Source organism: Klebsiella sp. RHBSTW-00484 (assembly GCF_013705725.1).
GTDB lineage: Bacteria > Pseudomonadota > Gammaproteobacteria > Enterobacterales > Enterobacteriaceae > Klebsiella.
Map to the genome: position 1 here is coordinate 5,860,408 of NZ_CP055481.1, position 57,671 is coordinate 5,918,078.

Annotated in this window: 50 protein-coding genes, 1 tRNA gene, 3 rRNA genes, 1 pseudogene and 1 riboswitch (2 of these 56 only partly in view); of the genes and pseudogenes, 27 read left to right on the forward strand and 28 right to left on the reverse strand. The window is 54.7% G+C overall.

Annotation, left to right across the window (positions count from 1 at the left end):
* From HV213_RS27620 to HV213_RS27650, 7 genes are all read left to right on the forward strand, one after another.
* On the forward strand, nt 1–78 hold the final stretch of the coding sequence (locus HV213_RS27620) for an SDR family oxidoreductase (protein ID WP_181484048.1). Its footprint begins 726 nt before the window's first position; 78 of the gene's 804 nt are visible here — the last part of the coding sequence; its start codon lies off the left edge, out of view; its stop codon occupies nt 76–78.
* Nucleotides 79–87: 9 nt separating this feature from the next.
* Nucleotides 88–495 carry a mannose/fructose/sorbose PTS transporter subunit IIA gene (locus tag HV213_RS27625; RefSeq protein WP_181484049.1) on the forward strand — a complete coding sequence of 136 codons (408 nt, stop codon included), beginning with the start codon at nt 88–90 and terminating at the stop codon, nt 493–495.
* Nucleotides 495–989, forward strand: coding sequence for a mannose/fructose/sorbose PTS transporter subunit IIB (locus HV213_RS27630; RefSeq protein ID WP_181484050.1), 495 nt, complete (start codon nt 495–497; stop codon nt 987–989). The genes HV213_RS27625 and HV213_RS27630 overlap by 1 nt, the downstream gene beginning before the upstream one ends.
* Nucleotides 990–1,054: 65 nt before the next feature.
* The gene (locus HV213_RS27635) at nt 1,055–1,852 is read left to right on the forward strand and encodes a PTS mannose/fructose/sorbose transporter subunit IIC (protein ID WP_112215915.1); all 798 of its coding nucleotides are present in this window, start codon (nt 1,055–1,057) and stop codon (nt 1,850–1,852) included.
* A gap of 11 nt (nt 1,853–1,863) precedes the next feature.
* Nucleotides 1,864–2,688 carry a PTS system mannose/fructose/sorbose family transporter subunit IID gene (locus HV213_RS27640; RefSeq protein ID WP_105889496.1) on the forward strand — a complete coding sequence of 275 codons (825 nt, stop codon included), beginning with the start codon at nt 1,864–1,866 and terminating at the stop codon, nt 2,686–2,688.
* A gap of 178 nt (nt 2,689–2,866) precedes the next feature.
* Nucleotides 2,867–4,099, forward strand: coding sequence for an L-sorbose 1-phosphate reductase (sorE, locus tag HV213_RS27645; protein WP_181484051.1), 1,233 nt, complete (start codon nt 2,867–2,869; stop codon nt 4,097–4,099).
* Nucleotides 4,092–4,901: a shikimate 5-dehydrogenase gene (locus HV213_RS27650; RefSeq protein ID WP_142514416.1), complete on the forward strand. Its 810-nt coding sequence runs from the start codon at nt 4,092–4,094 to the stop codon at nt 4,899–4,901. The genes sorE and HV213_RS27650 overlap by 8 nt, the downstream gene beginning before the upstream one ends.
* Nucleotides 4,902–4,958: 57 nt before the next feature.
* Here HV213_RS27650 and HV213_RS27655 read toward each other — a convergent pair whose 3' ends face one another.
* A complete protein-coding gene (locus HV213_RS27655; protein WP_197975051.1) occupies nt 4,959–5,921 on the reverse strand; it encodes an IS110 family RNA-guided transposase in 963 nt (320 codons plus the stop codon).
* Between the two features lie 426 nt (nt 5,922–6,347).
* Here HV213_RS27655 and HV213_RS27660 point away from each other — a divergent pair, with 426 nt between their 5' ends.
* Nucleotides 6,348–7,505 (forward strand): integrase core domain-containing protein, encoded by a 1,158-nt coding sequence (locus HV213_RS27660; RefSeq protein WP_181482744.1) that lies wholly within the window; start codon nt 6,348–6,350, stop codon nt 7,503–7,505.
* 78 nt (nt 7,506–7,583) lie between these two features.
* Here the strand turns inward: HV213_RS27660 and HV213_RS33820 are convergent.
* A pseudogene (locus tag HV213_RS33820) lies at nt 7,584–7,673 on the reverse strand (type II toxin-antitoxin system CcdA family antitoxin); the annotation flags it as partial.
* 148 nt (nt 7,674–7,821) lie between these two features.
* On the reverse strand, nt 7,822–8,013 hold the full coding sequence (locus tag HV213_RS27670) for a hypothetical protein (protein WP_228288579.1): 192 nt from the start codon (nt 8,011–8,013) through the stop codon (nt 7,822–7,824).
* A 495-nt stretch (nt 8,014–8,508) separates the two neighbouring features.
* Here HV213_RS27670 and HV213_RS27675 point away from each other — a divergent pair, with 495 nt between their 5' ends.
* Nucleotides 8,509–8,682, forward strand: coding sequence for a hypothetical protein (locus HV213_RS27675; protein WP_181484053.1), 174 nt, complete (start codon nt 8,509–8,511; stop codon nt 8,680–8,682).
* A 52-nt stretch (nt 8,683–8,734) separates the two neighbouring features.
* Here the strand turns inward: HV213_RS27675 and HV213_RS27680 are convergent, their stop codons facing one another.
* The 3 genes from HV213_RS27680 to HV213_RS27690 are packed head-to-tail and all read right to left on the reverse strand — an operon-like array spanning nt 8,735 to nt 12,877.
* Nucleotides 8,735–10,276 carry a DHA2 family efflux MFS transporter permease subunit gene (locus tag HV213_RS27680; protein WP_181484054.1) on the reverse strand — a complete coding sequence of 514 codons (1,542 nt, stop codon included), beginning with the start codon at nt 10,274–10,276 and terminating at the stop codon, nt 8,735–8,737.
* A gap of 11 nt (nt 10,277–10,287) precedes the next feature.
* Nucleotides 10,288–11,424, reverse strand: a complete 1,137-nt coding sequence (locus HV213_RS27685) for an HlyD family secretion protein (protein ID WP_197975055.1) — start codon at nt 11,422–11,424, stop codon at nt 10,288–10,290.
* On the reverse strand, nt 11,393–12,877 hold the full coding sequence (locus tag HV213_RS27690; RefSeq protein ID WP_181484055.1) for an efflux transporter outer membrane subunit: 1,485 nt from the start codon (nt 12,875–12,877) through the stop codon (nt 11,393–11,395). The genes HV213_RS27685 and HV213_RS27690 overlap by 32 nt, the downstream gene beginning before the upstream one ends.
* A gap of 108 nt (nt 12,878–12,985) precedes the next feature.
* Here HV213_RS27690 and HV213_RS27695 point away from each other — a divergent pair, with 108 nt between their 5' ends.
* Together HV213_RS27695 and pepE are read left to right on the forward strand one after the other, a co-directional pair.
* Nucleotides 12,986–13,603: a TetR/AcrR family transcriptional regulator gene (locus tag HV213_RS27695; RefSeq protein WP_181484056.1), complete on the forward strand. Its 618-nt coding sequence runs from the start codon at nt 12,986–12,988 to the stop codon at nt 13,601–13,603.
* 91 nt (nt 13,604–13,694) lie between these two features.
* The gene (pepE, locus tag HV213_RS27700) at nt 13,695–14,384 is read left to right on the forward strand and encodes a dipeptidase PepE (RefSeq protein WP_181486513.1); all 690 of its coding nucleotides are present in this window, start codon (nt 13,695–13,697) and stop codon (nt 14,382–14,384) included.
* 128 nt (nt 14,385–14,512) lie between these two features.
* Here the strand turns inward: pepE and HV213_RS27705 are convergent, their stop codons facing one another.
* Together HV213_RS27705 and metH are read right to left on the reverse strand one after the other, a co-directional pair.
* The gene (locus HV213_RS27705; RefSeq protein ID WP_181484057.1) at nt 14,513–16,144 is read right to left on the reverse strand and encodes a Na/Pi cotransporter family protein; all 1,632 of its coding nucleotides are present in this window, start codon (nt 16,142–16,144) and stop codon (nt 14,513–14,515) included.
* A gap of 243 nt (nt 16,145–16,387) precedes the next feature.
* Nucleotides 16,388–20,071, reverse strand: a complete 3,684-nt coding sequence (metH, locus tag HV213_RS27710) for a methionine synthase (protein WP_181484058.1) — start codon at nt 20,069–20,071, stop codon at nt 16,388–16,390.
* Nucleotides 20,072–20,265: 194 nt separating this feature from the next.
* Between metH and iclR the strand changes: the two genes are divergently transcribed.
* Nucleotides 20,266–21,093: a glyoxylate bypass operon transcriptional repressor IclR gene (gene iclR, locus HV213_RS27715; protein ID WP_181484059.1), complete on the forward strand. Its 828-nt coding sequence runs from the start codon at nt 20,266–20,268 to the stop codon at nt 21,091–21,093.
* Nucleotides 21,094–21,102: 9 nt separating this feature from the next.
* Nucleotides 21,103–21,507 carry an ASCH domain-containing protein gene (locus HV213_RS27720; RefSeq protein WP_181486514.1) on the forward strand — a complete coding sequence of 135 codons (405 nt, stop codon included), beginning with the start codon at nt 21,103–21,105 and terminating at the stop codon, nt 21,505–21,507.
* Nucleotides 21,508–21,555: 48 nt separating this feature from the next.
* On the opposite strand, the gene HV213_RS27725 is transcribed toward HV213_RS27720, so the two are convergent.
* From HV213_RS27725 to metA, 6 genes are all read right to left on the reverse strand, one after another.
* Nucleotides 21,556–21,849 carry a type II toxin-antitoxin system RelE/ParE family toxin gene (locus tag HV213_RS27725; RefSeq protein WP_181484060.1) on the reverse strand — a complete coding sequence of 98 codons (294 nt, stop codon included), beginning with the start codon at nt 21,847–21,849 and terminating at the stop codon, nt 21,556–21,558.
* Nucleotides 21,850–21,864: 15 nt separating this feature from the next.
* On the reverse strand, nt 21,865–22,131 hold the full coding sequence (locus HV213_RS27730) for a type II toxin-antitoxin system Phd/YefM family antitoxin (protein ID WP_181484061.1): 267 nt from the start codon (nt 22,129–22,131) through the stop codon (nt 21,865–21,867).
* Between the two features lie 157 nt (nt 22,132–22,288).
* Complete coding sequence (aceK, locus tag HV213_RS27735; protein WP_181484062.1) at nt 22,289–24,052, reverse strand: bifunctional isocitrate dehydrogenase kinase/phosphatase; 1,764 nt, start codon at nt 24,050–24,052, stop codon at nt 22,289–22,291.
* Between the two features lie 54 nt (nt 24,053–24,106).
* On the reverse strand, nt 24,107–25,411 hold the full coding sequence (gene aceA, locus HV213_RS27740; RefSeq protein ID WP_181484063.1) for an isocitrate lyase: 1,305 nt from the start codon (nt 25,409–25,411) through the stop codon (nt 24,107–24,109).
* A 31-nt stretch (nt 25,412–25,442) separates the two neighbouring features.
* Nucleotides 25,443–27,044 (reverse strand): malate synthase A, encoded by a 1,602-nt coding sequence (gene aceB, locus HV213_RS27745; RefSeq protein ID WP_181484064.1) that lies wholly within the window; start codon nt 27,042–27,044, stop codon nt 25,443–25,445.
* Nucleotides 27,045–27,304: 260 nt separating this feature from the next.
* Nucleotides 27,305–28,234, reverse strand: a complete 930-nt coding sequence (metA, locus tag HV213_RS27750; protein WP_181484065.1) for a homoserine O-acetyltransferase MetA — start codon at nt 28,232–28,234, stop codon at nt 27,305–27,307.
* Nucleotides 28,235–28,390: 156 nt separating this feature from the next.
* Between metA and HV213_RS27755 the strand changes: the two genes are divergently transcribed.
* A complete protein-coding gene (locus tag HV213_RS27755; protein WP_181484066.1) occupies nt 28,391–28,828 on the forward strand; it encodes an acetyltransferase in 438 nt (145 codons plus the stop codon).
* Between the two features lie 100 nt (nt 28,829–28,928).
* Here HV213_RS27755 and rrf read toward each other — a convergent pair.
* The 4 genes from rrf to HV213_RS27775 all read right to left on the reverse strand — a co-directional run bounded on the left by rrf (nt 28,929) and on the right by HV213_RS27775 (nt 34,070).
* Nucleotides 28,929–29,044: ribosomal RNA gene (rrf, locus tag HV213_RS27760) — 5S ribosomal RNA — on the reverse strand.
* Nucleotides 29,045–29,242: 198 nt separating this feature from the next.
* Nucleotides 29,243–32,151: ribosomal RNA gene (locus tag HV213_RS27765) — 23S ribosomal RNA — on the reverse strand.
* 217 nt (nt 32,152–32,368) lie between these two features.
* Nucleotides 32,369–32,443, reverse strand: a tRNA-Glu gene (locus tag HV213_RS27770).
* An 87-nt stretch (nt 32,444–32,530) separates the two neighbouring features.
* Nucleotides 32,531–34,070 (reverse strand): 16S ribosomal RNA (locus tag HV213_RS27775).
* The 16S, 23S and 5S rRNA genes sit together here with 1 tRNA gene alongside, the layout of an rRNA operon.
* A 625-nt stretch (nt 34,071–34,695) precedes the next feature.
* On the opposite strand from HV213_RS27775, the gene purH reads away from it, so the two are divergent.
* Nucleotides 34,696–36,285: a bifunctional phosphoribosylaminoimidazolecarboxamide formyltransferase/IMP cyclohydrolase gene (purH, locus tag HV213_RS27780; RefSeq protein ID WP_181484067.1), complete on the forward strand. Its 1,590-nt coding sequence runs from the start codon at nt 34,696–34,698 to the stop codon at nt 36,283–36,285.
* Nucleotides 36,286–36,300: 15 nt separating this feature from the next.
* Nucleotides 36,301–37,590, forward strand: coding sequence for a phosphoribosylamine--glycine ligase (gene purD, locus HV213_RS27785; protein WP_181484068.1), 1,290 nt, complete (start codon nt 36,301–36,303; stop codon nt 37,588–37,590).
* On the opposite strand, the gene zraR is transcribed toward purD, so the two are convergent.
* Both zraR and zraS read right to left on the reverse strand, forming a co-directional pair.
* Complete coding sequence (gene zraR / locus HV213_RS27790; protein ID WP_181484069.1) at nt 37,587–38,918, reverse strand: sigma-54-dependent response regulator transcription factor ZraR; 1,332 nt, start codon at nt 38,916–38,918, stop codon at nt 37,587–37,589. The two genes, purD and zraR, sit on opposite strands and share 4 nt — an antisense overlap.
* Nucleotides 38,915–40,306 (reverse strand): two-component system sensor histidine kinase ZraS, encoded by a 1,392-nt coding sequence (gene zraS, locus HV213_RS27795; protein ID WP_181484070.1) that lies wholly within the window; start codon nt 40,304–40,306, stop codon nt 38,915–38,917. The genes zraR and zraS overlap by 4 nt, the downstream gene beginning before the upstream one ends.
* 249 nt (nt 40,307–40,555) lie before the next feature.
* Here zraS and zraP point away from each other — a divergent pair, with 249 nt between their 5' ends.
* The gene (gene zraP, locus HV213_RS27800; protein WP_181484071.1) at nt 40,556–40,993 is read left to right on the forward strand and encodes a zinc resistance sensor/chaperone ZraP; all 438 of its coding nucleotides are present in this window, start codon (nt 40,556–40,558) and stop codon (nt 40,991–40,993) included.
* Nucleotides 40,994–40,996: 3 nt separating this feature from the next.
* On the opposite strand, the gene HV213_RS27805 is transcribed toward zraP, so the two are convergent.
* From HV213_RS27805 to nudC, 6 genes are all read right to left on the reverse strand, one after another.
* The gene (locus HV213_RS27805; RefSeq protein ID WP_112217128.1) at nt 40,997–41,695 is read right to left on the reverse strand and encodes a DUF1481 domain-containing protein; all 699 of its coding nucleotides are present in this window, start codon (nt 41,693–41,695) and stop codon (nt 40,997–40,999) included.
* Nucleotides 41,696–41,701: 6 nt separating this feature from the next.
* Nucleotides 41,702–41,974 (reverse strand): nucleoid-associated protein HU-alpha, encoded by a 273-nt coding sequence (gene hupA / locus HV213_RS27810; RefSeq protein WP_004097675.1) that lies wholly within the window; start codon nt 41,972–41,974, stop codon nt 41,702–41,704.
* A 186-nt stretch (nt 41,975–42,160) separates the two neighbouring features.
* Nucleotides 42,161–42,751, reverse strand: a complete 591-nt coding sequence (locus HV213_RS27815; protein WP_110277353.1) for a YjaG family protein — start codon at nt 42,749–42,751, stop codon at nt 42,161–42,163.
* Nucleotides 42,752–42,793: 42 nt separating this feature from the next.
* The gene (nfi, locus tag HV213_RS27820; protein ID WP_181484072.1) at nt 42,794–43,465 is read right to left on the reverse strand and encodes a deoxyribonuclease V; all 672 of its coding nucleotides are present in this window, start codon (nt 43,463–43,465) and stop codon (nt 42,794–42,796) included.
* A gap of 9 nt (nt 43,466–43,474) precedes the next feature.
* Nucleotides 43,475–44,539: a uroporphyrinogen decarboxylase gene (hemE, locus tag HV213_RS27825; RefSeq protein WP_112217126.1), complete on the reverse strand. Its 1,065-nt coding sequence runs from the start codon at nt 44,537–44,539 to the stop codon at nt 43,475–43,477.
* Between the two features lie 166 nt (nt 44,540–44,705).
* Nucleotides 44,706–45,479 carry an NAD(+) diphosphatase gene (gene nudC / locus HV213_RS27830; protein ID WP_181484073.1) on the reverse strand — a complete coding sequence of 258 codons (774 nt, stop codon included), beginning with the start codon at nt 45,477–45,479 and terminating at the stop codon, nt 44,706–44,708.
* 95 nt (nt 45,480–45,574) lie between these two features.
* Between nudC and rsd the strand changes: the two genes are divergently transcribed.
* From rsd to HV213_RS27880, 10 genes are all read left to right on the forward strand, one after another.
* Nucleotides 45,575–46,072, forward strand: coding sequence for a sigma D regulator (rsd, locus tag HV213_RS27835; RefSeq protein ID WP_181484074.1), 498 nt, complete (start codon nt 45,575–45,577; stop codon nt 46,070–46,072).
* Between the two features lie 54 nt (nt 46,073–46,126).
* A riboswitch (TPP riboswitch) is annotated at nt 46,127–46,240 on the forward strand.
* Between the two features lie 85 nt (nt 46,241–46,325).
* Nucleotides 46,326–48,221: a phosphomethylpyrimidine synthase ThiC gene (gene thiC, locus HV213_RS27840; protein WP_181484075.1), complete on the forward strand. Its 1,896-nt coding sequence runs from the start codon at nt 46,326–46,328 to the stop codon at nt 48,219–48,221.
* Nucleotides 48,221–48,856, forward strand: a complete 636-nt coding sequence (thiE, locus tag HV213_RS27845; RefSeq protein WP_181484076.1) for a thiamine phosphate synthase — start codon at nt 48,221–48,223, stop codon at nt 48,854–48,856. Before thiC ends, thiE begins: the two co-directional genes overlap by 1 nt.
* A complete protein-coding gene (locus tag HV213_RS27850) occupies nt 48,849–49,604 on the forward strand; it encodes a HesA/MoeB/ThiF family protein (RefSeq protein WP_181484077.1) in 756 nt (251 codons plus the stop codon). Before thiE ends, HV213_RS27850 begins: the two co-directional genes overlap by 8 nt.
* On the forward strand, nt 49,588–49,788 hold the full coding sequence (thiS, locus tag HV213_RS27855; RefSeq protein ID WP_181484078.1) for a sulfur carrier protein ThiS: 201 nt from the start codon (nt 49,588–49,590) through the stop codon (nt 49,786–49,788). The genes HV213_RS27850 and thiS overlap by 17 nt, the downstream gene beginning before the upstream one ends.
* A gap of 1 nt (nt 49,789) precedes the next feature.
* The gene (thiG, locus tag HV213_RS27860; RefSeq protein ID WP_181484079.1) at nt 49,790–50,560 is read left to right on the forward strand and encodes a thiazole synthase; all 771 of its coding nucleotides are present in this window, start codon (nt 49,790–49,792) and stop codon (nt 50,558–50,560) included.
* On the forward strand, nt 50,557–51,690 hold the full coding sequence (thiH, locus tag HV213_RS27865; RefSeq protein WP_181484080.1) for a 2-iminoacetate synthase ThiH: 1,134 nt from the start codon (nt 50,557–50,559) through the stop codon (nt 51,688–51,690). Before thiG ends, thiH begins: the two co-directional genes overlap by 4 nt.
* Nucleotides 51,691–51,992: 302 nt before the next feature.
* The gene (locus HV213_RS27870; protein WP_181484081.1) at nt 51,993–53,525 is read left to right on the forward strand and encodes a sensor domain-containing diguanylate cyclase; all 1,533 of its coding nucleotides are present in this window, start codon (nt 51,993–51,995) and stop codon (nt 53,523–53,525) included.
* A 219-nt stretch (nt 53,526–53,744) separates the two neighbouring features.
* Nucleotides 53,745–54,005, forward strand: coding sequence for a PTS sugar transporter subunit IIB (locus HV213_RS27875; protein ID WP_249415956.1), 261 nt, complete (start codon nt 53,745–53,747; stop codon nt 54,003–54,005).
* A 3-nt stretch (nt 54,006–54,008) separates the two neighbouring features.
* Nucleotides 54,009–54,326, forward strand: coding sequence for a PTS lactose/cellobiose transporter subunit IIA (locus HV213_RS27880; protein WP_110277341.1), 318 nt, complete (start codon nt 54,009–54,011; stop codon nt 54,324–54,326).
* Between the two features lie 43 nt (nt 54,327–54,369).
* Here the strand turns inward: HV213_RS27880 and dcuB are convergent, their stop codons facing one another.
* Both dcuB and rpoC read right to left on the reverse strand, forming a co-directional pair.
* Nucleotides 54,370–55,710 (reverse strand): anaerobic C4-dicarboxylate transporter DcuB, encoded by a 1,341-nt coding sequence (gene dcuB, locus HV213_RS27885; protein ID WP_110277340.1) that lies wholly within the window; start codon nt 55,708–55,710, stop codon nt 54,370–54,372.
* A 454-nt stretch (nt 55,711–56,164) separates the two neighbouring features.
* A protein-coding gene (gene rpoC / locus HV213_RS27890) for a DNA-directed RNA polymerase subunit beta' (RefSeq protein WP_112217118.1) crosses the window boundary here: on the reverse strand, nt 56,165–57,671 show its end. The gene runs 2,717 nt beyond the window's last position; the window shows 1,507 of its 4,224 coding nt (coding positions 2,718–4,224); its start codon lies off the right edge, out of view; the stop codon is at nt 56,165–56,167.

The following is a 57,671-nucleotide window of genomic DNA, read 5'->3' on the forward strand; positions in this document are numbered from 1 at the left end:
TGCTATCTGCTCTCAGAGCGCGCCAGCTATATCACCGGAGTAACCACTAACATCGCGGGCGGAAAAACGCGCGGCTAAGGAGGAAAAATGGTTAATGTCATCTTCTGTGCCCACGGCCAGTTGGCCTGCGCCATGCTCGACTCGGTACGCATGGTCTACGGTGACGTCAACGTCAACGCCGTGGAATTTATCCCCGGCGAGAACGCGGGGGATATCGCCACAAAGATCGAAAAGTTAGTAAGCACTCACAGTGATGAGCAATGGCTTATTGCCGTCGATTTACAGTGCGGCAGCCCGTGGAACGCCGCCGCCGGGCTGGCGATGAGCAACCCGCGGCTTCGGGTCATCAGCGGCCTGTCGCTACCGCTGGCTCTGGAACTGGTGGATAACCAGCAAACGATGAACGCTGACGAACTGTGCCAACACCTGGAGACCATCGCCAGCCAGTGCTGCGTCACATGGCGGCAGCCGGAAACCGTTGAGGAGGATTTCTGATGAACATTACGCTCGCCCGTATCGATGACCGTTTAATTCATGGTCAGGTCACCACCGTGTGGTCAAAAGTGGCCAACGCCCAGCGAATTATTATCTGTAATGACGATGTTTATAACGACGAAGTTCGCCGTACGTTACTTCGCCAGGCCGCACCTCCGGGCATGAAGGTTAACGTAGTGAATCTCGAAAAAGCCGTCGCGGTCTATCACAATCCGCAATATAAAGACGAAACGGTTTTTTATTTATTCACTAACCCGCAGGACGTATTAACCATGGTGCAGCAGGGCGTGAATATAGCGACCCTGAATATTGGCGGCATGGCCTGGCGACCGGGTAAAAAACAATTAACCAAAGCGGTGTCATTAGACGAAGCGGATATTAACGCCTTCCAGCAACTGGATAAACTGGGCGTTAAACTTGATTTACGCGTCGTGGCCTCCGATCCATCGGTTAATATTCTCGACAAAATAGCTGAGCAGTCCGTTACAGAATAATAAATCGCGCCTGTAGTGATATGCCGTAACAGGCAGGGATTCTTATACCCTCAAGGTGACAAATTATGGAAATTAGTACCCTACAAATAATAGCCATATTTATTTTTTCCTGTATTGCCGGGATGGGCAGCGTGCTGGATGAATTCCAGACCCACCGCCCATTAATCGCTTGTACCGTCATTGGCTTAATTCTCGGGGATTTAAAAACCGGGATTATGCTCGGCGGCACCCTGGAGCTCATTGCGCTGGGCTGGATGAACGTCGGTGCGGCGCAGTCTCCGGACTCGGCGCTGGCCAGTATTATCTCGGCCATCCTGGTGATTGTCGGCCATCAAAGCATCGCCACCGGGATAGCTATCGCGCTACCGGTCGCCGCCGCGGGCCAGGTGCTCACCGTGTTCGCCCGTACCATTACCGTGGTGTTCCAGCATGCGGCGGATAAAGCAGCAGAAGAGGCGCGATTCGGGACCATCGATCTGCTGCACGTCTCAGCGCTGGGTGTCCAGGCACTGCGCGTCGCTATCCCCGCGCTGGTGGTCTCGCTGTTCGTCAGCGCCGATATGGTCAGCAATATGCTTAACGCCATCCCGGAATTCGTCACTCGCGGTCTGCAAATCGCTGGCGGTTTTATCGTCGTGGTCGGCTACGCCATGGTGCTGCGCATGATGGGCGTGAAGTATCTGATGCCCTTCTTCTTCCTCGGCTTCCTCGCGGGCGGTTACCTCGACTTCAGCCTGCTGGCCTTCGGCGGCGTGGGAGTCATCATCGCGCTGATTTATATCCAGTTGAACCCGCAGTGGCGCAAACCTGAACCACAGGCCGCGGCCACCTCTTCCACCGCCCTTGACCAGCTTGACGACTGATGGAGCCCAACATGGAACAGAGAAAAATTACCCAAGGCGACCTGGTGAGCATGTTTCTGCGATCCAACCTGCAGCAGGCGTCATTCAACTTCGAACGTATTCACGGGCTTGGCTTTTGCTACGACATGATCCCGGCCATTAAGCGTCTCTATCCGCTGAAAGAGGATCAGGTTGCCGCACTGAAACGCCACCTGGTGTTCTTTAACACTACCCCGGCGGTCTGCGGCCCGGTCATTGGCGTAACGGTGGCGATGGAGGAAGCACGGGCTAACGGCGCGGCTATCGACGATGGCGCAATCAACGGTATCAAAGTGGGCCTGATGGGCCCGCTGGCCGGGGTTGGCGACCCGCTGGTGTGGGGGACATTGCGACCGATTACCGCCGCCCTCGGCGCATCGTTGGCGCTCTCCGGCAATATTCTTGGCCCGCTGCTGTTCTTCTTTATTTTCAACGCAGTACGTCTGGCCATGAAATGGTACGGGCTGCAGTTGGGCTTTCGTAAAGGGGTCAATATCGTCAGCGATATGGGCGGCAACCTGCTGCAAAAACTGACCGAAGGGGCCTCCATTCTGGGCCTGTTTGTAATGGGCGTGCTGGTGACCAAATGGACCACCATCAACGTGCCGCTGGTGGTTTCACAAACGCCGGGCGCCGATGGCTCGACCGTCACCATGACCGTGCAAAACATCCTCGATCAGCTCTGCCCCGGCCTGCTGGCCCTTGGCCTGACGCTGCTGATGGTGCGTCTGCTTAATAAGAAAGTGAACCCCGTATGGCTGATTTTCGCCCTGTTTGGTTTAGGGATTATCGGTAACGCGCTGGGCTTCCTGTCCTGATTATTCCGCCCCGGCGATGCCGGGGCTACTTCAACAAGTTAGCCCCAAAAGATTTCGCAGTACGGCAAGGCGGCAACTGAACGTATCCCTGGGAGCGTAGATTCACTACGTGACCAGGGTGCGTGAAGGAAGCCAACACAGCCGTAATGCGAAAGATGAAGGGGATGAGGTGGTAAACATGCAAACAACAACAGCCCTGCGCCTTTACGGCAAACGCGACCTGCGCCTGGAAACCTTCGAACTCCCGGCGATGCAGGATGATGAAATCCTCGCCCGTGTGGTCACCGATAGCCTGTGCCTCTCCTCCTGGAAAGAGGCGAATCAGGGAGAGGACCATAAAAAAGTGCCGGACGATGTAGCGACCAACCCGATCATCATCGGCCATGAGTTCTGCGGTGAAATTATCGCCGTCGGTAAAAAGTGGCAGCACAAGTTTCACGCCGGTCAGCGCTATGTGATTCAGGCCAACCTGCAGTTACCTGATCGCCCAGACTGCCCCGGCTATTCATTCCCCTGGATCGGCGGCGAAGCGACCCACGTGGTGATCCCTAACGAAGTGATGGAGCAAGATTGTCTGCTCTCATGGGAAGGCGATACCTGGTTTGAAGGCTCGCTGGTGGAGCCGCTCTCCTGCGTGATTGGCGCGTTCAACGCTAACTACCATCTGCAGGAAGGGACCTATAATCACACGATGGGCATTCGTCCGCAGGGACGCACGCTGATCCTCGGCGGCACTGGCCCGATGGGGCTGCTGGCTATCGATTATGCGCTGCATGGCCCGATCAACCCGTCGCTGCTGGTGGTGACCGATACCAATAAGCCAAAACTCAGCTATGCGCGTCAGCACTACCCATCCGAACCGCAAACGCTGATTCACTATCTTGATGGCCATGATGCCAGCCGCGAAACGCTGATGGCGCTCACCGGTGGTCACGGTTTTGACGATATTTTCGTTTTCGTCCCTAACGAACAGCTCATCACCATGGCTTCATCGCTGCTGGCTGCTGACGGCTGCCTGAACTTCTTCGCCGGTCCGCAGGATAAACAGTTCAGCGCGCCGGTCAATTTTTACGATGTGCATTACGCTTTCACCCACTATGTGGGCACCTCCGGCGGTAATACCGACGATATGCGCGCCGCCGTAGCGCTGATGCAGGCGAAAAAAGTCCAGACTGCAAAAGTGGTGACCCATATTCTGGGGCTTAACGCGGCGGGCGACACCACCCTGGATTTACCGGCGGTTGGCGGCGGTAAAAAGCTGGTCTACACCGGGAAAAACATTCCGCTCACGCCGTTGGGGAAAATTAGCGACCCGGAACTGGCGGCGATTATGGAGCGCAACCACGGCATCTGGTCAAAAGAGGCGGAAGAGTACCTGCTGGCCCACGCGGAGGATATTACTCATGATTAATCGCGACACGCTGCTGTGTATGTCCCTGGCCGGTCGTCCGGGTAACTTCGGCACCCGCTTTCATAACTATCTGTATGAAAAGCTGGGACTGAACTACATCTATAAGGCCTTTACGACCAGGGATATTGAAGCAGCGGTCAAAGGCGTGCGCGCGTTAGGTATTCGCGGCTGCGCGGTATCGATGCCGTTTAAAGAGAGCTGCATGCCGTTTCTCGACGCTATCGACCCTTCGGCGAAGGTGATCGACTCGGTTAATACCATCGTCAACGACGACGGTAAGCTGACCGGGCTGAACACGGACTACATCGCGGTGAAAAGTCTGATTGACAGCAATCAACTCGATTCCTCCGCGAAGGTAATGATCCAGGGTAGCGGCGGGATGGGCAAAGCGGTGATCGCAGCCTTTCGCGATGCGGGTTTCCGCGACGTGATTATCGCCGCCCGCAATCGCGATAATGGCCTGGCGCTGGCGAAGCAGTATGGCTTTCAATGGCAGCCAAAGCCGGAGGGGATCCCGGTGGATATTCTGGTTAACGTCACCCCGCTAGGTATGGCGGGCGGCGCGGAAAGCGAAACCCTGGCCTTCAGCCAGACGATGGTGGAACAGGCCAGCGTGGTGTTTGATGTGGTCGCCCTGCCGCCGGAAACCCCGCTTATCAAGCTAGCACAGCGGCTGGACAAGCAGGTGATCAGCGGCGCGGAAGTGATTGCCTTACAGGCGGTGGAGCAGTTTGCGCTCTACACCGGCGTGCGCCCGGACGATGCGCTGGTCGCCGAAGCCTCGGCGTTTGCCAGAGGGTAAATAGCCAGCACAATGTGCCCCCTCTCCCTTTTTAAGGGAGAGATACCGTCTTGCCGGTTATCCTGCAAGTGGTATTTCAGCGTTAAATTCATGCCCGGATTTCACCACACCATAAGCCAGCTGCAGTAATTTCCTCATTCCTGCACACACTCGCTCTTTCCCTGTCTTACCCCGGGCTGCAAGCCTTTCCATCAGGTTTTTCACCACCTTATTGCATCTTCCTGCCACTACCGCTGGCATATACAGTGCGCTACGCAGCTCTGCATGGCCCACTTTCGACAGCCTGCTTTTCCCTTTCCACATCCCTGACTCACAACGACGAGGATTCAAACCAGCATACGCCACCAGTGCCTTGCTGTTGCTGAACCGTCGCAGATTTCCTGCGAACGCCAGCAGGCTCACACTCAGCATGTCTCCTATTCCGGGGATACTTTTCAGTAGCTCCCGGTCCCGCTTCAGGTCTGGGTTATCATCGATATGCCGGTTGATTTTATTGCGGGTTTCTTCAATCAGCTCATCCAGCATCGTAACGTGTTCATTCAGGGAAGGAACGATGACTTCATCTGCTGCCTCAAGGCGGTTCATCTCCATCTGACGCATCTCTTCCAGGTTACGCAGGTGGCGTACCAGAGCCGTCAGTTGTCGTTCGCTCAGCGGCGCAGGATGCCAGGGGGCCGGCTGATACAGAGCGCAGTAGCGCGCTATCAGCGCCGCGTCGCTTTTGTCCGTTTTATTGCGGGTCAGTTCAGTGTTTGCGAACGCATGGATACGTGCCGGGTTTTCAAGGCTGACGCAGCAGCCATTATCGGCCAGCAGGGTGGCCAGTTCAGTGCTGTAGCAACCTGTTGCCTCCATGCAGACATGACAGTGACCAAAACGCGCCAGCCAGTTCAGAAATTCGCGGCATCCGGCTGGGGTATTGGCGAATTTTTTGGTTTTGTACTTCTGGTTTGGCAGCAGGACAGCAACGTCGAATTTGAGTTTGGCGATATCAACGCCGACAGGGACAAGATTCATCATGGTACTCCGTAACCTTATGAATATTATCGCCGGACCATCCTTATATGTGGGTGCTCAGGGCACAGGATACCGTTCGGTCTTGAGGCGACAGGGAAACAGGTTACCGGGGCATAATCTCTCCCGCGGGCTCAGGGGCTCCAGGGCTGGGTGATGCTCACCGGTAACCTCCCGATGATCAGTCGGGGATCTTCTCCGCCGGAACGGAGAAGGTCAAGACATAAGGGCTGGGGTGAGGGTTAACACTCAGTAAGCTATCCGGGGAATTTCCCGGAGGCGGCGCTCGACGCACCTGTCCGGGCTACCAAACCTCAGACCGCAGGGGGCGCGTAGCCCGGTCAGCACAGGGTATGAACCGGAAACATGGGTAACACTTTAGACCGGATACATGGGTAACAGTTATAACTGACATAGAAGAGGAGACTCACTATGCCCTGGACTGAGACCCGACCTATGCAACGTCTTGATTTTATCCGTGCCTGCCATGCAGGTACGGGCTCCTTCTCTGCTCTTTGCCGTCTTTTCGGCATCAGCCGAAAAACTGGCTATAAATGGCTTGAACGTTTTGACCCTTCTGACCTCTCATCTCTCTCTGACCGCTCACGCGCTCCCCACTCCCACTCCCGGACTGTTCCTGATGATATCGTCGGGCATCTGACTGCCCTGCGTCAAAAACACCCTGACTGGGGGCCTAAAAAACTGCGGATGTGGTTGCTCAATCACCATGTCGATTTTACCGTACCTGCTGCCAGCACTATCGGCGATATCCTCAAGCGTGAAGGCCTGGTCCCGGATAAAAAGAGAAAACGCAGAACACCGGGTAATCGCCAGCCCCTGACCCTCATCACTGAGAACAATCAGGTCTGGAGCGCTGATTTTAAAGGCAAGTTCAGGTTGCTGAGCAGAGAGTACTGCCATCCCTTCACTCTGACCGACAATCACAGCCGATATCTGCTGAGCTGCCGTGGAACATTCCGGGAGAGTGAATCCTTTGTCAGAGAGTGCCTGACTGATGCGTTCCTGGAATATGGCCTGCCGGAAGTCCTCAGAACTGATAACGGTCAACCCTTTGCGGGAACAGGTATAGCCGGATTAAGCCGTCTTGCCGTCTGGCTAATCAAGCTGGGCATCAGACCGGAACGTATCAGAAAGGGTCATCCGGAAGAAAATGGCCGCCATGAGCGAATGCATCGCTCCCTGAAAAGTGCGGTGAAATATGGCAACACCTTCATGACGATGGCAGAACAACAGCGGTGGTTCAGTGACTACCGGGAAGAGTTTAACCACGAGAGGCCGCATGAAGCCCTGGCAGGCGCAACGCCCGGAACGGTGTGGCAACCGTCGGGCCGACAATGGGATGGCAGTGTTCCGGAATATGTGTATCCGGCAGGAGGCACGGTCTACAGGGTGAAATCGAGGGGAACACTTTATATGGGTAAAAAGGGGGCGGTGTTCCTGAGTGAAGCGCTGACTGACGAGTACATTATGCTGAAAGAACAAGATGATGGCCTGGAAGCCATCATCTTTAATGGAATAACGCTTGCGTACTATGACCAAAAAAACCAGAGTGTGCTCCGGATAGACTAAAAAGTGTTACCTATGTTCCCGGTCTGATCTGTCACCTATGTATCCGGTCATACAGCAGCGCCACCGGGGGAGACATAGTTAAAACGATCGCTGGAAATCGCTAAATGAGCCATTTTCAGCCACCCACTGGTTAATGGCATCAATCGAACGCTGATTTTCCCATTGCCACCCGGACGCTTCATCCGCTGGTGCCCCTTCTTCTCGCGTATCTTTTTGCATAATAGGCTCTCCAGATAACATTTCTTCCTCTCAAACTTATCGTATTTCCAGACGGGTAACACGCCCCGAAGAGTCAGTCTGCGAGGCGCTTTCCAGATTAACTCAGAGAGTCGTTGGCAAAAACTTGCCGATCTGCCTTCGCTTCCAGCAGCGCCAGCGCAGGAATCAACTGGCTGATGCAGGCCAGGCTATGCCCCAACTGGCATACGCTTTCGGCGGAAAAAGGCACCGGATCTTCGTTAGCCACCGTGACAAGGCTGTCACCCAGAAAATGCAGCGTGTGGCACAACCCCGCCAGACACTCCTCGCAGCCAAAAGAGAGCGCCAGATTTTCCTCTGGGGTTAGCGGGCTAAAATCGAGATGATGGATCGCGTCTATACCCTAAATAATTCGAGTTGCAGGACAAGGCACTTGTGCCTTGAACAGCGCTTGCGCTGGCCCCGAAGGGGCGAGGCCATAGGCCGAGTAACGCGGCAAGTGAGTGAATCCCCAGGAGCTTACTCAGGTAAGTGACTGGGGTGAACGAACGCAGCCAACGCACATGCAACTTGAAGTATGACGGGTATACAAGCGGGAAATGGAGCAGATTAGCATCGGGGATCGTGGAGAAAGACTCGGGGCAGGCGTTAGTGGTACGATTAGCAGCAGCCATGGCATTACCTCGTATAATGTGGTGGTCAGAAGCTCGGTATGTGCTCGCGCACTGCCGGGCTTCGTTGTTTTTGCAAGACAGTTGAATTACATTTGTCTTACAAGTATCAATATAAAACAGGTGTCAGACACATGTCCACGGTAGAGTTTAAGAAGAAAGGCAATAAACAAATCGCGCTGCGCGTTGAGCCAGAGCTGGAAGCCGGGATATTGAAAGCCATCGCTATGGATGGCGACGCCACGGTATCAGCCTGGATTAAGCGAATTATCAGAAAAGAGTTAAAGCAGAAGGGGTTTGATATTTAAACCTCCGACGCAAACGATCAGATTGCGCCGGGGTTTAGCGTAAAGGTAAGACTTAGTGCCCGCCCGCGCCGGCCTCCACAACGCGTGAAGGGCGCGGCGCCAGCCAGATAACGCTGGCGGCGATCACAAACGCGATGCCGATACCGATCATCATCTGGTTGGTCGCCAGCATCGAGCTCTGGCCGACAATCAAACCCTCAATGGCCTGATTCACCGCATCCACCGGCATCCCGCTGTGGGTCAGCATCTCGCGTACGCTGCCGTCGCTGTCGGTTAATCCAACCAGCTCGGCGTGGTTATAGGTGATGCGATTATCCCAGACGGTGGTCACCAGCGAGGTGGCAAACGCGCCTGAGAGGGTACGGAGGAAGTTCATCAGCCCGGCGGCGGAGTCCATCTCCCGTTCCTCGACGCTGGCCAGCGCCAGAGTGGTGGTCGGGATAAAGAAGAACGGCAGCGCGAACCCGAGCACCAGCAGCGGAAGGGAGACATCCCAGAACGCCATATCGGTGTTGGCGATGGCGCGCCAAAATGAAACCACCCCCATCCACAGCACGCCCCAGAACACCAGCTTACGCGGGTCGAAACGACCGGCAGCCATCGCCACCAGCGGCGCGATCAGGAAAGAGCTGACCCCGGTCCAGGCGGTGGCAAACCCTGCTTGCGTTGCGGTGTAGCCCATAAAGTTTTGCAGCCACAGCGGCGTCAGCACGTTTACGCCAAAGAAGGCGGCAAACGCCAGGCTGATGGTCAGCACGCTGACCGAAAAACCGCGATGGCGGAAAACCCGCAGGTCCACCACCGGCGTCTCCTCGTGCCACTCCCAGATAAGAAAGGCCACAAACCCCACTACTGCCACAACGCAGAGGGTGATAATGGTATTTGATGAGAACCAATCGAGGTTTTTCCCCTCGTCCAGCATCAGTTGCAGCGCGCCCACCCATACCACCAGCAGGACCAGCCCAACCATATCAATGCCACTGCGCGACAGCTTATCGGTATAGCGCTTCAGCAGGTTCCAGGCAAAGAAGGCGCTGATCCCGGCAATCGGTGCGTTGAGGAAGAAGACCCACGACCAGCTGAAGTCATCGCAAAGATAACCACCGAGGATCGGCCCAATCACTGGCGCAACCATTGTCGTCATTGACCATAGGCCAATCGCGGCAGAGACCTTCTCACGCGGGAAGATGCGCATCAGCAGCGTCTGCGACAGCGGCATCAGCGGGCCGCCGCTCAGCCCCTGAAAGACCCTCGCCACCACCAGAATGCCAATGGAGCCGGAAATACCACAAATGATGGAGAAAACGCCAAACAGCACCATCGAGGTAATAAATACCCGCACCGAACCAAAGCGCGACGCCAGCCAGCCGGTCAGCGGTACGGTGATCGCCTCTCCTACTGCATAGGCGGTGATCACCCAAGTGCCCTGACTGCTGGCGGCCCCCAGGGCACCGGCGATATGCGGCACCGCCACGTTGGCGATGGTCATATTCAGCACGGCGATAAAGTTGGCCGTCGCCAGGATAATCGCGGCGAACCACAGCGCGGCACCGGTCAACGGCTGGATCTGCGGCTCTGCAAGAGACTGATTCATACCATCCCCCATCAGCGCCCACGGGTGTCGATTTCGGCGTGCATTGACAGCCCCACCTTCAGCGGATGCTTATCCAGCTCGATCGGGTCAAGCTTGATACGTACCGGCAGGCGCTGAACAACCTTGATCCAGTTGCCGGTGGCGTTCTGTGCTGGAATAGCTGAAAACGCTGAGCCGGAGCCGCCGGAGAAGCCTTCCACCACACCGTGATAGGTCACGGAGCTGCCGTACAGATCGGCATGCAGCTCCACAGGTTGGCCGACGCGGACGTTGGTTAGCTGCACCTCTTTATAGTTGGCGTTAACGTACATCTCATGGACCGGCACGACGGTCATCAGCGGCATCCCCGCCTGCACGCGCTGCCCTGGTTCAACCTGACGTTTAGCAATAATGCCTTCGACCGGCGCACGAATTTCAGTACGCGCCAAATCGACGGCGGCCTGATCGCGGCGCGCGCGGGCCAGCGCCACTTCCGGATGGTTATCTACGGTAGTATCACTGATCCGCACGGCGTTGGTTTCCCGCGCGCTCAGCGCCGACGCTCGGTTAGCTTTCGCCTGGCTGGCCGCCGCCTGCTCCGCCGCCAGCCGGGCTTTGGCACTATCCCAGGCGTTCTGCGCCTGAGTCAGCTCATCGCCGGATACTGCGCCATCGGCCACCAGCGCTTTACGCCGCTTCAGGTCGATGCTGGCGCGAGAAAAATCGGCCTTCGCGACCGCCAACTGCGCCGCCGCCCGCAGTTCATCGGCTTCGCGGGCCTGAATCTGCGAATGGAGGTTACTGTCAGTGGTGAAGTAGCCCTTCACCCGTCGGATAGTGTTTTCCAGCTCCGCGTCCGCCTGGGCCTTCGCCAGTTGAGCATCGGTGGGGTCGATACGCACCAGCAGGTCGCCCTTTTTCACCATCTGCGTATCCTTGACCAGCACTTCACCGACCGTTCCGCCAATAGACGGCGTCACCTGGGTAATTTCCACCGCCGCATAGGCGTTATCGGTGGCGACAAAATGCGAGCCGTACAAAAACCAGTATCCGCCGGATAGCGCCCCGGCGATGATAACTACGCCAGCCAGCAGCATCAGCTGTGCTTTACGTCGTTGTTGGCTTACGTTTGGGGTTTTAGACATCATCAGATCCTTTTGCTTCTTCATCCTGCGGCTGCTGGTAGCCGCCACCCAGCGCGCGTTGTAGCGCGACATCAACAGAGAAGGCGCGCGACTGCACCACGGCAAGCCGACGCTGACATTCCAGTACCGAATCCTGGGCGTACAACACATCGATGTACGTCGCCAGACCTCCTTCATATCGTTTGCTTACCACCCGCCAGGCCTCGCTGGCCTCGGTTGCCGCCGTCTGCGCGCTGGCAATTTGCGCCGTCAGGGCTTTCTGGCTCAGCCCCGCGCTCGCCACCTCCTGCAACGCATGGGTGACGGTAGCGTTGTAGCGGGCGGCGGCGATATCGTACTCGGCCATCGCGCCGCGCAGCTCGCCGCGCAGGCGACCACCGCTGAAAATAGGCAGCCAAATAGCCGGTCCGGCGTTGCCGAATTTCGATCCTGATTCGATGAGGTTATCCAGTCCCAGCGCCTGGAAGCCGATAAACGCCGACAGGTTGATGTTGGGGTAAAACGCCGCTTTATGCGCGCTAACCTGACTATCCTGCGCTTGTGCCATCAGGCGGGCGGCGGCGATATCCGGGCGACGACCCAGCAGGTTAAGAGGAAGTTGTTGCGGCAGGCCGCGCACGTTGTGCAAATTAATTTGCGGCCGTTTGATGGCCAGTCCGCGATCCGGCCCGGCCCCCAGCAGTTCTGCAAGCTGATAGCGCGTAAGCTGGATACGCTCATCAAGCACCTGTAGCTCGCCCTGCGCGGCGGCCAGCCGCGACTGGGCAATATGCAAGGCCGAGCGTGTTTCCATACCATTGTGATAGCGTTTATCAAACAGCTCGGCTGTTTTACGCCGCGCCTCCACCACCTCCGCTACGCTGTCGCGTTCGGCGTAGTATTGCGCCAGATTGGCATACGCCATCGCGACCGCTGCGGACAGCTCCAGCTGCGCCTGATACTGTTCCGCGCGGGTCGCCTCAATCACCGAAGTCGCCGCCGCCAGAGAGGCGCGGTTTTTGCCCCAGAAATCCAGATCCCACGACAGGTCGAGCGTCGTCTGGCCATATTCTTTCCAGCCAATGGGCGACATTTCTCGCGGCAGCAAATAGTTGTAGGACTGACGCTGCTGGCTAGCCGTCGCCGAAGCGCTGAGCTGCGGCAGCAGTGCCGATTGCGCCTGCTGGCCTCTGGCCTCGGCGCTGCGCAAACGCGCGGCGGCAATGGTCATATCGGGGGAGTTTGCCAGCGCCTCGTCAATGAGCGTATTGAGCTGGCTGTCGCCGTAGCTACGCCACCACTGCTGCGTCGGCCAGACCGCCTGCGCATTCAGCGGCAGCGTACTCGCCCCATAGATTTCAACGGCTTTGAGTTCCGCCTTAGGCGGTGCATCCGGTAGCTGCGCGCAGCCGACCAGCCACAGCGCTGCCACCAGCGGTATCAGCGTTCTGCGGCTGGCAGAGCGTGTAAAAAATGAAGGTAAGGCATCCTGTTCCATAATTATGTCTATCCTGATATTGAACTGTACTGTACGGTACAGTTTTGGAGTGTATCAGAGTCGTGATAAAATTGAACAGCCCTTTCTTTTCTCAGCCGGTCGCCAATTATGAAAAACACCAGAACCGAAGCAAAACGACAAAATATCCTCGATGAAGCTACGCAGGTCTTCCGCGAACTGGGCTATGAAGGGGCCTCAATGGCGGAAATCTGTGCCCGCGTCGGCGGCTCTAAGGCCACGCTGTATAACCATTTTGCGTCAAAAGATGAGCTATTTTTTGAAGTGATGTCGCGCCTGTGCGAAGAAGAATTCTCCGCGGTGCTCAAGCTGGTGGAGCCATCAATGCTGGAGCGCGGCGACATTACGCTCGCGCTGAATCAGTTTGGTCAGCGCTTTTTGCACTTTATCTACTCTCCGGATGTGCAATCCAACCAGCGGCTGGCGATTGCCGGTTCCGGTAACAACAAGCTGGGCGATCTGATCTATCAGCGCGGCATCCTGCGCGTTCAGCAGCTGATCGCCGATTTTTTATCTCTCGCCATGGAGAATGGTTTGCTGCGCCATGCCGATCCGCGCATTACGGCGCTGCACTTGAGCGCGTTGTTGCAAGCAGAGCTAATGGACCGGTTTTTATTCCGTCAGCAGGACCGCGTTAGCGATGAAGAAGTGCAACAGGTTACGGCGCGCGCCGTCGAGGTGTTTATGGCGGCTTATCTTCCACGTTAAGCTCATTATAGCGTGAGCCACGTCAGTAAGCAGAATGATAAGCTATGCTAACATCCGCAACCGACGAATTATCTGGCTGAATGGAGAAATGATGGAACTGCTGTTATTGAGTAACTCAACGCTACCGGGCAAAGCCTGGATGGAACATGCGCTACCGACGATTGCCGGGCAGCTAAACGGTCGCCATTCTGCGGTATTTATTCCTTTCGCCGGGGTGACGCAAACCTGGGACGATTACACCGCGAAAACCGCCGCCGTCTTCGGCCCAATGGGCGTGGCGGTCACCGGTATTCACAGCGTGGCTGACCCGGTGTCGGCGATTGAAAACGCAGAGATAGTTATCGTTGGCGGCGGTAATACCTTCCAGTTGCTGAAAGAGTGCCGCGAGCGCGGCCTGCTGGCACCGATGGTGGATGTGGTGAAGCGCGGCGCGCTGTACGTCGGCTGGAGCGCGGGGGCTAACCTTGCCTGCCCGACCATCCGCACCACTAACGATATGCCGATTGTCGACCCTCAGGGCTTTGATGCGCTGGGGCTGTTCCCGCTGCAAATTAACCCGCATTTCACCAACGCCCTACCGGAAGGCCATAAAGGCGAAACCCGCGAACAGCGCATTCGCGAGCTGCTGGTGGTTGCGCCGGAATTGACAATTATCGGCTTGCCGGAAGGCAACTGGATTCAGGTGACGCAGGGCCACGCGACCCTCGGCGGCCCGAACCCGACTCTGGTGTTCAGGGCGGGAGAAGAGGCGGTAACCCTTAACGCCGGGCATCGTTTCTGATCCCTCGATCTCACTTTTCCCGGCGGCGGCGCTGCGCACCTGTCCGGGCTACAAAACCATCAGACAACTCAACCCCGTAGCCCGGCTAAGCGCAGCGTAAGCCGGGGATTTTGAGGTAGCCTCGTCTATCAATAATCATCCCGCTCATCGTCCTCATCCGGCTGCTCCATCACGCTATAGGCCACCGAGCAGAACAGCGAGTTCAGACGCTTCATGTCGCCCAGTAGCGCCAGATGCAGCGTACTGGTTTCAATACTTTGCACGTTTTGCTGATGCAGGCGGTCAACGTGGGCATGCGAATAGCGACGGTTTAAAATGCGAAAACGATGCTTACTACGCCGCAGACGACGGGCGCTCGGCACGTCACCGGAGAAAAAGACCGACATCGCCAGCTGTAGATTACTCAGTAACTGATCGTACAGCCCATCCAGCTCCTTCAGCCCCTCCATGGAGAAAGCACGCCGCGCCGCCAGAGATTTATCGGCGATTTCGCTACCCATTCTCTCGACAATGTCCGAAGCCTGCTCCAGGTTGAGCGCCATTTCGATGATCTCCGCCCAGCGGCGGGATTCCTCTTCCGCCAGTTCCTCTTTCGGCATGCGCGCCAGATAGAGCTTAATCGCGGTATAAAGCACGTTAATGTCATCCGCCATCCGCCGCAGCTCTTTCTCCTCACGCGACTCACCGTGCATGATCTTGCGCAAACCTTCCAGCATCTGCTCCATCGCATCGCCAATACGCAGCGTTTCACGAGCGGCATTGGCCAGCGCCAGCGCGGGGGTATCCAGCGCCGAAGTATCGAGATGCTTCGGCTTCAGTCGCGCGTCCAGCTCCGGCTCGTCGCGAATCAAACGCTTACAGAGGCGGGCCATCGGCTCAGCGAACGGCACCATGGCGATACAGCGGATCAGGTTGTAGAAGACGTGGAAGTAGATAACCAGCTCAGCTTCCGCTAACGGCAGCTTATGCATCACTTCGGCCAGTACATGAACAAACGGCAGGATAATCAGGCTGCCCACCAGCTTGAACAGCAGGCTGCCAAGCGCAACGCGGCGCGCGGCGGCATTCGCTCCGCTGTTATTGAGCATCGCCAGCAGCCCGGAGCCGAGATTAGCGCCAATCACCAGGCACAGCGCGACCGGAAACGAAATCACACCGGTCGAGGTTAACGTCGCGGTCAGCAGCACCGCGGCCAGGCTTGAATAGCTGATGATCGCGAATACCGCGCCAATCAGCGCATCCAGCATAATATCGCCGGTCAACGAGGCGAAAATCACCTGCACGCCGTTGGCCTGGGTGATGGGATGCACCGCCTGTACGATCAGCTCTAGTGCGAGAAGAATCAGCCCCAGGCCAATCCCCACGCGCCCAAGCTGGCCCGCGCGCGTTTGCTTGCGCCCGAGGAAAAAAATCACGCCGATAAAAATCAGCAGCGGCGAAAGCCATGACAGGTCGAAGGTCAGCACCCTCGCCATCAGCGCGGTACCGACATCAGCACCCAGCACCATCACCAGCGCGGGGGCCAGCGCCACCAGATCCTGGGCGACAAAAGAGGTGACCAGCATGGTGGTGGCATTGCTGCTCTGGACCAGCGCGGTGACGCCAATGCCCGCACAGAAGGCGAGCGGCTTTTTCTCCACGCTGCTGCTCAGAACGCTTCGCAGGCGTGCGCCGTAGACGCGCATCACGCCGGTGCGAACAATATGGGTGCCCCACACCAGCAGGGCGACGGCAGAAAGCAGGTGTAGCAGAGTTAACACGGAATCAGCTTCTCCTTATATTTATCGGTTCCAGAGGCTCAAGGCGTCGGCATCATGCCTGATGGCGCTACGCTTATCAGGCCTACAAAAGATTCTCCCGTAGGCCGGATAAGGCGTTTACGCCACCATCCTGCAAGCAGCGCCCACAAACCTTGTTTCAGTATAAGGGTTTAAACACAATAAAGAGACAGAGCGCTCATTGAGCGCCCTGTTAGTTGTAAGGAAAGATAACTGATTGGCGAATTAATCCGCGTCATACCCCAGATTCGGGGCTAACCAACGTTCGACTTCCGCCACGCTCATCCCTTTACGCAACGAGTAGTCCTCTACCTGATCGCGCTGAATTTGCGCTACCGCGAAGTACTTGCTGTCCGGGTGGCTGAAGTACCAGCCGGAGACCGAGGCTCCGGGCCACATAGCGAAGGATTCGGTCAGCTTCATACCGGTGTGCTTTTCCACTTCCAGCAGCTCCCAGATGGTCGCCTTTTCGGTGTGCTCCGGGCAGGCAGGATAACCGGGCGCCGGGCGGATCCCCTGGTAGTTTTCACGGATCAGCTCTTCGTTGCTGAGGTTCTCGTTCGCCGCGTAGCCCCAGTACACTTTACGTACGCGCTCGTGTAGATATTCGGCAAAGGCTTCCGCCAGACGGTCGGCAATCGCCTTCACCATAATCTTGTTATAGTCATCGTGCTGCGCCTCGTAAGCATCGGCCAGCGCGTCCTCTTCAAGACCACCAGTTACCGCGAACGCGCCGATGTAGTCCGCTTTCCCTGACAATTTCGGGGCGACAAAATCCGCCAGACAGTAGTTAGCAAAGCCGACTTTCTCCGTTTGCTGGCGCAGATGATGCCCTACGTTCAGCACGTGAGTGCGGGTTTCATCACGATAAATTTCCACATCGTCGCCGACGCGGTTTGCCGGGAATAGTCCTACCACACCGCGCGGGTTAAGAGATTTTTCAGCGCTCAGCTTATCCAGCAGATCGTTGGCATCTTTGAACAGTCGCTGCGCCTCAACGCCGACCACTTCATCTTCCAGAATGCGCGGATATTTCCCGGCCAGCGACCAGGTCATAAAGAACGGCGTCCAGTCGATGTAGTTACGCAGCGTTTCGATGCTGGCTTCGACTTCCTGCACGCCCAGACGATGGGCCACTGGCGGCGTGTAGCTTGCCCAGTCAAAGGCCAGATCGTTATCACGCGCGGCTTCCAGGGTCACCGGTGGGGTACGCGGTTTCTTGCGAGCATGCTGAATACGCACGGTTTCATACTCTTTACGCGTGCGGGCGACAAAGTCATCGTGCTGGGTATCGGAGAGCAGCGCCGCGACGACACCTACGGTGCGCGAGGCGTTCTGCACATAGACCGTCGGACCACTGTAGTTCTGCTCGATTTTCACCGCCGTATGCGCTTTCGAAGTGGTCGCACCGCCAATCAGCAGCGGGATGGTGAAGCCCTGGCGCTCCATCTCTTTCGCTACGTTGACCATTTCGTCCAGCGACGGGGTAATCAGCCCGGAAAGGCCAATCAGATCAGCGTTCACTTCTCTCGCCGTTCGGAGGATTTTCTCTGCCGGAACCATCACGCCAAGGTCGACGATTTCGTAGTTGTTACATTGCAGCACCACGCCGACGATGTTTTTGCCGATGTCATGAACGTCGCCCTTCACGGTCGCAATCACCATCTTGCCGTTGCTGGATCCTTTCTCTTTGCTGGCTTCAATGTACGGTTCCAGATAAGCCACCGCCTGCTTCATCACGCGGGCAGATTTCACCACCTGCGGCAGGAACATTTTCCCTTCACCAAACAGATCGCCGACCACGTTCATGCCGTCCATCAGCGGCCCTTCGATGACCTCGATAGGGCGCGCGGCCTGCTGACGGGCTTCTTCGGTATCCAGCTCGATAAATTCGGTAATGCCTTTGACCAGCGAATATTCGAGACGCTTTTTCACTTCCCACGAACGCCATTCAGCCTGCTGGATGTTGGCGCTTTCGTCGGCTTTGCTACCGCGATATTTCTCCGCCAGATCCAGCAGACGTTCAGTGCCATCATCGCGGCGGTTCAGAATCACATCTTCAACCGCATCGCGCAGTTCAGCGGGCAGGTCGTCGTAAATCGCCAGCTGACCGGCGTTGACGATGCCCATGTCCATGCCATTACGGATGGCGTAGTAGAGGAATACTGCGTGAATCGCTTCGCGTACCGGGTCGTTGCCGCGAAACGAGAACGAAACGTTGGAGACGCCGCCGGAAATCAGCGCATGCGGCAGCTCGCGTTTGATGTCTTCACAGGCACCGATAAAGTCCTGGGCGTAGTTGTTGTGCTCTTCAATGCCGGTCGCCACGGCGAAAATATTCGGGTCAAAAATGATGTCTTCCGGCGGGAAGCCCACTTCTTCGGTGAGAATCTTGTACGCCCGGCGGCAAATCTCAATTTTGCGCGCCCGGGTATCGGCCTGGCCCTGTTCATCAAAGGCCATCACGACCATGGCAGCACCGTAGCGGCGCACTTTTTTGGCATGGTGGATAAACGGCTCAACGCCCTCTTTCATCGAGATGGAGTTAACGATGCCTTTACCCTGAATGCACTTCAGTCCTTTTTCGATGACCTCCCACTTTGAGGAGTCGATCATAATCGGCACGCGGGCGATATCCGGCTCACCGGCAATCAGGTTGAGGAATCGCACCATTGCCGCTTCGGCATCGAGCATCCCCTCATCCATGTTGATATCGATAATCTGCGCGCCGCTTTCCACCTGCTGGCGGGCAACGTCCAGCGCTTCGTTGTATTTTTCTTCTTTAATCAGGCGTTTAAATTTCGCCGAGCCGGTGACGTTGGTACGCTCGCCAACGTTCACAAACAGGCTGTCATCACCGATATTCAGCGGCTCGAGGCCTGCGAGACGGCAGGCAACCGGTAGCTCCGGCAACTGGCGCGGCGTCAGCCCTTCAACGGTGCGGCTCATGGCGGCGATATGTTCCGGCGTGGTGCCGCAGCAGCCGCCGACGATATTCAGGAAGCCAGCCTCTGCCCATTCACGGATTTGCGCCGCCATATTGTCGGCGTCCAGGTCGTATTCACCAAAGGCGTTCGGCAGCCCGGCGTTCGGGTGCGCGGTGACGTAGCATTCGGCAATGCGCGACAGCTCCTGCACGTACTGACGCAGTTCATCCGGGCCTAACGCACAGTTGAGACCAAAGGTCAGCGCATCGGCGTGGCGCAGTGAGTTATAGAAGGCTTCAGTGGTCTGGCCGGAAAGCGTACGCCCGGAGGCGTCGGTGATGGTGCCGGAGATCATAATAGGCAGATCCACGCCCAGCGCTTCAAACTCTTCCTTCACCGCAAAAATCGCCGCTTTGGCGTTGAGGGTATCGAAGACGGTTTCAATCAGGATCAGGTCACTGCCGCCCTCCACCAGCGCTTTGGTGGATTCGCGATAGGCCGCCACCAGCCCGTCGAAAGTGATATTGCGAAAGGCCGGGTCGTTGACGTCCGGAGAAATAGACGCGGTGCGGTTAGTCGGGCCGAGTACGCCTGCGACGTAGCGCGGTTTTTCCGGCGTGCGGGCGGTCCAAGCATCGGCGCTGGCGCGGGCCAGTTTCGCCGCCGCAAAGTTGATCTCCGCCGACAGGGATTCCATCTGGTAATCCGCCATCGCGATGGTCGTCGAGTTGAAGGTGTTGGTTTCAATGATATCCGCCCCGGCCGCAAAATAGGCATCGTGGATCGCGGTTATCACCTCCGGCTTGCTGAGAACCAGCAGGTCGTTGTTGCCCTTCAGATCGCACGGCCAGTCGGCAAAGCGATCGCCACGAAAGTCCTGCTCGCTCAGACGATAGCTCTGGATCATGGTGCCCATGCCTCCGTCCAGAACCAGAATACGTTCTTTTAACTGCTGATGCAGTTGCTCAACTTTGCTGCTCACACTCGCTCCCGACAACGCTCAACCAGACCGAAAAAACTCAACAGACCATACTGGCATAAACCTGGAGGGTGGAAAAGAAAACAACGGCAACATGAGACATGTTCAGCTTCACTCATCCGATCAGTCTGGTAGTGATTGCATTATCGCCAAATAAAACGAAAATCATTTCCACGATACAGAAAAAGGAGTCCGCGATGGCTACCCCCGTTCCTGCAAAACGCGGCAGAAAACCTGCCTCCCCCGCCGCCACTCCGGCTGGTGGACAAGTTCAGTCCCTGACACGTGGCCTGAAGCTACTCGAATGGATTTCTGAATCTCACGGCAGCGTCGCGCTGACCGAGCTGGCCCAGCAGGCCGGTTTGCCTAATTCGACCACTCACCGCCTGCTGACCACCATGCAGCAGTTGGGCTTTGTTCGCCAGGTTGGCGAGCTAGGACACTGGTCGGTGGGGGCGCATGCATTTGTTGTCGGCAGCAGCTTCCTGCAAAGCCGCAACCTGCTGGCTATCGTCCATCCCATCCTGCGCCAGCTGATGGAGGATTCCGGCGAGACGGTTAACCTCGCGGTGCTGGACCAGGGCGATCATCAGGCGATTATCATCGACCAGGTACAGTGTACCCAACTGATGCGTATGTCGGCACCGATTGGCGGCAAGCTGCCTATGCACGCTTCCGGTGCGGGAAAAGCGTTTCTGTCGCAGTTGAGTGAAGAGCAAGTGACCAGCCTGCTGCATCGTAAAGGCCTGCATGCTTATACCCACGCTACGCTGGTGTCGCCGGTACATCTGAAAGAGGATTTGGCCCAGACGCGTAAACGCGGCTATTCGTTTGATGATGAAGAACACGCGCTTGGCCTGCGCTGCGTGGCATCGTGTATTTATGATGAACACCGCGAGCCGTTCGCCGCGATTTCTATCTCCGGGCCGATTTCGCGCATTACTGACGATCGCGTTACCGAACTGGGGGCGCTAGCGATTAAGGCGGCGAAAGAAGTGACGCTGGCGTATGGAGGAGTGCGATAAATGAGCGATCTGAAATCATACTGGCAGGATAAATACCCTTCCGCTTTCTGCTGGTCTTTCGGTGATTCACCGGAGCTCGCCGACGAGCTGGCAGCGCTGGTCGTTGCCGGGAAAAAGCGCGGCACCTGCGGCTCGCTTGCCAGCTATCAGCAAGAGCTGCCGCCCGTGACACCAGGGGCATATCACATTGTGCTGGACGGAAAAGGTAAAGCCGTATGCGTGATACGCACCCTGGCGCTCAGGTTGATACGTTTTAACGAAATGAGCGCGGAGCTGGCCGCGCTGGAAGGCGAAGGTGATTTGAGCCTGGCTTACTGGCAATCTGCGCATCAGGCGTTCTTTGAGCGCGAAGGCACCTGGGCGCCGGATATGGAGCTGGTGTACGAAGAATTCGCCGTTATTGAAGTGGCCTGATTGACCCCGCCTGCGACTGACAACGATATGCGGGATAAGTGTTTACACTTACAGGTAGTTTTGCGGATCTTGTTTCTCATGCAGTACAGCCAGAACAATGATGCCTTCTGGAACTTCCCGGTAATAAATAATATGGCTTTCTACCGGGAAACTGCGTACTGCTGGAAAAAGATCGTCACTACGATCGCGACCAGGAGAGGGGTGTTTATCAAGGATATCCGTCATCGTCACGCGTAAAACCAAGGCGTAGGCTTCTGCAACATCCTTACCCCAGCGATGTGTAGAATAAATCCTGATTGCGCGAATATGCTCTTTCGCCACGGTTGTAAACCTGACGCTCATCCCTTAGCTTTATCCTTAAATTTCGTTTTTTTCATCGGATGCCAGTGGGCCGAAGACATCATCAATACCATGCAATTCACCGCTATCTGCCTGAGCGATAGATTCAGCCAGAACAGCCTTCAATCGCTGTAGCTTCAACTGGGTAAATTGGTCATATTCTTCGGGCGAAATCACTACTGCCACACGCTTACCGTGCTTACTGATTTCCACGGGTTCACGCTGAGCTTTCATCAGCAAATCACCAAACTGATTCTTCGCTTGTTGTGCGGGCATGACTTGCATACACCCTCCTTTTGGCCAAAATGGCTCGAATGTCTAATATAGACATATTAGAAAGAAGGCTCCCATATCTCCAGCAAAATCTTCAGACAGGTTCGTCCCTATTCCCCAATTAGCGGCAACAATACTGCGCTAAGCAAATCCCCGCAAACCGTCTGATTCACTCCTGGAAAGCCGCTCGCAAAAGAGAGGGGTCGGTTGTACCGTAGCGCACGCAAAAGCGCTGGCGGCGGCGATAGGCGTAGACGTCCTCCACGTGGCCTTCTCGAATCCGTGTTTGCAACGCCCGCCAGTAATCAGCACGCAGCAGGTCGGCATGCATCTCTTCAAATAGCGGCCCGATGCGCCGGTCAGCGCACAGCCAGTGGCGAAACTCTTCCGGAAAGACATCCCCCGGCGAAACGCTATACCAGGGCTCGCTGGCCAGCTCATCTTCCGGATAACGTGCAGGCGGTATTTCGCGGAAATTCACTTCGGTCATATAGCAAATTTCATCATAATCGTAGAACACCACCCGGCCATGACGCGTGACGCCAAAGTTCTTAAATAGCATATCGCCGGGGAAAATATTAGCGGCGGCCAGCTGACGAATGGCGTTCCCATACTCCTCTACCGCATCGCGCAACGCCTGACCGTCCACCTGCTCCAGCCAGATATTCAACGGTACCATCCGCCGCTCAATATAGAGATGGCTGATGATGATCCGATCCCCCAGGTCGGTGATTTTTGCTCCAGCCTCGGTTCGGAGCAGGGCCATGAGTTCAGGCGCAATTTGCCGTTTCTCCAGCACAAAGTTTTCAAACTCCTGGGTATCCGCCATTCTTCCCACGCGGTCGTGTTCTTTAACCAACTGATAGCAAGCGCGCACGTGAGCAGCAGTCATCTCTTTCTGCGGCGCAAAATTGTCTTTGATTACCTTAAATACCCGGTCAAATCCCGGCAAGGTGAATACCAGCATCACCATCCCGCGAATGCCCGGCGCTTCGATAAATTGCTCATCGCTGCGGGAGATATAGTGCAGGTATTCGCGATAGCTTTCGGTTTTCGCATGCTTCTGGCAGCCAATCGCCATATACAGTTCGGCAGTGGTTTTACCCGGCAGGATATCGCGCAGCCATTCGACCAGCGCGCCGGGCAGCGGCGCGTAAACCATAAAATAGGAGCGGGCGAAGCCAAAAACGATACTCGCTTCGGCATGCGTCGTCAGACAGGCATCGACAAACAGTTCGCCTTCATCGGTACGATGGATTGGCAGCAGGAAAGGCAGCGTCGCCATTGGCGTGACGAGTTTACCCACCAACCAGGCAGCTTTATTGCGATAAAACAGTTCGTTCGCTACCTGCAAATGTGACCGGGAGAGCAGTTCGCTGCCAAGCGCCTCCTGCAAACAAGCGGTGATATAGCCGATATCACGCGCCCGGTTTTGCCACGGCAGACGCAGAGGGAGATCGGATAACACCTTGCGTAATAAGGTGTCCCAGCCGTGCTCGGGGAAGAAATCTTTCGCCAGCGGGCGCGGGATAGAGCGCAAACGGCGCTCGGGTTGTGAACTGAAAATAAAAAGCCGCTCGGGAGTCAGCGAGCGGTGGTCAAACAACCGACAATAGACGGAATTGAAAAAACTCTCCGCAATTTCGAAGCGAGGGTAATCCGGCAACAAGTGGGTGTAGTGCTCTTTGACTCGCAGCAAAAAATCAGCATCGGTATTTTTGCCATCGGTAATGCAGCGCAACTGTTCGACAACCAGACCGACATGGTGATCGTAGAGATGAATGCGCTGTTTCATTGCCTGCTGGACGGCATGCCAGTCAGCCTGTTCGAAGCGCTGCTGGGCGCCGGAAGTTACTTCAAGAAAACGCCCGTACTGGGCGTCAAAACCCTGCAAGATAGTCTGAGCAATCAATAATTCCAGGCCACGCGTCATATCTTCCCCCTCACCCATCCCTCTCCCCCCGGAGCGAGGGAGAGGGGGAAATCATCAGAACTGTTCTTCTTCTGTTGAACCGGTTAACGCCGTTACGGACGAGGCCCCACCCTGAATAATGGTGGTCACCTTATCGAAGTAGCCGGTGCCGACTTCCTGCTGATGAGAGACAAAAGTGTAGCCATCTTTAGCCGCCGCAAACTCCGGCTGCTGGACCTTCTCAACGTAGTGCTTCATGCCTTCGCCCTGAGCGTAAGCGTGCGCCAGGTCGAACATGTTGAACCACATGCTGTGAATACCGGCCAGGGTGATGAACTGGTACTTGTAGCCCATATCCGCCAGCTGCTGCTGGAAGCTGGCGATGGTTTTATCATCCAGTTTTTTCTGCCAGTTAAAGGACGGCGAGCAGTTGTAAGCCAGCAGCTTGCCCGGATATTTGGCGTGAATCGCATCGGCAAAGCGTTTCGCCAGCTCAAGGTCCGGGGTAGAGGTTTCGCACCACACCAGGTCAGCATACGGTGCGTAGGCCAGGCCGCGGCTAATCGCTTGTTCAATACCGGCGTGAGTGCGGAAAAAGCCTTCGGTCGTGCGATCGCCGGTGATGAATTCACGATCGTAGGGATCGCAGTCGGAGGTAATTAAATCGGCGGCATCGGCATCCGTTCGGGCGATCACCAGCGTCGGCACGCCCATGACGTCAGCCGCCAGGCGCGCGGCAACCAGCTTCTGAATCGCTTCCTGCGTCGGCACCAGTACTTTGCCGCCCATATGACCGCATTTCTTCACCGAGGCCAGCTGATCTTCGAAGTGAACGGCCGCTGCACCCGCCTCAATCATCGATTTCATCAACTCAAACGCGTTGAGTACGCCGCCAAATCCTGCTTCCGCGTCGGCGACGATCGGCAGGAAATAATCCGTATAACGCGGATCGCTCGGCTCAATGCCCGCAGACCACTGGATCTGATCCGCGCGGCGGAAGGTGTTGTTGATCCGATCGACAACGGCCGGTACCGAGTTCGCCGGATAGAGCGATTGATCCGGATACATGCTGGAAGCCAGGTTAGCGTCCGCAGCCACCTGCCAGCCGGAGAGATATACGGCTTCAATACCTGCTTTTGCCTGCTGCAGTGCCTGACCGCCGGTCAGCGCGCCGAGGCTGTTGATATAGCCTTTTTTCGCTTCACCGTGCAGTAGCCGCCACATCTTCGCCGCGCCCAGCTGCGCCAGGGTGCATTCCGGATTGACTGAGCCGCGTAATTTCACCACGTCTTCGGCGCTGTATGGGCGAGTAATGCCTTCCCAGCGCGGGTTCGTCCACTCTTTATTTAATTCTTCGATTTGTTGGGTACGAGTTTTCATGTGCAGATGCTCCATATTGTTATGTGGTGAATTAGGCCAGTAGGCGATAGCCCGGCAGGGTTAAGAAATCAATAAGCTCATCGGAAGTGGTGATTTGTTCCATCAGACGGGCGGCTTCATCAAAGCGCCCGCTGCTGTAGCGGTGTTCGCCCAGTTCGTCCTGAATCACCCGCATCTCTTCAGCCAGCCACTGACGGAATAGTGCTTTGGTTACCGGCTTGCCGTTGTTCAGGGTTTTCTCGTGATGGATCCACTGCCAAATAGAAGTACGGGAGATTTCGGCAGTGGCCGCATCTTCCATCAGACCGTAAATCGGTACGCAGCCGTTGCCGGAGATCCACGCTTCGATGTACTGCACCGCGACACGGATGTTGGCGCGCATGCCTTCTTCAGTTCGTTCGCCTTCACAAGGAGCCAGAAGTTGCTCGGCGGTAATTGGCGCATCGTCATCGCGGGTGACGAACAGCTGGTTTTTATTCTCGCCCAGCACGCCGTTAAAGACGGCCATCGCGGTATCCGCCAGCCCCGGATGGGCGATCCAGGTGCCATCGTGGCCGTTATTAGCTTCCAGCGATTTGTCGGCTTTTACCTTATTCAGTACCTGATTATTTCGCCCAGCATCTTTGCTCGGAATAAATGCCGCCATGCCGCCCATCGCAAACGCACCGCGCTTGTGGCAGGTTTTAATCAGCAATCGCGAGTAGGCGCTGAGGAAAGGCTTATCCATTGTCACCACCTGGCGGTCCGGCAGGACGCGATCCGGGTGATTTTTCAACGTTTTGATATAGCTGAAAATATAGTCCCAGCGCCCGCAGTTCAGACCAACGATATGGTCGCGCAGGGCGTGCAGGATTTCGTCCATCTGGAAAACGGCAGGCAACGTTTCAATCAGTAGAGTGGCTTTGATGGTGCCGCGCGGAAGCTCAAAGCGGTCTTCAGTGAAGCTAAAGACTTCACTCCACCACGCGGCCTCCTGCCAGGCCTGAGTCTTCGGCAGATAGAAATAAGGACCGCTATCTTTTGCCAGCAACGCCTTGTAGTTGTGGAAGAAATAGAGAGCAAAATCGAACAGGCTGCCGGGAATAGCATCCCCACGCCATGTCACGTGTTTTTCCGGCAAATGTAGGCCGCGTACACGACAAATAAGTAATGCCGGGTCCGGCTTAAGCTGGTAAATCTTGCCAGCCTCGTTGGTGTAACTAATGGTGCCGTTTACCGCATCACGCAGGTTAATTTGCCCATCAACGACTTTGCTCCATTCGGGTGCCAGCGAGTCTTCAAAATCGGCCATAAAGACTTTCACGTTCGCATTGAGCGCGTTGATGACCATCTTGCGCTCAACCGGGCCGGTAATTTCTACCCGGCGATCCTGTAAGTCTTCAGGAATGCCGCGAATTTTCCAGTCACCATTACGAATGGAAGCTGTTTCCGAAATAAAATCAGGAAGCTTGCCATCATCAATTGCCTTCTGTTGCTGGATTCGTGCCGTCAGCAATTTATTGCGCTCAGGCGTAAAACGGCTCACCAGTTCGCTCAGGAATTCCACCGCCTCAGGCGTTAAGATTTGCTTTTCCTGCTCGCCATAGGGCTGACTGAAAGTCAGTTCATCAGTGATTGTCGCCTGCTGCGTCATTGTGCTGCTCCTCTTGGTTGATCCAGTTGGCGCGAACGTAAGATCGTTGTGTAGTTTTCGTTCAGCACAATTAAGATTACGCAATTAAATTTCAAAATCAAAAACAATTTCCATTTTTAATTTAATTGTTAATTAACTTATTGATAACAATAAAATTAAAAATAAATTACAACATGAAGCAGATTTCGAAAACAAAAAAGGCACCCGAAGGTGCCAGAGGCAAAATGCTGAAACGCTTTAGGATCGTGTTATGTAGAAGATTAATCCAGCGTCGGATTCATATGGCGTAGATCGTATGGCGTGATCTGGTAAACGTAATAGTTGAGCCAGTTGATAAACAGCAAATTACCATGACTTCGCCAGCTGGCTCGTGGTTTGTTCTGCGGATCGTTTTGTGGGAAATAATTGTGCGGAACCTGTGGATCGAGGCCAGCTTCAACATCGCGGAAAAACTCGCTGGCGAGGGTATTCGCATCATACTCTGGATGGCCGGTCACGAAGGCAATACGCTTATCTTTACTGGCGAACAGATAGGCGTCTCCCTCTTCCGTCTCCGCCAGAATCTCTAAATCGGTGTAGTCACGAATCAATACCGCCGGAAAGTCAGCATAGCGTGAGTGTGGAGCAAGGAAAGAGTCGTCAAAACCACGGGTTAATAAGGCATGGGGCTGTAGAATATGGTGTTCGTATACCCCTGAAATTTTTTCGGAACGAGTCTGTTTTGGGATCCCGTAGAGAATATTGAGCGCGGCCTGTACCGCCCAACAGACAAACAAGGTTGAGGTGACATGATCTTTGGCCCATTCAAGAACCTGTTTAATCTGCGGCCAGTAGGCGACATCATTGAACTCAACCAGCCCCAACGGAGCACCGGTAACAATTAGCCCATCAAAGTTTTGATCGCAGATCTCCTCGAAATTACAGTAAAAGTTATTCAGATGCTCCGTCGGCGTGTTACGTGATTCCCTGGCATCAATGCGTAGCAGTTGAATATCAAGCTGTAACGGTGAGTTCGATAGCAGGCGTAGGAACTGATTCTCAGTCTCGATTTTCTTCGGCATCAGGTTGAGGATGAGCACCTTCAGCGGGCGAATTTCCTGAGTTGTCGCGCGAGTTGTCGTCATCACAAAGACGTTTTCATCACGCAAGAAACTGACGGCCGGTAGCTCGTCCTGCACCCGAATTGGCATAACTTGATTACCTCATAGCATACGTATAAACGTTTAGACATCCAGACAGCTGAAGATACCCAGAAATCAGGAGAATGTCGAGCCTGCATGTTCAGGGTGAGAAAGTTTCACGGAGATATTTGAGTTAGAATATAAGAACGGGTAAAAGGAGAACATATGGTTATTAACATCCGCCGTTCACGGCATGACAAAGGGGAAAAACTGATTGCGATCTGGTGTCGTTCGGTCGATGCAACGCACAATTTCCTGTCGAAGGAGTATAGGGTAGAGCTGGAAGAGTTAGTGAGATCATTTTTGCCCGAAGCACCACCGTGGGTAGCGGTGACGGAGAAAGATGAGCCTATCGCCTTTATGCTTCTTACTGGTGAACATATGGACGCGTTGTTCGTCGATCCCGATGTCCGTGGCTGTGGCGTGGGGAAATTGCTGATCAACCATGCGCTGACGCTATCATCGAAACTGACGACCAACGTCAACGAGCAGAATGAACAGGCGGTTGGATTTTATAAGAAGATGGGCTTCAAGGTGACGGGGCGTTCAGAGACGGACGATCTGGGAAAACCGTATCCGTTGCTCAATTTAGTGCACGAGTAATATGCAAGGCCGGATGAGGCAAAGCTGACATCCGGTTTTTTTAAATACAATAAAAACGCAAAAAGCCCATCCGTCAGGATGGGCTCTTCACTAAATTAATGCCTGGCAGTTCCCTACTCTCACATGGGGAGACCCCACACTACCATCGGCGCTACGGCGTTTCACTTCTGAGTTCGGCATGGGGTCAGGTGGGACCACCGCGCTGTCGCCGCCAGGCAAATTCTTTGTGCTCAGTACGCAATTCTTTATCGCATCAGCCGCGTTGCCCGCGCTCGTAAAGTCAGTCACATACTTCAGTATGCTCTTTCCTTTCCATCGCTTGTCGCCTTGCTGCTGCGTAAATTATTGCCTACTCAACTCTGAATCTAAGCTGAAAATCTTCTCTCAATTCCGCCAAAACATCTTCGGCGTTGTAAGGTTAAGCCTCACGGTTCATTAGTACCGGTTAGCTCAACGTATCGCTACGCTTACACACCCGGCCTATCAACGTCGTCGTCTTCAACGTTCCTTCAGGACTCTCAGGGAGTCAGGGAGAACTCATCTCGGGGCAAGTTTCGTGCTTAGATGCTTTCAGCACTTATCTCTTCCGCATTTAGCTACCGGGCAATGCCATTGGCATGACAACCCGAACACCAGTGATGCGTCCACTCCGGTCCTCTCGTACTAGGAGCAGCCCCCCTCAATTCTCCAGCGCCCACGGCAGATAGGGACCGAACTGTCTCACGACGTTCTAAACCCAGCTCGCGTACCACTTTAAATGGCGAACAGCCATACCCTTGGGACCTACTTCAGCCCCAGGATGTGATGAGCCGACATCGAGGTGCCAAACACCGCCGTCGATATGAACTCTTGGGCGGTATCAGCCTGTTATCCCCGGAGTACCTTTTATCCGTTGAGCGATGGCCCTTCCATTCAGAACCACCGGATCACTATGACCTGCTTTCGCACCTGCTCGCGCCGTCACGCTCGCAGTCAAGCTAGCTTATGCCATTGCACTAACCTCCTGATGTCCGACCAGGATTAGCTAACCTTCGTGCTCCTCCGTTACTCTTTAGGAGGAGACCGCCCCAGTCAAACTACCCACCAGACACTGTCCGCAACCCGGATCACGGGTCCACGTTAGAACACCAGCCATTAAAGGGTGGTATTTCAAGGTTGGCTCCATGCAGACTGGCGTCCACACTTCAAAGCCTCCCACCTATCCTACACATCAAGGACCAGTGTTCAGTGTCAAGCTATAGTAAAGGTTCACGGGGTCTTTCCGTCTTGCCGCGGGTACACTGCATCTTCACAGCGAGTTCAATTTCACTGAGTCTCGGGTGGAGACAGCCTGGCCATCATTACGCCATTCGTGCAGGTCGGAACTTACCCGACAAGGAATTTCGCTACCTTAGGACCGTTATAGTTACGGCCGCCGTTTACCGGGGCTTCGATCAAGAGCTTCTCCTTACGGATAACCCCATCAATTAACCTTCCGGCACCGGGCAGGCGTCACACCGTATACGTCCACTTTCGTGTTTGCACAGTGCTGTGTTTTTAATAAACAGTTGCAGCCAGCTGGTATCTTCGACTGAGTTCAGCTCCGTGAGCAAGTCACTTCACCTACCATCAGCGTGCCTTCTCCCGAAGTTACGGCACCATTTTGCCTAGTTCCTTCACCCGAGTTCTCTCAAGCGCCTTGGTATTCTCTACCTGACCACCTGTGTCGGTTTGGGGTACGATTTGATGTTACCTGATGCTTAGAGGCTTTTCCTGGAAGCAGGGCATTTGTTACTTCAGCACCGTAGTGCCTCGTCATCACACCTCAGCGTTGAATGACGTTCCGGATTTACCTGGAACATCCGCCTACATGCTTAAACCGGGACAACCGTCGCCCGGCTAACATAGCCTTCTCCGTCCCCCCTTCGCAGTAACACCGAGTACAGGAATATTAACCTGTTTCCCATCGACTACGCCTTTCGGCCTCGCCTTAGGGGTCGACTCACCCTGCCCCGATTAACGTTGGACAGGAACCCTTGGTCTTCCGGCGAGCGGGCTTTTCACCCGCTTTATCGTTACTTATGTCAGCATTCGCACTTCTGATACCTCCAGCAGCCCTCACAGGCCACCTTCAACGGCTTACAGAACGCTCCCCTACCCAACAACGCATAAGCGTCGCTGCCGCAGCTTCGGTGCATGGTTTAGCCCCGTTACATCTTCCGCGCAGGCCGACTCGACCAGTGAGCTATTACGCTTTCTTTAAATGATGGCTGCTTCTAAGCCAACATCCTGGCTGTCTGTGCCTTCCCACATCGTTTCCCACTTAACCATGACTTTGGGACCTTAGCTGGCGGTCTGGGTTGTTTCCCTCTTCACGACGGACGTTAGCACCCGCCGTGTGTCTCCCGTGATAACATTCTTCGGTATTCGTAGTTTGCATCGGGTTGGTAAGTCGGGATGACCCCCTAGCCGAAACAGTGCTCTACCCCCGAAGATGAGTTCACGAGGCGCTACCTAAATAGCTTTCGGGGAGAACCAGCTATCTCCCGGTTTGATTGGCCTTTCACCCCCAGCCACAAGTCATCCGCTAATTTTTCAACATTAGTCGGTTCGGTCCTCCAGTTAGTGTTACCCAACCTTCAACCTGCCCATGGCTAGATCACCGGGTTTCGGGTCTATACCCTGCAACTTAACGCCCAGTTAAGACTCGGTTTCCCTGCGGCTCCCCTATACGGTTAACCTTGCTACAGAATATAAGTCGCTGACCCATTATACAAAAGGTACGCAGTCACCCCATTAAAGAGGCTCCTACTGCTTGTACGTACACGGTTTCAGGTTCTGTTTCACTCCCCTCGCCGGGGTTCTTTTCGCCTTTCCCTCACGGTACTGGTTCACTATCGGTCAGTCAGGAGTATTTAGCCTTGGAGGATGGTCCCCCCATATTCAGACAGGATACCACGTGTCCCGCCCTACTCTTCGAGTTCACAGCCTGTGTGTTTTTGTGTACGGGAGTATCACCCTGTACCCTGCGACTTTCCAGACGCTTCCACTAACACACAAACTGATTCAGACTCTGGGCTCCTCCCCGTTCGCTCGCCGCTACTGGGGGAATCTCGGTTGATTTCTTTTCCTCGGGGTACTTAGATGTTTCAGTTCCCCCGGTTCGCTTCGTTAAGCTATGTATTCACTTAACGATAGTGTGTCGGAACACACTGGGTTTCCCCATTCGGAAATCGTCGGTTATAACGGTTCATATCACCTTACCGACGCTTATCGCAGATTAGCACGTCCTTCATCGCCTCTGACTGCCAGGGCATCCACCGTGTACGCTTAGTCGCTTAACCTCACAACCCGAAGATGTTTCGTAAAACACTTCGTGCTGCAAAAATTTGAGAGACTCGAACACACTGTCATTCTGTTCTTATTACGGAGAACAGACGCAGCATGTCGTTTCAATTTTCAGCTTGATCCAGATTTTTAAAGAGCAAATATCTCAAACGTAACTCACTGAGTTAGTTTTGAGATATCGGTGGGTTGTGTCTTTCACTCACAGCCAGCAAGTGGCGTCCCCTAGGGGATTCGAACCCCTGTTGCCGCCGTGAAAGGGCGGAGTCCTAACCGCTAGACGAAGGGGACACGAGGTGTCGCGACTTCGCAGCCGTCTTGCTTCTTTACATTCATCAGACAATCTGTGTGGACACTACAAAGGCAGGTTCTTTAAGGTAAGGAGGTGATCCAACCGCAGGTTCCCCTACGGTTACCTTGTTACGACTTCACCCCAGTCATGAATCACAAAGTGGTAAGCGCCCTCCCGAAGGTTAAGCTACCTACTTCTTTTGCAACCCACTCCCATGGTGTGACGGGCGGTGTGTACAAGGCCCGGGAACGTATTCACCGTGGCATTCTGATCCACGATTACTAGCGATTCCGACTTCACGGAGTCGAGTTGCAGACTCCGATCCGGACTACGACATACTTTATGAGGTCCGCTTGCTCTCGCGAGGTCGCTTCTCTTTGTATATGCCATTGTAGCACGTGTGTAGCCCTACTCGTAAGGGCCATGATGACTTGACGTCATCCCCACCTTCCTCCAGTTTATCACTGGCAGTCTCCTTTGAGTTCCCGGCCGGACCGCTGGCAACAAAGGATAAGGGTTGCGCTCGTTGCGGGACTTAACCCAACATTTCACAACACGAGCTGACGACAGCCATGCAGCACCTGTCTCAGAGTTCCCGAAGGCACCAAAGCATCTCTGCTAAGTTCTCTGGATGTCAAGAGTAGGTAAGGTTCTTCGCGTTGCATCGAATTAAACCACATGCTCCACCGCTTGTGCGGGCCCCCGTCAATTCATTTGAGTTTTAACCTTGCGGCCGTACTCCCCAGGCGGTCGACTTAACGCGTTAGCTCCGGAAGCCACTCCTCAAGGGAACAACCTCCAAGTCGACATCGTTTACAGCGTGGACTACCAGGGTATCTAATCCTGTTTGCTCCCCACGCTTTCGCACCTGAGCGTCAGTCTTTGTCCAGGGGGCCGCCTTCGCCACCGGTATTCCTCCAGATCTCTACGCATTTCACCGCTACACCTGGAATTCTACCCCCCTCTACAAGACTCTAGCCTGCCAGTTTCGAATGCAGTTCCCAGGTTGAGCCCGGGGATTTCACATCCGACTTGACAGACCGCCTGCGTGCGCTTTACGCCCAGTAATTCCGATTAACGCTTGCACCCTCCGTATTACCGCGGCTGCTGGCACGGAGTTAGCCGGTGCTTCTTCTGCGAGTAACGTCAATGAATGCGGTTATTAACCACATCCCCTTCCTCCTCGCTGAAAGTACTTTACAACCCGAAGGCCTTCTTCATACACGCGGCATGGCTGCATCAGGCTTGCGCCCATTGTGCAATATTCCCCACTGCTGCCTCCCGTAGGAGTCTGGACCGTGTCTCAGTTCCAGTGTGGCTGGTCATCCTCTCAGACCAGCTAGGGATCGTCGCCTAGGTGAGCCATTACCCCACCTACTAGCTAATCCCATCTGGGCACATCTGATGGCAAGAGGCCCGAAGGTCCCCCTCTTTGGTCTTGCGACGTTATGCGGTATTAGCTACCGTTTCCAGTAGTTATCCCCCTCCATCAGGCAGTTTCCCAGACATTACTCACCCGTCCGCCGCTCGTCACCCAGGAGCAAGCTCCCTGTGCTACCGCTCGACTTGCATGTGTTAGGCCTGCCGCCAGCGTTCAATCTGAGCCATGATCAAACTCTTCAATTTAAGTTTGATGCTCGTGAATTAAACTTCGTAATGAATTACGTATGTTCACTCAGAGACTTGGTATTCATTTTTCGTCTTGCGACGTTAAGAATCCATGTCACTTTGAGTGCCCACACAGATTGTCTGATAAATTGTTAAAGAGCAGTGCAACGCGGCTTTCGCTCACCGTTGCGAGGTGGCGTATATTACGCCTTCCTCTTTCAGAGTCAACCTTATTTTCAGGTTTTTCTCTTCAACTGACCCGGCTGTTTGTGTGAAGTGATTCACATCTGCCGTGTCGATGGAGGCGCATTATAGGGAGTTCTCGACTGACCGCAATAGTTAAATTACAGAAAAATGACTGACTGCTGCAATCCCCAGCAGAACCCCGCTTTATACCCTGTTGCACACAGAGTTATCCACTGATTGCTGACGATCTCCTTCTATAACAGCTATACCCTTTCTCTATATAAGCAGCAACTCAGGGCAAAAAAGAGAAAGATAAAAATTCGCGAGCGTTGCGCAAACGTTTTCGTTACAATGCCGCGCTATAACAAGGACGCCCGGTTGGGTGCGTTAGGTGAGTTTTTAGACAAAAACTCACCTAACGCTCTCTGTAATATTCAAATCCTGGGGATTTAATACCATGCAACAACGTCGTCCAGTCCGCCGCGCACTGCTCAGTGTTTCTGACAAGGCCGGTATCGTCGAATTCGCGCAGGCACTTTCCGCTCGTGGTGTAGAGCTACTGTCTACAGGTGGTACAGCACGCCTGCTGGCTGAGAAAGGTCTGCCGGTAACCGAAGTCTCTGACTACACCGGTTTCCCGGAAATGATGGATGGACGCGTGAAGACCCTGCATCCGAAAGTACACGGCGGCATTCTCGGTCGTCGTGGTCAGGATGATGGCATTATGGAACAGCACGGTATCGCACCCATCGATATGGTTGTCGTTAACCTTTATCCGTTCGCCGAGACCGTTGCCCGTGAAGGCTGTTCGCTGGAAGATGCGGTAGAGAATATTGATATCGGCGGCCCGACCATGGTTCGCTCAGCGGCAAAGAACCATAAAGATGTGGCCATCGTGGTGAAGAGCAACGACTACGAAGCCATTATTAATGAGATGGACGCCAACGAAGGCTCCCTCACTCTGGAAACCCGCTTCGACCTCGCCATCAAAGCTTTCGAACATACCGCGGCCTACGACAGCATGATTGCCAACTACTTCGGCAGCATGGTTCCGGCCTATTATGGTGAAAGCAAAGAAGCCGCTGGCCGCTTCCCGCGTACTCTTAACCTGAACTTCATTAAGAAGCAGGATATGCGCTACGGCGAAAACAGCCACCAGCAGGCTGCCTTCTATATAGAAGAGAATGTTAAAGAAGCTTCCGTTGCTACTGCGACCCAGGTCCAGGGCAAAGCGCTCTCTTATAACAACATCGCTGATACCGATGCGGCGCTGGAGTGCGTGAAAGAGTTCAACGAACCTGCCTGCGTTATCGTTAAGCACGCTAACCCGTGCGGTGTGGCCGTCAGCACCTCTATTCTCGACGCTTACGACCGCGCCTATAAAACCGACCCAACTTCTGCGTTTGGCGGCATCATCGCTTTCAACCGCGAACTGGATGCCGAAACAGCACAAGCCATTATCTCACGCCAGTTTGTTGAAGTGATTATCGCCCCGTCAGCAACAGAGGAAGCGCTGAAAATCACTTCCGCTAAACAGAACGTACGCGTCCTGACCTGTGGTCAGTGGGCAACCCGCGTTGCCGGTCTGGACTTCAAACGCGTAAACGGTGGCCTGCTGGTTCAGGATCGTGATCTTGGTATGGTCACCGAAGGTGAACTGCGTGTGGTTTCCAAACGTCAGCCTACCGAACAAGAATTACGTGATGCGCTGTTCTGCTGGAAAGTGGCAAAATTCGTGAAATCTAACGCCATTGTCTACGCCAAAGAGAATATGACTATCGGGATAGGCGCAGGCCAGATGAGCCGCGTTTACTCTGCGAAGATCGCCGGGATTAAAGCCGCCGACGAAGGGCTGGAAGTCAAAGGTTCCGCCATGGCTTCCGACGCGTTCTTCCCGTTCCGTGATGGTATTGATGCCGCCGCAGCCGTCGGTGTGAGCTGCGTTATCCAGCCTGGCGGTTCTATTCGCGACGAAGAGGTGATTGCCGCTGCCGACGAACACGGTATTGCGATGATCTTCACCGACATGCGCCACTTCCGCCATTAATCCACGGAGCAGACGATGAAAGTATTAGTTATTGGCAACGGCGGGCGCGAGCACGCCCTGGCCTGGAAAGCGGTACAGTCACCAAATGTCGATACCGTTTTTGTCGCACCGGGTAACGCGGGCACCGCGCTGGAGCCTGCGCTGCAAAACGTGGCTATCGGTGTTACCGATATCCCGGCACTGCTGGCCTTTGCCCAGAGCGAGAAGATTGACCTGACTATCGTCGGCCCGGAAGCGCCGCTGGTGATTGGCGTGGTCGACGCCTTCCGCGCCGCCGGTCTGAAAATCTTTGGCCCCACCGAAGGTGCCGCGCAGCTTGAAGGCTCAAAAGCCTTCACCAAAGATTTCCTCGCCCGTCATAACATTCCGACGGCGGAATATCAGAACTTCACCGAAATCGAACCCGCGTTGGCTTACCTGCGCGAGAAAGGCGCACCCATTGTCATCAAAGCCGACGGTCTGGCTGCCGGTAAAGGCGTTATCGTGGCAATGACGCTTGAAGAAGCCGAAGCCGCCGTGCATGACATGCTGGCAGGCAACGCCTTTGGCAATGCAGGTCACCGTATCGTGATTGAAGAGTTCCTCGACGGTGAAGAGGCAAGCTTTATCGTGATGGTCGACGGCGAGCACGTGCTGCCAATGGCCACCAGCCAGGATCACAAACGCGTAGGTAATGGCGACACCGGCCCGAACACCGGCGGAATGGGTGCATATTCTCCGGCGCCAGTCGTGACCGATGAAGTTCATCAGCGCACCATGGAACGCATCATCTGGCCAACCGTCAAAGGCATGGCGGCGGAAGGTAACACCTACACCGGTTTCCTGTATGCGGGTCTGATGATCGACAAACAGGGCAACCCGAAAGTGATTGAGTTCAACTGCCGCTTTGGCGATCCGGAAACTCAGCCGATCATGCTGCGCATGAAATCGGATCTGGTGGATCTTTGTCTGGCCGCTTGTGAAGGCAAGCTGGACGAGAAGGCCTCCGAGTGGGACCAGCGCGCTGCGTTAGGCGTGGTGATTGCCGCCGGAGGTTATCCGGCTGACTACCGTACCGGGGACGTTATCCACGGCCTGCCGCTGGAAGAAACCGCAGACGGCAAAGTATTCCACGCCGGGACTAAACTCGCGGATGACGACCGTGTGTTGACCAGCGGCGGTCGCGTACTATGCGCCACCGCGCTGGGTCATACCGTTGCCGAAGCGCAGAAGCGCGCTTATGCCCTGATGGCTGATATTCGCTGGGACGGCAGCTTTAGCCGTAACGACATCGGCTGGCGCGCCATCGAACGCGAGCAAAACTAGCGGCTAAGCTTAGCCAGCAGCGTTTTGCGCGTAATGCCTAACTGGCGGGCGGCTTCAGTTTTGTTGCCGCCCGTTTTTTCAAGCGCCGCCAGAATCACCTCTTTTTCTACTTCCACCAGCGGTTGAATCACGTCATCGGATAGCGACAACGCCGGAACTGGCGTACCGGCAATCGACAACGGTAGCTCGCGTTCGGAAATATACTCTCCCGTCAGCAGAACCACCGCCCGCTCCACCGCGTTTTCCAGTTCACGAATATTGCCAGGCCAGTCGTAGTGGATCAGCAAATCCATCGCCTGCGGCGTAAAACCCTGCACCGCCTTGCGGTTACGCTCGGCATAACGTTGCAGGAAATAGCGCGCCAGCTGTGGGATATCTTCTCGACGCTGACGCAACGGCGGCATGTCGATGGTCACCACGTTCAGGCGATAGTAGAGATCCTGACGAAAGCGACCGGCACTCACCTCTTCGGCTAAATCGCGATGGGTGGCGGCAATCAGTCTGACATCAACCTTAATCGTCTGATTACTCCCAACGCGTTGAACTTCTCGTTCCTGGATCGCCCGTAACAATCGCACCTGCATCAGCGGTGAGATATCACCAATCTCATCGAGGAATAATGTGCCGCCATCGGCTTGCTCAAAACGCCCTTCCCGCCGTTTATCGGCCCCGGTAAACGCGCCCTTCTCATGACCGAACAGTTCCGACTCCAGCAACGATTCATTGAGCGCCGCACAGTTCAGCGTCACCAGCGGTTGATTATTACGCCTGCTACTGGCGTGGAGCGCACGGGCAACCAGCTCTTTGCCGGTACCTGACTCACCGCAGATCAACACTGTCGCATCAGATGGCGCCACCAGGGCGATATTGCTGAGTAGCGTCTGCATCGCCGGGCTATCACCCACCATGCCAAATTGTGCTGCTGGGCCTGGTTCCATGCCGCTATCGGACTGGCGCGTATGTGCCAACGCCTGGGCAAGCGTCTCCTGCAGTTTGTCAAAATCCAGCGGTTTGATGAGATAATCCAGCGCCCCGGACTTGATAGCTTCAACCGCCGTTCCGACGCTGGAGAAAGCGGTCATGATGAGTACCGGGATTGCCGGGTTGTAAGCCTTAATTTCCTTGAGCGTTTCGATACCGTCCATCTCCGCCATACGGATATCGCACAGCACCAGGTCAAATACTTTTTGCTTCACTAGCTCCAGAGCCAACAGCCCGTTGTGGGCCAATGCGACGTTATAGCCCCAGCCCCGCAGTAAGGCCTGGAGGATCGTACAATGGCTGACATCGTCATCAACAACCAGAATGTCTACCTTCTCATCCGTCATCCTTGTTCATCCTTTTGTTGCGCGCTCACCGGCAGATAAAGCGTAAAAACGGCGCCTTTTCCCGGCGTACTGTCGGCGTGGATCGTTCCGCCATGTTGTTCAACAATATTCTGCACTACCGCCAGCCCCAGTCCGGTACCATCTGCTTTGGTCGTAAAATAGGGGGTGAAGATGGCCTGTCTTTGCTCTGCCGTCATCCCTTTTCCACTATCGGTCACGACGATTTTCACTCTCTGACCATCGCATTCGCCGACTTCCACACGAATCGTCCCGTGATGTCCAATGGCCTGCATCGCGTTGAGATACAGGTTCAGTAATACCTGCTTAAGCCTGTCAGGGTCGGCCTCAATCCGGCGTAGCGAAGGCTGAGCGTTAAAGTTCAGCTCGATAGCGCGGCTCTGCGCATCCTGGCCAATCAACTGAAGCGAGTGGGTAATGACCTCATTCAAATCAACCGATTGATATTTTAAATGTGCCGGACGCACCAGTTCCAGAAGTTCGCTGACCACCCGGTTTAAACGATCGGCTTCTTTTGCCATCACCTGGGCCAACTGATGCGCTTCGCCGTCGGGCGGGGTACGTTCAGCAAAATACTTTGCCAGCCCTTTAATGGAGGATAACGGGTTACGAATCTCATGCGCGACGCCCGCAGCCAAATGCCCGATCGCCACCAGTTTCTCTTTACGCGCCATCGCTTCCTGTAGTTGCTTACGCGAGCGCTGATAGCGTCGGAACCAAAATTGAGCCAGCACGGTTGCCACCATCACCACGCCTGCCGCGCACAGCATAACGATCATATTCCGCAGACCACGGGCGTTGTCAGCATCCAGTTCCCGGGCATCAAAGGCGATAAAAATGACCTGCGGCACCTGAGCACGCAGGTCGGCAGATTCGCGGCGCATCATCATGCGCATATGATGAGCGCCCCCGCCGTTAAGCGGGCGAAACTGGCGATAGATTTCCAGCGCCGGTTCCGGTTTTTCAAGCCGCCGCCAGCGCTCCTCGCCACCAATGTTCAACCCGCGCATCGCATCGGCAGAATACAGCGTCCCGCCAACCTGCTGCGGATCGCTATGAGCAATAATTTTGCCATTCTCATCCGTCACCGCAAACCACAGTACGCCGGGCTGCCAGGCCATTTCCTCAAGCAGCGCCTGAAGCTGGGCGTGATGCATACGCATTCCCATACCGACGCGAGTTCCGGACTCCAGGGCGCGAATCAGTACGCTGCCTTTTTCCTGAATGGTCTGGCGCGCGGCGTCGTTCTCACGACTATTGTCGCGCACGATAAGTACGGAAAACAGGCACACCAGCAGTAAGATGAGGCCAGTCAGTAGCCAGCTCAGCCCAACAGCAACAGAATCCTTCGACAACCGCATCACGTTCATTGCAACTCCCTTTTATCAGGCTCTACGGTTCCCAGCAGAAATCATGCCATTTTTCCGGCCCGGCAAACGGGCTCTCAGGCATAAACCCGCAATACGCCGGGTAAAAATGACCCGCATCGATCTTTGTCGCGAGTCATTTTTACTCGCTGTCATCTGCTGATGCGATAGAAAACCTTATATCCTGCGGAGTTTTCATCCTGGCACGGAAGATGCAAACACAGAAGAAACCATAAACCAGGAGAATAAACCATGAAACGGAACCACAAACTCACTCTGACACTCATCGCCCTTGCCGCCTTAACCTTTGGTGGCAGCTCTGCATGGGCAGGACACCACTGGAATAACGGCAACGGAGTGGGTCCGCAGGGCTATAGCCAACTGACGACTGAACAGCAGGCCACTGCCCAGAAGCTGCATAGCGATTTCTATGAGCAAACCCGCGCTCTACGCCAGCAGCTCACATCAAAACGCTACGAATACAATGCGTTGTTAACTGCGGATAAACCGGACAGTACAAAAATTGAATCTGTTGCCCAGGAGATGGAAGCTCTCGGTCAGAAGCTGGCCCAGCAGCGGGTTAAGTTTGATGTCGCTTTAGCACAGGCGGGTATTCCTCGCGGCGAGGGAATGGCGCGTGGAGGCTGTGGGGGTGGTGGCCGCGGTCATATGGGCATGAACCACTGGTAAGATTTAGAAGTTTTTCTCAGTCGGCTGCCAGGTACAGAAGTCTTCGTTTGCCACCAGCAGCAACTGGGAACCTTCCGGCGCTTCCAGCCACGCCACGCTCACCTCAATGGATGAGTGATTCTGGCGACGTTCAATATGGGCTAGCGCTCGCGCATCAAGGTCAGGCTTTACGGTCTGACCTTCGCAGGTTGTTACCGTCTGGTTGGCATGCCAGCGTCCCTGACGCAGCATCACGCGACCCTGACGTAAAGCATCGCTGGTCTGGCGTATTTGCTCTGCGCGGTAACGATACAGCGCAACCTGATCGCTGGAAAGCTGCTGCTTCTGCCCGTCGACTTCACGCTGCATAAAGCTTAGCTCGCCCTGCGCATCAAAGCGGGCGCGAATATGTTCCGGGGGTTTGCCGTAAACGTTCAGTTCGATTAGCGCAAGCTGATCGTCCTGCCAACGGTACTCGCTGGTCGAGGTATTCCCGTGACGCCACGGGCTAAAGGCGGCAAGAAGGCGAACCTCGCCATCTGAATCTTTACGCCAGATACGCATCGCTCCCTGGTTATCCGCATACCCGCTGGCGGTGAACGGTGGGAGAGAAGAATCGTGGCTGCAGGCAGTAAGCAGCAATACGCCCACCAGCGCCAACGGACGACGCCAGGTAGACAAAAGGGGCTTAAAAGCCCCTTCGATAAAACTGTAAACTGCCACGCGGTCTTACTTAACTGCGTCTTTCAGTGCTTTGCCTGAAACAAATGCCGGTACGTTAGCTGCGGCGATTTTGATTTCATTACCGGTCTGCGGGTTGCGGCCAGTACGCTCAGCGCGGTGGTTCACTTTGAAGGTACCGAAACCAACCAGTTGAACAGCATCACCTTCTTTCAGAGACTCAGTAATTGCAGCCAGGGTAGATTCCAGGGCAGCTTTCGCCTGTGCTTTGGACAGGTCAGCTTTGTCCGCAATTACATCAATCAGTTGAGTCTTGTTCATAAGTTATCCTTACAATGTGTTTATCGCTTGCTAAGCATCGAGTGCGACGGAAATGCCAAAAAAGCACCCACCTGCATACACGCACCGATAGCCACTTTTTTTCGCCCCCCAAATGTAGACCAGACGGGGGGCGGAATGGAAGCCTTCAGACGCTACAATTCAGGCGGTAAATCACGTTTTCTTGTCTCACTGCTGAAAATTTATACCAATATTGCTCTCACCGGCCTCGCGGAGGTCTGCACGAAGCCCTTTGATCAGTTCAATGTCTCGTTCTTCGCAGTCGGCCAAAAGACGGAAAATCTCCCACTGAATATCCCATTCTTGCTCAACAGCTGGGTTTTCTTTGAGCTCTTCGTCGGTCATTTCGCGACCAGCCTGGGTCATTTCCAGCATCGCAACGGTGGTGATGGAACTCTTGCTCACTTCGATCGCATGCTCAAGCGTTTCCCCGCTCAGCCGTGAGTGAATCAATTCACTTAATGCGACGCAGGCGTCAATGGCCGGATAAACACCGTACAGATCGTAATCATCAGCAGCCGGAATCGCCTCTTCCAGCTTTTCTAGCTGACTATCAAAATTCACTTTCGCATCTTTAACCGTCAGCGTTTCCCAGATCAGGTCAAGGATACGACGATACAGCTGGCCATCAGCGAACTCAGTTTGCTTGCAGAACATGGCGTAGTTGGGGTACATCCGCTCGCACAGACAGGCCATAAAAGTGACGTGCTGCCAGCTCTCCAGCTTCTCCAGACGCAGGTGAATCGGGTTTTGTAACATGATGAGTTCTCGAAGTCAGAAATTAGCCGCAGTGTACCTGAATCAGCCGTGATTTGCTTGCCAACGCACAAACGCCGGTCGGTGGGACGCCACCGCATCAGCCCAGCGCGTCGGCTCCGGCAGACGGTAACCTTTCAGGCAACGTTTTACCCACATCAGCGCGCTATCAAGGCCAACGCGATGTCCGGTGCTTACGAACAGCGGGTTACAGCGCGCTTTACTGCGCAGGACCCATGCCAGCTGCTCACCTTTATCCTGCAATGGAGCCAGCGCACCGGGCTCATCGCCGAGCAGTTCAAACTTACCGCATAGCCGCTTTTTCGCCACACCGATCGTCGGGACATCCACCAGCAGCCCAAAATGGCTGGCGACGCCAAGGCGGCGCGGATGAGAAATACCGTGCCCGTCGACGAATAAAAGATCCGGTTTTTGTGAAAGTTGCTCCCACGCCGCCAGCAGCGCAGGCGTTTCGCGAAAGGAGAGGAAACCGGGAATGTAGGGCATCGTGGTGGCAACGCGCGCCACCTGATATTCCACCAGCTCCAGCGACGGATAGCTCAGCAGCACCATCGCCGCCCGGGTGACTTCGCCCTCTTGCTCAAATCCAACATCCGCACCGCCGATCAGCATCGGCGGATCCTGGTCCAGACGATCGACTCGCTCCACCGATTCCGCCAGGCTCAGCTGTTGGGCGCGTAGCGATGCCAAATCCATAATCACTCCTTAACGGTGGTATTGCGCCGACAAACGGTGCACCGCCTCCACAAACACACCCGCGTGTTCCGGGTCGACGTCCTGGTGAATCCCGTGGCCAAGGTTGAAGACATGACCCTCACCCTGACCGAATCCGGCGAGAATGGTCGCCACTTCTTCCTCGATACGCGCCGCAGGAGCGTAAAGCATTGAAGGGTCCATATTGCCCTGCAGAGCGACTTTATGGCCCACGCGACGGCGCGCATCGGCGATATCGGTAGTCCAGTCGAGTCCCAGCGCATCGCAACCGGTTTCCGCCATCGCTTCCAGCCACTGCCCGCCGCCTTTGGTAAACAGGGTTACCGGTACGCGACGGCCTTCGTTCTCACGCAGCAGACCATCGACGATTTTATGCATGTAGTAGAGCGAGAACTGCTGATAATCACGACCGGTCAGCGCGCCGCCCCAGGTGTCAAAAATCATTACCGACTGAGCGCCCGCTTTGATTTGCGCGTTCAGATACAGCGTGACACTTTTCGCCAGCTTATCCAGCAGGGCGTGCAGCGCCTGCGGCTCGGCATACATCATCTTCTTGATCACCGTAAACGCTTTGCTGCTGCCGCCTTCAACCATATAGGTCGCCAGCGTCCACGGGCTACCGGAGAAACCAATCAGCGGCACTTCACCTTTGAGCTCGCGGCGGATAGTACGCACCGCGTTCATCACATAGCCTAGCTCCCCTTCCGGGTCAGGGATCGGTAGTTTATCGACATCCGCTTTACAGGTGATGGGCGAGGTAAAACGCGGGCCTTCACCGGCTTCGAAATAAAGCCCCAGCCCCATGGCGTCCGGGATAGTCAGAATGTCCGAGAAGAGGATTGCCGCATCCAGCTTATAGCGACGCAGCGGCTGCAGCGTCACTTCGCAAGCCAGCTCAGCATTTTTACACAGCGACATAAAGTCGCCCGCTTCGGCGCGAGTGGCTTTATATTCCGGTAAATAGCGGCCCGCCTGGCGCATCATCCACACCGGGGTGACATCAACCGGCTGACGTAGCAGCGCGCGCAGGTAACGATCGTTCTTCAATTCGGTCATTTTTACATTCCTTTAGCGTTGATGCGCCAAGTTTATACACAAAATCATTCAAAGTGGATCAAGGCGGCAATTGAATGAACCCCAGGAGTTTACTCAAGTAAGTGACTGGGGTAAGTGAAAGCAGCCAACAAAGAGGCAATTTGAAGGATAAAGTGTATGTAGCATGTCACTCATACTCTGCCCGACACATCGCCACGGTATCTTCTATCAGACGGCGGGCAACCGTTCCCGGCGGCGGCAGGAGCGGCAGATCGTCATAGCGATACCATCCCGCTTCCAGCAGCTCTTTCTTATCGATAACAATCTCGCCGCTGTCGTATTCGGCCATAAACGCAGTCATTAGCGATTGCGGGAACGGCCACGGCTGGGAGGTCACGTAGCGCAGGTTTTTTACCTTAATGCCGCTCTCTTCCATTACCTCACGGGCAACCGTCTGCTCCAGGGTTTCACCGACTTCGACAAACCCGGCCAGCACCGTGTGCACACCGTTTCGATGGCGCGTGTGCTGCGCCAGCAAAATAGAATCATCCCGTCGAATAGCAACGATGATGCACGGCGCGATTTGCGGGTAATAACGCTCACGGCAGTGGCTGCAGAGCATCGCCCATTCAGTTTTGCTGGGGTGCATCGGATGCCCGCAATAACCGCAGAATTTATGCGAGCGATAGAACTCCGCCAGTTGGATCCCGCGTCCCGCCAGTTGAAAAAGGCCAGCATCCTGATCGAGCACCTGACGCAACGATCCCATCTCATGTCGGCGCTCCTGACGAACCAGCCACACCGGTTCGCCCTGCCATTCTCCTATGCGCAGCGCGGGTTGCCCCGCAAGATTAAAATTTACCGCTTCGCCATGTGGTAATTCCCCGCCGGGTAACCATAATTTCTGTTCGTGGCTGACTATCCACCAACCGCGATCTAATTTTTCAATAATACGATCCATATCTATTGCACTACCTTCATTTTACTGGCACTTTTAACATTAAATTTACATTTTGGTGAGCAACGTATTTCTCTTCAAAACTTGCGGAGTCAACCATGTTAAACCAGCTGGAAAACCTGACGGAACGTGTTGGAGGCAGCAATAAACTGGTCGATCGCTGGCTACAAGTACGTAAGCATTTGCTCGTGGCTTACTACAACCTGGTTGGCCTGAAACCTGGCAAAGAATCATTTATGCGGCTTAATGAGAAGGCGCTGGATGATTTTTGTCAAAGTCTGGTGGACTATCTCTCCTCCGGTCATTTTAGTATTTATGAACGCTTTATCGCCGAATTGGAAGGTGATACACCACTTTTAACCGCCACTAAGCTTTATCCACAACTGCAAGCCAACACCCAGCAGATCATGGATGACTACGACTCTTGCCTCGAAAACGCCATCGATCACGATAACTACCTTGAGTTTCAACAGGCGTTATCGGATATCGGCGAAGCGCTGGAAGTACGCTTTGCGCTGGAGGATAAACTCATCGCCCTCGCCATCGCCCACAGCCGAAAGGACCCCGTCAGCGACAATATCGCGCCGACGGCTTGAGTTGTCCGCTATTAACGAGTAGTTTACATACATCCCCTCTCGCAGAGGGGGGATGTCATCTTGTCGGAGTGCCCATTTTCCACAGTGGAAAAGGCTGAGACCGTTAATTCGGGATCCGCGGAACCTGATCAGGCTAATACCTGCGAAGGGAACAAGAGTAAACTATATTTAGCGTCAGCCCATCTGGGCCCGATCGCATCTGTTACTCCATCCGTCGTCTGACAAGCCATATCCTGTTCACCTGGAATGAGCTATGTCTACAACAAAAATGACCCGTCGAGAGCAACGCGAACATGCGCAGCGCTTTATCGACACGCTGGAAGGCACCGCATTTCCCAATTCGCAACGCATCTATATCCGCGGCTCACGTGAAGATCTTCGCGTCCCGATGCGCGAAATTCAGCTTAGCCCGACGCTCATCGGCGGCGCTAAAGATAATCCCCGCTATGAAGCTAACGAAGCCATTCCGGTCTATGACACGTCCGGCCCCTATGGCGACCCGGAGATAGTAATCAATGTCCAACAAGGTCTGGCAAAACTACGCCAGCCGTGGATTGAAGCGCGTGGCGACTGCGAAGAACTCCGCGAGCGCAGCTCGGCATATACCAAACAGCGCCTGTCAGATGATGGCCTCGACGAACTGCGCTTTACCGGCCTGCTAACGCCAAAACGCTCTATCTCCGGGAAATCCGTGACTCAGTTGCACTATGCCCGCCAGGGCGTTGTCACCCCAGAGATGGAGTTCATTGCCATCCGCGAAAACATGGGCCGCGAGCGCATTCGTGACGAAGTTCTACGCCAGCAGCATCCCGGCGTTGGGTTTGGCGCACGACTGCCGGAGAACATCACCCCGGAATTCGTGCGCGATGAAGTCGCTGCCGGGCGCGCGATTATCCCCGCCAATATCAATCACCCTGAGTCAGAACCGATGATAATCGGCCGCAACTTTCTCGTGAAGGTCAATGCTAATATCGGCAACTCGGCGATCACTTCATCTATCGAAGAAGAGGTTGAGAAGCTGGTGTGGTCCACTCGCTGGGGCGCGGATACGGTGATGGACCTGTCGACCGGCCGCTATATTCACGAAACCCGCGAGTGGATCCTGCGTAACAGTCCGGTACCAATCGGTACCGTGCCGATCTACCAGGCGCTGGAGAAAGTTAACGGGATCGCCGAAGATCTCTCCTGGGAAGCCTTCCGCGACACACTGCTGGAACAGGCTGAACAAGGAGTCGACTACTTCACTATCCATGCGGGCATGCTGCTACGCTACGTGCCGATGACCGCCAGGCGGCTGACCGGCATTGTTTCACGCGGCGGTTCTATTATGGCGAAGTGGTGCCTCTCCCATCATCAGGAGAACTTCCTTTATCAGCATTTCCGCGAAATCTGTGAAATCTGCGCTGCCTATGATGTTTCCCTATCGCTGGGCGATGGTCTGCGTCCAGGTTCCATTCAGGATGCTAACGACGAAGCGCAGTTTGCCGAGCTGCACACGCTGGGCGAACTGACCAAAATCGCCTGGGAGTACGATGTACAGGTGATGATTGAAGGCCCGGGGCATGTGCCGATGCAGATGATTCAGCGCAATATGACCGAGGAGCTGGAACACTGCCACGAAGCACCTTTCTACACCTTAGGGCCGCTCACCACAGATATCGCACCGGGCTATGACCACTTCACCTCGGGCATTGGCGCCGCAATGATTGGCTGGTTCGGCTGCGCGATGCTCTGCTACGTCACGCCAAAAGAGCACCTCGGCCTACCGAACAAAGAAGACGTTAAGCAAGGACTGATTACCTACAAAATCGCCGCCCATGCCGCTGACCTTGCCAAAGGCCATCCCGGAGCGCAGATCCGCGATAACGCGATGTCAAAAGCACGCTTCGAATTCCGCTGGGAAGACCAGTTTAACCTGGCGCTCGACCCGTTCACCGCTCGCGCTTATCACGACGAAACCCTGCCGCAGGAGTCCGGCAAAGTGGCTCACTTCTGCTCCATGTGCGGCCCCAAATTCTGCTCAATGAAAATCAGCCAGGAAGTGCGCGATTATGCAGCCCGCCAGAATATCGAAGTTGGCATGAGCGATATGTCGAATAGCTTCCGCGCCCGCGGCGGCGAAATCTATCTGAAAAAGGAGGAAGCCTGATGTATCAACCTGATTTCCCATCCGTCCCTTTCCACTTAGGACTCTATCCGGTCGTCGATAGCGTAGAGTGGATTGAACGTTTATTGACTGCGGGCGTTCGTACCATTCAGCTACGCATCAAAGATAAACGCGATAGCGAAGTTGAAGACGATGTGATCGCCGCCATCGCCCTGGGGCGCAAGCACAATGCCCGGCTGTTTATTAATGACTACTGGCACCTGGCCATTAAACATCAGGCTTACGGCGTGCACTTAGGACAGGAGGATCTCGAAACCACCGATCTCAGCGCAATCCGCAACGCCGGGCTGCGCCTTGGCGTCTCTACTCACGACGATATGGAAATGGATATCGCGCTGGCGGCTCGTCCCTCCTACATCGCCCTCGGTCACGTTTTCCCGACGCAAACCAAGCAGATGCCTTCAGCCCCTCAGGGACTGGAACAGCTCGCGCAGCATATCCAGCGTCTTGGGGATTATCCGACGGTCGCCATCGGTGGTATTAGCCTTGAGCGCGCTCCGGCGGTACTGGCAACTGGCGTTGGCAGTATTGCGGTCGTCAGCGCCATCACGCAGGCGGCTGACTGGCGACAGGCAACAGCACAGTTGCTCGAGATAGCGGGAGTTGGCGATGAATGACAGCGATTTTATGCGCTATAGCCGCCAGCTGCTGCTGGAGGATATCGCCATTGAAGGTCAACAAAAGCTGCTGGCCAGCCGGGTATTGATTATTGGCCTCGGCGGACTGGGCTCACCCGCAGCGCTGTATCTCGCAGGCGCAGGCGTCGGCACGCTGGTGCTGGCCGACGACGATGACGTGCATGTCAGCAATCTACAGCGGCAAATTCTGTTCACCAGCGATGATATTGCGCAGCCAAAAACCACCGCCGCCCGAGAACGGCTGGCGCGCCTCAACCCACAGATTGAACTGATTACGCTACAGCAGCGATTAAGCGGTCAAGCACTACAGGACGAAGTGGCAAAGGCCGATGTAGTGCTGGATTGCACCGATAACATGGCGACTCGTCAGGAAATTAACGCCGCCAGCGTCGCGCTTGAAACACCGCTAATTACCGCCAGCGCCGTCGGACTCGGAGGCCAGTTGATGGTGCTGACGCCGCCCTGGGAACAGGGGTGCTATCGCTGCTTATGGCCGGATGCTGCCGAACCGGAACGCAACTGTCGCACGGCGGGCATTATCGGTCCGGTGGTCGGCATGATGGGCACCTTACAGGCGCTGGAGGCAATCAAACTGCTCAGCGGCATGGTAGCCCCGCGCAATAGCTTGCGTCTGTTCGATGCCCGCACCAGCAACTGGCGCACTCTTGCACTTCAACGGGCTCAGGGCTGCCCGGTATGTGGAGGGCAGCATGCAAGTGTGGTTTAACGATGAGCCGTTACAGTGCGCCGAAGCGACATCCGTTGCGGATCTGCTCGCTCAACTGGAACAGCAGCAACCGGGCGTCGCGCTGGCGCTCAATCAACACATCCTGCCGCGCGAGCGCTGGGAAGATCAACTTTTGCAGGAAGGCGATCAGATCCTGCTTTTTCAGGTTATCGCTGGAGGCTGACATGTTACGTATCGCAGATAAAACTTTTGAATCGCGTCTTTTCACCGGCACCGGGAAATTCGCAGCCCCCGACGTCATGGTCGATGCCATTCGCGCCTCCGGTAGCCAACTGGTTACGCTGGCGATGAAACGTGTCGACCTGCGTCAGCATAATGACGCTATTCTCGCGCCGCTGCTGGCGGCGGGTGTGAGCCTGCTCCCCAATACTTCAGGGGCGAAAACGGCGGAAGAAGCCGTCTTTGCCGCCCGTCTGGCGCGGGAAGCACTGGGCACAAACTGGCTGAAGCTGGAAATCCACCCGGATGCCCGCTGGCTTCTCCCTGACCCAATTGAAACCCTGAAAGCGGCAGAAATATTAGTGCGGGAAGGATTCGTGGTACTGCCTTACTGCGGCGCTGACCCTGTGCTGTGCAAGCGTCTGGAAGAAGCGGGCTGCGCGGCGGTGATGCCGCTCGGCGCGCCTATCGGCTCCAACCAGGGGCTGGAAACCAAAGCGATGCTGGAGATTATCATCGAACAGGCCACGGTACCGGTGGTCGTTGATGCAGGTATTGGCGTACCGAGCCATGCGGCGCAGGCGCTGGAAATGGGCGCTGATGCGGTCCTGGTCAATACCGCTATCGCCGTTGCCGACGATCCGGTAACCATGGCCCGCGCGTTCCGCTTAGCGATCGAGGCAGGATTGCTGGCGAGACAGGCCGGGCCCGGTGCTCGCAGCAGCCAGGCGCAGGCCACCAGCCCGTTGACCGGCTTTCTGGAGGCGCTGGCATGAAAACTTTCACTGACCGCTGGCGGCAACTGGACTGGGACGACATTCGCCTGCGTATTAACAGTAAAACCCTAGCTGACGTCGAACGCGCACTGGCAGCAAAACAGCTCAGCCGCGATGACATGATGGCCCTCCTCTCGCCTGCCGCCGCGGGCTATCTGGAACCTTTGGCGCAGCGTGCACAGCGTCTGACCCGCCAGCGTTTTGGTAATACCGTCAGCTTTTACGTCCCGCTGTACCTCTCTAATCTGTGCGCCAACGACTGTTCCTACTGTGGCTTCTCAATGAGCAACCGCATCAAGCGCAAGACTCTGGACGATAATGAGATCGCTCGCGAGTGCGCGGCAATCCGCGAAATGGGCTTTGAGCATCTGCTGCTGGTCACCGGTGAACATCAGGGTAAAGTCGGTATGGACTATTTTCGTCAGCATTTGCCCGCTATTCGCCGCCAGTTCGCCTCGCTACATATGGAAGTTCAGCCGCTGGCGACAGAGGAGTATGCCGAACTCAAAACACTTGGGCTGGACGGCGTGATGGTCTACCAGGAGACCTACCATGAAAGCATGTATGCGAAGCATCATCTGAAAGGCAAAAAACAGGACTTCTTCTGGCGCTTAGATACGCCGGACCGGCTCGGCCAGGCGGGGATTGATAAGATTGGCCTCGGCGCGTTAATCGGTCTCTCCGACAGCTGGCGCGTGGATTGCTTTATGGTGGCGGAGCATCTGTTGTGGCTCCAGCAGCGCTACTGGCGCAGCCGCTACTCCATCTCTTTTCCGCGATTACGACCTTGCGCCGGAGGCATCGAACCGGCCTCGCTCATGGATGAACGTCAACTGGTGCAAACTATTTGCGCCTTCCGTCTGCTGGCTCCGGAAATCGAACTCTCGCTCTCAACCCGCGAATCTCCCTGGTTTCGCGATCGGGTCATTCCACTGGCCATTAACAACGTCAGTGCATTTTCGAAAACCCAGCCAGGTGGCTATGCCGATAACCATCCTGAGCTCGAACAGTTTGCGCCTCACGATGACCGTCGCCCCGAAGAGGTCGCCAGCGCGCTGGTTGCCAGTGGGCTTCAGCCAGTTTGGAAGGATTGGGACAGCTGGCTGGGACGCGCTTCCCGGTCGTCATGAAGAGGAATGTAATTCCTTAAAAGTTCTTCGTGCATGCTCGTAAGAAGAGAAACGGGAGATTGTTGTCAGATTTCCGTTTCTCTACCCTGTCTTCGTCAGCAGTGGATGCTGTCCAGGGCGAATGATAGCTCTTCCTCATTTTCGCCCTGCTCCACTCTCACATTGTTATCGCATATAAATAAATCCATCTTACAAAGCGAGAGTTATAATTAACGGAGTTTTATCTGATTCGCTCAGCAGGCATGCTGGCTAAACCTGCGTTTAAACCCACGGTTTATCTCTTCTGGAACGATTTACGACTCATGGCTCGTCATAACAGAAAACTCTCTTTCACCACGCCGATTTTGATCGGGTTTGCGGGTATTTTACTCAGCTTCTTGCTGATCGCGGTGTTTGTCACTCAGACTCAGCGCAACGATTTTATTGAGGGTTATCATCACACAAACCGCAACTTCACTCATAACATGGCGACGAATTACACGGAAACGCTGCTCCGGGGAAATGATTTTATCCTCGCTCGCGCAGCCACTTTCTTTGCGCGTAATGATGAATTAAACAATGCCGTTAACATCAACCCTGAAAAAGGTTTAATGCTGTTAATGCAGTTGCAAAACATGATGCAGACAGTTTCCTCAATCTCACTGGCAGATACAGACGGGCACTATCTACGCGTGCCCGAGGTGCTTGAGACCGAAGATAGTCGGACCTTTGATGCCAAATCGCGGCCGTGGTTTATCAAACAGGCAGAAGCCAGCACTGTCAGCCTCTATACCAGTCCCTATCTCGACTATTTCACGCATCATCCAACCATTACTCTCTATAAACCAATTATCTCCCCAGAAGGGCGACTCAAAGGGAGCCTCGCTTTCCATCTCGACCTGACATCAATGAGTTACGCGTTACGACAAATGGTTGCACCTGTTCAGGGCGAATTTTTTGTCGTGCAACGCGATGGTAAAGTCGTTCTTCATCCCGATCCTGGCGCTCTGTTTAAACCCTATGTTAGCAGCACCTTGATGGACAGTATGACTAGTGGGGAGGGTCAGCTTTATGATACAGATAAAAACGTCTGGTACTATTACTACTCTTTTACCAATCCTGACTGGTTCATTATCTACCGCGTCGCCAATTCGACGCTAATCAACTTAACGCGCCACGAAACCAACATTGTTTCCTGGGGTTTTGCCCTTGCCGCCATTGTCATTGTTCTGTTTGGGCTATACCTACGCCATGCTTCACGCACCGTACTGATGAACATCATCAATGCAATTAAGACCGGGGACGTTAAGCGCGCGCCGCGCCTTGAGGCCATGCTCAGCAAGGCCATTGAGAGCAATAAGCAGCGCGAACTGACCTACGTTCGTCAGGCAACCATCGACGCGCTAACTGGCTGCAAAAACCGCCGGGCCTTCGACAACGATATTGCCGCGCTGATGAACGATCATCAGCCTTTCGCCCTCGCGCTGGTTGATATTGATAACTTTAAATCGATAAATGATACCTGGGGCCATCTCAATGGCGATATCGTCCTGCGTAACGTGGCCCGTGAGGGTTTGCAGGTTTTGCAACCTTTGCACGTTTCACTCTATCGCTACGGTGGCGAAGAATTTGCGGTAATATTTGCCGCTGAGCATATCGATAACGCCCTGATGTTGTTGGAAAACTGGCGAGCCAACGTCGCGCAGCGCTCCTGGCGTGAAGAGGGATTGACGGTAACGTTCAGCGCGGGCTTAGGCGAATGGAATATGGAACCACTAGAGCAATTGGTAGTGAGCGTCGATGAGGCACTTTACAAAGCCAAACAGCAAGGAAAGAATCGTATCATTCGCACTTGAGATAATCAGGTTCTACAAGCCCACTTCGCTGGGCTTTATTGATATTTTCAGCCACAAGAAAGAAACCGGTTTCATTATTTTGTGATGACTTACACACAATCATCGTAAAGCAGTTGTTCCGCCCTCTTGCCCGCGATAAAGATGGTATATCAAGGAACACAAGGGCCACGAACTATGAAGAATATCGTTTTATGCTGTGCTGCGGGTATGTCCACCAGCATGCTGGTTCAACGCATGCAGGCGGCTGCGCAACAGAAAGGTATCGAAGTCTCCATCAAAGCCGTACCGGTCGCCGAGTTTAAAGATAACCTCGCGGCTGCCGATATTATCCTGCTCGGACCACAAGTGAAGTATGAGCAGGCGAAACTACAGGCGCAGGCCGATCCGTTCGGTAAAAAAGTCGCCGTTATCGATATGATGGATTACGGCATGATGAAAGGCGATGCCGTGCTTGATAAAGCCCTGAAGTTGATGGAGTAAGAGATGGAAGATTTAGAAACGATCATTATGGAGCTGTTGGTTAACGCCGGCTCAGCACGTAGTTCAGCCTTAACCGCTCTGCAGCTGGCGCGTAAAGGTGATTTCGCCGCCGCCGAGCAGGCCATGGCTGAATCCCACGAATTCGTTAAGCATGCACATAAAATCCAGACTCAGCTCATCGGTCTGGACGAGGGTACCGGCAAGCTTCCGGTCAACCTGATTACCGTTCACTCGCAGGATCACCTGATGAACGCGATGGTCATTCAGGATCTGGCGACCGATATGATTGAACTCTATCGCCGTATTCCGCTCGCACAATAACCTCGACCATTTAACAGGCGCCGCTATCGGCGCCTGTCTCCTCTTAAAGAAAGCCGTACATCGCCGCAAATACCCAGCCAAAGACGCAAGAGACGCTGACGCCAATTAATCCTGGCAGGATAAAACTATGGTTAATCACAAAGCGGCCGATATGCGTGGTACCTGAACGATCGAACTGAATCGCCGCCAGATCGCTTGGGTAGGTCGGCAGAATATAATAGCCATAGCAGGCAGGCGCGGAAGCCACAATATAGGCAGGATCGACGCCAATCGCCAACGCTACCGGGACAATCGCCGCCAGCGCAGCCGCCTGGGAGTTAACAAACTTCGACACCATCAGCAGCACGATAGCGTAGGCCCACGGATACTCTTTGACCATCTCCCCCAACACGCCTTTAATTTCGGTCATGTGCGCGCCGAACATGGTCTCCGCCATCCACGCGATACCATACACCGCAACGATGGCGATCATCCCCGAACGGAAAACCTCATTTTTGGAAATCGATGCCGGATTAGTTTTGGTAATGATAATGATGAGCGCTCCGGAGAGCAGCATAAACATCTGGATCACCAGAACCATCGACAGCGGCTTACCGTCGAACGCCGGGCGCAGTTCAGAAAAGGCACCGAGTAAGGCAACCACTGCAATCGATGCGAGAAAAATCCACATCGCAATCCAGTTGCTGGTCGGCAGCTTCTTATCCAGTAGCGTGGCCGTATCGCCGTAAACATAATGGCGATTTTCCGGTGTCGAGATGAAGTCCTGAAATTTTTCATCCTTATCCAGGTCCTTACCACGAAACCAGCTAAAAATACCGATAGCCAGAATACCTAATAGCGTGGATGGGATAGTAATAGCCAGGAGATCGAGGAATTCAAGATGCTTACCGTTAAACGTGAAATTACCAAGCATGGCAACTAGTGAGACAACCGCAACGGAAACCGGGCTGGCGATAATTCCCATCTGCGCACCGATAGAACTTGCCGCCATAGGCCGTTCCGGACGGATATTATTCTTAATGGCAACGTCATATATAATCGGCAGAATCGTATAAACGACGTGACCAGTGCCGCAAAGAATCGTCAGCGTACAGGTGACAAATGGCGCGACGATCGAGACGTACTTCGGGTTGCGCCGCAGGAGTTTCTCGGCAATCTGCAACATGACATCTAAACCGCCGGAGGCCTGTAATGTCGCCGAAGCGGCGACCACCGCGATAATTACCAGCATGACATCGACGGGCGGTTTTCCCGGCTGAAGATGAAAAACAAAGACTAAGATAACTAGCCCAATGCCGCCTAAAAGACCGAGCGCAATTCCGCCCTTTTTCGCGCCATAGAACAGACAAATTAAGATAATGATGAGCTGTATAGCAAATTCCATGCATCCCCCAGAAACTATCCATTAAATGACGACAATGCTCCCGCTTTGGTTTTTATTTGCTCACCTCCTCTATTGCCTTTTCGACAGGCGAAACAATTCCCTCAGTTGTGGTAAACCGAAAAAAACAGGGAAAGTAATCACATGATTATTTGAGTTTTTTGACTATATAGAGTTTGCGGCGCTTATTTTTTGATACGTGTAGAATTTCCGCCAATCAATTGATGGTGTAATTAATAAATTGAAACCTATAATTTATATCGATTTTTAATTGATGGTTAATTGGAGTACTTACGTTAATAAAATGTAAATTAAAATGGATGTGATAAAGAATGTCGATCGGTTGGCAGGCGCTAAATGACAGCCCTCTGAGAAGATAGTCCATGTTCAGAAATGACAATAAAAAAAGCCAGTCAGGAAACCCGACTGGCTTTTTAAGCACTTAGTGAATCAACGATTAATCGTTGTCAGAACCGCCCAGACCTGCGTTCAGCAGTTCTGCCAGGTTAGCTGAAGCTTCTTCAACACTCACCTGCGGTACAGCTGGCTGTTCGCCTGCTGCGCGACGGCGCATACGATCCTGGTGGTAAGCATAACCAGTACCGGCCGGGATCAGACGACCCACGATAACGTTCTCTTTCAGGCCACGCAGTTCGTCGCGTTTACCCGCAACAGCTGCTTCGGTCAGGACACGTGTAGTCTCCTGGAACGATGCGGCAGAAATGAACGATTCGGTTGCCAGAGACGCTTTGGTGATACCCAGCAGGTCGCGGGAGTATGTTGCCGCAACTTTGCCATTCGCTTCCAGATCGCGGTTAGCAATCTTGACGCGGGAGTATTCAACCTGCTCGCCTTCCAGGAAGTCGGAGCTACCAGCACTTTCGATGGTCGCTTTACGCAGCATCTGACGGACGATAACTTCAATGTGTTTATCGTTAATCTTAACGCCTTGCAGACGATATACGTCCTGTACTTCGTTGGTGATATAACGCGTTACCGCGTGTACGCCACGAAGACGCAGGATGTCGTGCGGTGCTTCCGGACCGTCGGAAACCACGTCACCACGTTCTACACGTTCACCTTCGAACACGTTGAGCTGACGCCATTTCGGAATCATCTCTTCGTACGGATCGCTACCGTCTAACGGAGTGATAACCAGACGACGCTTCCCTTTGGTTTCTTTACCGAAGGAAATGATGCCGCTGATTTCCGCCAGGATTGCTGGCTCTTTCGGACGACGTGCTTCGAACAGATCCGCAACGCGCGGCAGACCACCGGTGATATCCTTGGTACCGCTGGATTCCTGAGGAATACGCGCCAAAGCGTCACCAGCACTGATCTGGATGCCATCTTCCAACTGGACGATCGCTTTACCTGGCAGGAAGTACTGCGCAGACATATCGGTGCCAGGGATCAGAACGTCGTTACCGTTAGCATCAACGATTTTCAGGGCCGGACGCAGGTCTTTACCACCCGCTGTACGCTCTGCAGAATCCAGAACCACCAGCGAAGACAGACCGGTCAACTCGTCGGTCTGACGAGTAATGGTCTGGCCGTCAATCATGTCAGTAAAGCGGATGAAACCACTTACTTCTGTGATTACCGGCATGGTATGCGGATCCCAGTTCGCTACGGTTTCCCCGCCAGCAACCTGCTCACCATCACCTTTGCCCATCACCGCACCGTAAGGAACTTTATAGCTCTCTTTGGTACGACCGAATTCGTCGATCAGCTTCAGCTCGGTGTTACGAGAGGTCACTACCAGCTTACCGGCAGAGTTCACAACCGACTTCGCATTGCTCAGACGGATGCTACCTTTGTTTTTCACCTGGATGCTGGATTCAGCAGCCGCACGAGATGCCGCACCACCGATGTGGAACGTACGCATCGTCAGCTGTGTACCCGGCTCACCGATGGACTGTGCCGCGATAACGCCGATGGCTTCACCTTTGTTGATGATGTGG

What these genes read in the sequence shown, in the direction of transcription:
- thiE (WP_181484076.1), top strand. Translation starts at nt 48,221, where the DNA reads ATGTATCAACCTGATTTCCCATCCGTCCCTTTCCACTTAGGACTCTAT.
- zraR (WP_181484069.1), bottom strand. Translation starts at nt 38,918, where the DNA reads ATGACGGATGAGAAGGTAGACATTCTGGTTGTTGATGACGATGTCAGC.
- HV213_RS27675 (WP_181484053.1), top strand. Translation starts at nt 8,509, where the DNA reads ATGTCCACGGTAGAGTTTAAGAAGAAAGGCAATAAACAAATCGCGCTG.
- aceA (WP_181484063.1), bottom strand. Translation starts at nt 25,411, where the DNA reads ATGAAAACTCGTACCCAACAAATCGAAGAATTAAATAAAGAGTGGACG.
- HV213_RS27660 (WP_181482744.1), top strand. Translation starts at nt 6,348, where the DNA reads ATGCCCTGGACTGAGACCCGACCTATGCAACGTCTTGATTTTATCCGT.
- HV213_RS27695 (WP_181484056.1), top strand. Translation starts at nt 12,986, where the DNA reads ATGAAAAACACCAGAACCGAAGCAAAACGACAAAATATCCTCGATGAA.
- HV213_RS27755 (WP_181484066.1), top strand. Translation starts at nt 28,391, where the DNA reads ATGGTTATTAACATCCGCCGTTCACGGCATGACAAAGGGGAAAAACTG.
- HV213_RS27680 (WP_181484054.1), bottom strand. Translation starts at nt 10,276, where the DNA reads ATGAATCAGTCTCTTGCAGAGCCGCAGATCCAGCCGTTGACCGGTGCC.
- thiC (WP_181484075.1), top strand. Translation starts at nt 46,326, where the DNA reads ATGTCTACAACAAAAATGACCCGTCGAGAGCAACGCGAACATGCGCAG.
- purH (WP_181484067.1), top strand. Translation starts at nt 34,696, where the DNA reads ATGCAACAACGTCGTCCAGTCCGCCGCGCACTGCTCAGTGTTTCTGAC.
- iclR (WP_181484059.1), top strand. Translation starts at nt 20,266, where the DNA reads ATGGCTACCCCCGTTCCTGCAAAACGCGGCAGAAAACCTGCCTCCCCC.
- zraP (WP_181484071.1), top strand. Translation starts at nt 40,556, where the DNA reads ATGAAACGGAACCACAAACTCACTCTGACACTCATCGCCCTTGCCGCC.
- hupA (WP_004097675.1), bottom strand. Translation starts at nt 41,974, where the DNA reads ATGAACAAGACTCAACTGATTGATGTAATTGCGGACAAAGCTGACCTG.
- HV213_RS27730 (WP_181484061.1), bottom strand. Translation starts at nt 22,131, where the DNA reads ATGCAAGTCATGCCCGCACAACAAGCGAAGAATCAGTTTGGTGATTTG.
- nfi (WP_181484072.1), bottom strand. Translation starts at nt 43,465, where the DNA reads ATGGATTTGGCATCGCTACGCGCCCAACAGCTGAGCCTGGCGGAATCG.
- purD (WP_181484068.1), top strand. Translation starts at nt 36,301, where the DNA reads ATGAAAGTATTAGTTATTGGCAACGGCGGGCGCGAGCACGCCCTGGCC.
- dcuB (WP_110277340.1), bottom strand. Translation starts at nt 55,710, where the DNA reads ATGGAATTTGCTATACAGCTCATCATTATCTTAATTTGTCTGTTCTAT.
- HV213_RS27850 (WP_181484077.1), top strand. Translation starts at nt 48,849, where the DNA reads ATGAATGACAGCGATTTTATGCGCTATAGCCGCCAGCTGCTGCTGGAG.
- HV213_RS27815 (WP_110277353.1), bottom strand. Translation starts at nt 42,751, where the DNA reads ATGTTACAAAACCCGATTCACCTGCGTCTGGAGAAGCTGGAGAGCTGG.
- HV213_RS27875 (WP_249415956.1), top strand. Translation starts at nt 53,745, where the DNA reads ATGCTGGTTCAACGCATGCAGGCGGCTGCGCAACAGAAAGGTATCGAA.
- aceK (WP_181484062.1), bottom strand. Translation starts at nt 24,052, where the DNA reads ATGACGCGTGGCCTGGAATTATTGATTGCTCAGACTATCTTGCAGGGT.
- thiS (WP_181484078.1), top strand. Translation starts at nt 49,588, where the DNA reads ATGCAAGTGTGGTTTAACGATGAGCCGTTACAGTGCGCCGAAGCGACA.
- HV213_RS27880 (WP_110277341.1), top strand. Translation starts at nt 54,009, where the DNA reads ATGGAAGATTTAGAAACGATCATTATGGAGCTGTTGGTTAACGCCGGC.
- nudC (WP_181484073.1), bottom strand. Translation starts at nt 45,479, where the DNA reads ATGGATCGTATTATTGAAAAATTAGATCGCGGTTGGTGGATAGTCAGC.
- sorE (WP_181484051.1), top strand. Translation starts at nt 2,867, where the DNA reads ATGCAAACAACAACAGCCCTGCGCCTTTACGGCAAACGCGACCTGCGC.
- rsd (WP_181484074.1), top strand. Translation starts at nt 45,575, where the DNA reads ATGTTAAACCAGCTGGAAAACCTGACGGAACGTGTTGGAGGCAGCAAT.
- hemE (WP_112217126.1), bottom strand. Translation starts at nt 44,539, where the DNA reads ATGACCGAATTGAAGAACGATCGTTACCTGCGCGCGCTGCTACGTCAG.
- metA (WP_181484065.1), bottom strand. Translation starts at nt 28,234, where the DNA reads ATGCCAATTCGGGTGCAGGACGAGCTACCGGCCGTCAGTTTCTTGCGT.
- HV213_RS27685 (WP_197975055.1), bottom strand. Translation starts at nt 11,424, where the DNA reads ATGAAGAAGCAAAAGGATCTGATGATGTCTAAAACCCCAAACGTAAGC.
- HV213_RS27870 (WP_181484081.1), top strand. Translation starts at nt 51,993, where the DNA reads ATGGCTCGTCATAACAGAAAACTCTCTTTCACCACGCCGATTTTGATC.
- HV213_RS27640 (WP_105889496.1), top strand. Translation starts at nt 1,864, where the DNA reads ATGGAACAGAGAAAAATTACCCAAGGCGACCTGGTGAGCATGTTTCTG.
- pepE (WP_181486513.1), top strand. Translation starts at nt 13,695, where the DNA reads ATGGAACTGCTGTTATTGAGTAACTCAACGCTACCGGGCAAAGCCTGG.
- HV213_RS27655 (WP_197975051.1), bottom strand. Translation starts at nt 5,921, where the DNA reads ATGATGAATCTTGTCCCTGTCGGCGTTGATATCGCCAAACTCAAATTC.
- zraS (WP_181484070.1), bottom strand. Translation starts at nt 40,306, where the DNA reads ATGAACGTGATGCGGTTGTCGAAGGATTCTGTTGCTGTTGGGCTGAGC.
- HV213_RS27650 (WP_142514416.1), top strand. Translation starts at nt 4,092, where the DNA reads ATGATTAATCGCGACACGCTGCTGTGTATGTCCCTGGCCGGTCGTCCG.
- thiH (WP_181484080.1), top strand. Translation starts at nt 50,557, where the DNA reads ATGAAAACTTTCACTGACCGCTGGCGGCAACTGGACTGGGACGACATT.
- HV213_RS27635 (WP_112215915.1), top strand. Translation starts at nt 1,055, where the DNA reads ATGGAAATTAGTACCCTACAAATAATAGCCATATTTATTTTTTCCTGT.
- thiG (WP_181484079.1), top strand. Translation starts at nt 49,790, where the DNA reads ATGTTACGTATCGCAGATAAAACTTTTGAATCGCGTCTTTTCACCGGC.
- aceB (WP_181484064.1), bottom strand. Translation starts at nt 27,044, where the DNA reads ATGACGCAGCAGGCGACAATCACTGATGAACTGACTTTCAGTCAGCCC.
- HV213_RS27725 (WP_181484060.1), bottom strand. Translation starts at nt 21,849, where the DNA reads ATGAGCGTCAGGTTTACAACCGTGGCGAAAGAGCATATTCGCGCAATC.
- HV213_RS27630 (WP_181484050.1), top strand. Translation starts at nt 495, where the DNA reads ATGAACATTACGCTCGCCCGTATCGATGACCGTTTAATTCATGGTCAG.
- HV213_RS27690 (WP_181484055.1), bottom strand. Translation starts at nt 12,877, where the DNA reads ATGGAACAGGATGCCTTACCTTCATTTTTTACACGCTCTGCCAGCCGC.
- HV213_RS27625 (WP_181484049.1), top strand. Translation starts at nt 88, where the DNA reads ATGGTTAATGTCATCTTCTGTGCCCACGGCCAGTTGGCCTGCGCCATG.